At 70.1% G+C, this 57,012-nt stretch carries 53 protein-coding genes (2 of these 53 running past the window's edge); 33 read left to right on the top strand and 20 right to left on the bottom strand.

Annotated features, from left to right (window positions below; genetic code table 11):
- A protein-coding gene (locus ABD108_RS01285; protein WP_220656011.1) for an ATP-dependent DNA helicase RecG crosses the window boundary here: on the top strand, nt 1-1,687 show its 3' portion. It extends 650 nt beyond the left edge of the window; only the last 1,687 of its 2,337 coding nucleotides appear in the window; its start codon lies off the left edge, out of view; its stop codon occupies nt 1,685-1,687.
- Here the strand turns inward: ABD108_RS01285 and ABD108_RS01280 are convergent, their stop codons facing one another.
- From ABD108_RS01280 to ABD108_RS01235, 10 genes are all read right to left on the bottom strand, one after another.
- Nucleotides 1,688-2,302 carry a TetR/AcrR family transcriptional regulator gene (locus tag ABD108_RS01280; RefSeq protein WP_220656010.1) on the bottom strand — a complete coding sequence of 205 codons (615 nt, stop codon included), beginning with the start codon at nt 2,300-2,302 and terminating at the stop codon, nt 1,688-1,690.
- Nucleotides 2,303-2,312: 10 nt separating this feature from the next.
- On the bottom strand, nt 2,313-3,113 hold the full coding sequence (locus ABD108_RS01275; RefSeq protein ID WP_343929027.1) for an enoyl-CoA hydratase family protein: 801 nt from the start codon (nt 3,111-3,113) through the stop codon (nt 2,313-2,315).
- Between the two features lie 8 nt (nt 3,114-3,121).
- On the bottom strand, nt 3,122-4,279 hold the full coding sequence (locus ABD108_RS01270; protein WP_305111965.1) for an acyl-CoA dehydrogenase family protein: 1,158 nt from the start codon (nt 4,277-4,279) through the stop codon (nt 3,122-3,124).
- A gap of 14 nt (nt 4,280-4,293) precedes the next feature.
- Nucleotides 4,294-6,291 carry an ATP-binding protein gene (locus tag ABD108_RS01265; protein ID WP_343929026.1) on the bottom strand — a complete coding sequence of 666 codons (1,998 nt, stop codon included), beginning with the start codon at nt 6,289-6,291 and terminating at the stop codon, nt 4,294-4,296.
- An 8-nt stretch (nt 6,292-6,299) separates the two neighbouring features.
- Complete coding sequence (locus ABD108_RS01260) at nt 6,300-7,889, bottom strand: acyl-CoA carboxylase subunit beta (RefSeq protein ID WP_343929025.1); 1,590 nt, start codon at nt 7,887-7,889, stop codon at nt 6,300-6,302.
- A 40-nt stretch (nt 7,890-7,929) separates the two neighbouring features.
- On the bottom strand, nt 7,930-9,105 hold the full coding sequence (locus tag ABD108_RS01255) for an acyl-CoA dehydrogenase family protein (protein WP_343929024.1): 1,176 nt from the start codon (nt 9,103-9,105) through the stop codon (nt 7,930-7,932).
- Nucleotides 9,102-10,841, bottom strand: coding sequence for an acyclic terpene utilization AtuA family protein (locus tag ABD108_RS01250; RefSeq protein WP_343929023.1), 1,740 nt, complete (start codon nt 10,839-10,841; stop codon nt 9,102-9,104). The genes ABD108_RS01255 and ABD108_RS01250 overlap by 4 nt, the downstream gene beginning before the upstream one ends.
- Nucleotides 10,838-11,623, bottom strand: coding sequence for a TIGR03084 family metal-binding protein (locus ABD108_RS01245; RefSeq protein ID WP_305111775.1), 786 nt, complete (start codon nt 11,621-11,623; stop codon nt 10,838-10,840). Before ABD108_RS01245 ends, ABD108_RS01250 begins: the two co-directional genes overlap by 4 nt.
- 122 nt (nt 11,624-11,745) lie before the next feature.
- Complete coding sequence (locus tag ABD108_RS01240; protein WP_343929022.1) at nt 11,746-13,350, bottom strand: succinic semialdehyde dehydrogenase; 1,605 nt, start codon at nt 13,348-13,350, stop codon at nt 11,746-11,748.
- Between the two features lie 11 nt (nt 13,351-13,361).
- The gene (locus ABD108_RS01235) at nt 13,362-14,276 is read right to left on the bottom strand and encodes an acetoacetate decarboxylase family protein (RefSeq protein WP_305111773.1); all 915 of its coding nucleotides are present in this window, start codon (nt 14,274-14,276) and stop codon (nt 13,362-13,364) included.
- 193 nt (nt 14,277-14,469) lie between these two features.
- On the opposite strand from ABD108_RS01235, the gene ABD108_RS01230 reads away from it, so the two are divergent.
- Together ABD108_RS01230 and ABD108_RS01225 are read left to right on the top strand one after the other, a co-directional pair.
- Nucleotides 14,470-15,399, top strand: coding sequence for an NAD-dependent epimerase/dehydratase family protein (locus ABD108_RS01230; RefSeq protein ID WP_220656001.1), 930 nt, complete (start codon nt 14,470-14,472; stop codon nt 15,397-15,399).
- Nucleotides 15,400-15,436: 37 nt separating this feature from the next.
- Complete coding sequence (locus ABD108_RS01225; protein ID WP_220656000.1) at nt 15,437-16,120, top strand: type 1 glutamine amidotransferase domain-containing protein; 684 nt, start codon at nt 15,437-15,439, stop codon at nt 16,118-16,120.
- 13 nt (nt 16,121-16,133) lie between these two features.
- Here ABD108_RS01225 and ABD108_RS01220 read toward each other — a convergent pair whose 3' ends face one another.
- Entirely contained in the window at nt 16,134-16,829 is a 696-nt protein-coding gene (locus ABD108_RS01220; RefSeq protein ID WP_220658416.1) for an HNH endonuclease family protein, read from the bottom strand.
- Nucleotides 16,830-16,912: 83 nt separating this feature from the next.
- On the opposite strand from ABD108_RS01220, the gene ABD108_RS01215 reads away from it, so the two are divergent.
- From ABD108_RS01215 to holA, 13 genes are all read left to right on the top strand, one after another.
- Entirely contained in the window at nt 16,913-18,187 is a 1,275-nt protein-coding gene (locus tag ABD108_RS01215) for a glutamate-5-semialdehyde dehydrogenase (RefSeq protein WP_343929021.1), read from the top strand.
- A gap of 31 nt (nt 18,188-18,218) precedes the next feature.
- A complete protein-coding gene (locus tag ABD108_RS01210) occupies nt 18,219-18,668 on the top strand; it encodes an SRPBCC family protein (protein WP_220655998.1) in 450 nt (149 codons plus the stop codon).
- Between the two features lie 70 nt (nt 18,669-18,738).
- A complete protein-coding gene (locus ABD108_RS01205) occupies nt 18,739-19,191 on the top strand; it encodes an SRPBCC family protein (RefSeq protein ID WP_220655997.1) in 453 nt (150 codons plus the stop codon).
- Nucleotides 19,188-20,087: an AAA family ATPase gene (locus ABD108_RS01200; protein ID WP_305111771.1), complete on the top strand. Its 900-nt coding sequence runs from the start codon at nt 19,188-19,190 to the stop codon at nt 20,085-20,087. The genes ABD108_RS01205 and ABD108_RS01200 overlap by 4 nt, the downstream gene beginning before the upstream one ends.
- Nucleotides 20,088-20,089: 2 nt before the next feature.
- The gene (locus ABD108_RS01195; protein ID WP_343929020.1) at nt 20,090-21,571 is read left to right on the top strand and encodes a vWA domain-containing protein; all 1,482 of its coding nucleotides are present in this window, start codon (nt 20,090-20,092) and stop codon (nt 21,569-21,571) included.
- A 34-nt stretch (nt 21,572-21,605) separates the two neighbouring features.
- Nucleotides 21,606-22,313: a nicotinate-nucleotide adenylyltransferase gene (nadD, locus tag ABD108_RS01190; protein ID WP_343929019.1), complete on the top strand. Its 708-nt coding sequence runs from the start codon at nt 21,606-21,608 to the stop codon at nt 22,311-22,313.
- On the top strand, nt 22,310-22,717 hold the full coding sequence (rsfS, locus tag ABD108_RS01185; protein ID WP_305111769.1) for a ribosome silencing factor: 408 nt from the start codon (nt 22,310-22,312) through the stop codon (nt 22,715-22,717). Before nadD ends, rsfS begins: the two co-directional genes overlap by 4 nt.
- Nucleotides 22,717-23,406: a histidine phosphatase family protein gene (locus ABD108_RS01180; protein WP_220655992.1), complete on the top strand. Its 690-nt coding sequence runs from the start codon at nt 22,717-22,719 to the stop codon at nt 23,404-23,406. The genes rsfS and ABD108_RS01180 overlap by 1 nt, the downstream gene beginning before the upstream one ends.
- The gene (gene octT, locus ABD108_RS01175) at nt 23,403-24,119 is read left to right on the top strand and encodes a diglucosylglycerate octanoyltransferase (protein WP_343929018.1); all 717 of its coding nucleotides are present in this window, start codon (nt 23,403-23,405) and stop codon (nt 24,117-24,119) included. Before ABD108_RS01180 ends, octT begins: the two co-directional genes overlap by 4 nt.
- A gap of 2 nt (nt 24,120-24,121) precedes the next feature.
- Nucleotides 24,122-24,961: a DegV family protein gene (locus ABD108_RS01170; protein ID WP_220655990.1), complete on the top strand. Its 840-nt coding sequence runs from the start codon at nt 24,122-24,124 to the stop codon at nt 24,959-24,961.
- Nucleotides 24,962-25,086: 125 nt separating this feature from the next.
- Nucleotides 25,087-25,935: a ComEA family DNA-binding protein gene (locus ABD108_RS01165; RefSeq protein WP_343929017.1), complete on the top strand. Its 849-nt coding sequence runs from the start codon at nt 25,087-25,089 to the stop codon at nt 25,933-25,935.
- Nucleotide 25,936: 1 nt separating this feature from the next.
- A complete protein-coding gene (locus ABD108_RS01160) occupies nt 25,937-27,511 on the top strand; it encodes a ComEC/Rec2 family competence protein (protein WP_343929016.1) in 1,575 nt (524 codons plus the stop codon).
- The gene (gene holA, locus ABD108_RS01155; protein ID WP_343929015.1) at nt 27,399-28,388 is read left to right on the top strand and encodes a DNA polymerase III subunit delta; all 990 of its coding nucleotides are present in this window, start codon (nt 27,399-27,401) and stop codon (nt 28,386-28,388) included. The genes ABD108_RS01160 and holA overlap by 113 nt, the downstream gene beginning before the upstream one ends.
- Nucleotides 28,389-28,493: 105 nt before the next feature.
- Here holA and rpsT read toward each other — a convergent pair whose 3' ends face one another.
- Entirely contained in the window at nt 28,494-28,754 is a 261-nt protein-coding gene (gene rpsT, locus ABD108_RS01150; RefSeq protein WP_220655985.1) for a 30S ribosomal protein S20, read from the bottom strand.
- Nucleotides 28,755-29,067: 313 nt separating this feature from the next.
- Here rpsT and ABD108_RS01145 point away from each other — a divergent pair, with 313 nt between their 5' ends.
- From ABD108_RS01145 to ABD108_RS01125, 5 genes are all read left to right on the top strand, one after another.
- Complete coding sequence (locus ABD108_RS01145) at nt 29,068-30,606, top strand: circularly permuted type 2 ATP-grasp protein (protein WP_255585711.1); 1,539 nt, start codon at nt 29,068-29,070, stop codon at nt 30,604-30,606.
- A complete protein-coding gene (locus ABD108_RS01140; protein ID WP_220655984.1) occupies nt 30,593-31,576 on the top strand; it encodes an alpha-E domain-containing protein in 984 nt (327 codons plus the stop codon). The genes ABD108_RS01145 and ABD108_RS01140 overlap by 14 nt, the downstream gene beginning before the upstream one ends.
- A complete protein-coding gene (locus ABD108_RS01135; RefSeq protein WP_220655983.1) occupies nt 31,573-32,415 on the top strand; it encodes a transglutaminase family protein in 843 nt (280 codons plus the stop codon). The genes ABD108_RS01140 and ABD108_RS01135 overlap by 4 nt, the downstream gene beginning before the upstream one ends.
- Complete coding sequence (locus ABD108_RS01130; protein ID WP_343929014.1) at nt 32,412-34,907, top strand: excinuclease ABC subunit UvrA; 2,496 nt, start codon at nt 32,412-32,414, stop codon at nt 34,905-34,907. The genes ABD108_RS01135 and ABD108_RS01130 overlap by 4 nt, the downstream gene beginning before the upstream one ends.
- 91 nt (nt 34,908-34,998) lie before the next feature.
- Complete coding sequence (locus ABD108_RS01125) at nt 34,999-35,406, top strand: RidA family protein (RefSeq protein WP_343929013.1); 408 nt, start codon at nt 34,999-35,001, stop codon at nt 35,404-35,406.
- Between the two features lies 1 nt (nt 35,407).
- On the opposite strand, the gene ABD108_RS01120 is transcribed toward ABD108_RS01125, so the two are convergent.
- From ABD108_RS01120 to betT, 4 genes are read right to left on the bottom strand one after another with little or no spacing between them, the layout of a single operon-like run.
- Nucleotides 35,408-36,025 (bottom strand): type II toxin-antitoxin system PemK/MazF family toxin, encoded by a 618-nt coding sequence (locus ABD108_RS01120; protein ID WP_220655980.1) that lies wholly within the window; start codon nt 36,023-36,025, stop codon nt 35,408-35,410.
- Between the two features lie 20 nt (nt 36,026-36,045).
- Nucleotides 36,046-37,623 carry a GMC family oxidoreductase gene (locus ABD108_RS01115; RefSeq protein WP_343929012.1) on the bottom strand — a complete coding sequence of 526 codons (1,578 nt, stop codon included), beginning with the start codon at nt 37,621-37,623 and terminating at the stop codon, nt 36,046-36,048.
- Nucleotides 37,620-39,137: an aldehyde dehydrogenase family protein gene (locus tag ABD108_RS01110; protein ID WP_343929011.1), complete on the bottom strand. Its 1,518-nt coding sequence runs from the start codon at nt 39,135-39,137 to the stop codon at nt 37,620-37,622. Before ABD108_RS01110 ends, ABD108_RS01115 begins: the two co-directional genes overlap by 4 nt.
- A complete protein-coding gene (gene betT, locus ABD108_RS01105) occupies nt 39,134-41,266 on the bottom strand; it encodes a choline BCCT transporter BetT (RefSeq protein WP_343929010.1) in 2,133 nt (710 codons plus the stop codon). The genes ABD108_RS01110 and betT overlap by 4 nt, the downstream gene beginning before the upstream one ends.
- 75 nt (nt 41,267-41,341) lie before the next feature.
- On the opposite strand from betT, the gene ABD108_RS01100 reads away from it, so the two are divergent.
- The 3 genes from ABD108_RS01100 to ABD108_RS01090 all read left to right on the top strand — a co-directional run bounded on the left by ABD108_RS01100 (nt 41,342) and on the right by ABD108_RS01090 (nt 44,463).
- Nucleotides 41,342-41,980 carry a GNAT family N-acetyltransferase gene (locus ABD108_RS01100; RefSeq protein ID WP_220655977.1) on the top strand — a complete coding sequence of 213 codons (639 nt, stop codon included), beginning with the start codon at nt 41,342-41,344 and terminating at the stop codon, nt 41,978-41,980.
- 48 nt (nt 41,981-42,028) lie between these two features.
- Nucleotides 42,029-43,897: a translation elongation factor 4 gene (lepA, locus tag ABD108_RS01095; RefSeq protein WP_220655976.1), complete on the top strand. Its 1,869-nt coding sequence runs from the start codon at nt 42,029-42,031 to the stop codon at nt 43,895-43,897.
- Nucleotides 43,898-44,067: 170 nt separating this feature from the next.
- Nucleotides 44,068-44,463: a hypothetical protein gene (locus tag ABD108_RS01090; protein WP_305111755.1), complete on the top strand. Its 396-nt coding sequence runs from the start codon at nt 44,068-44,070 to the stop codon at nt 44,461-44,463.
- A 4-nt stretch (nt 44,464-44,467) separates the two neighbouring features.
- Here the strand turns inward: ABD108_RS01090 and ABD108_RS01085 are convergent, their stop codons facing one another.
- Together ABD108_RS01085 and ABD108_RS01080 are read right to left on the bottom strand one after the other, a co-directional pair.
- Entirely contained in the window at nt 44,468-44,908 is a 441-nt protein-coding gene (locus tag ABD108_RS01085) for a hypothetical protein (protein WP_343929009.1), read from the bottom strand.
- 62 nt (nt 44,909-44,970) lie between these two features.
- A complete protein-coding gene (locus ABD108_RS01080) occupies nt 44,971-46,080 on the bottom strand; it encodes a winged helix DNA-binding domain-containing protein (protein ID WP_343929008.1) in 1,110 nt (369 codons plus the stop codon).
- On the opposite strand from ABD108_RS01080, the gene ABD108_RS01075 reads away from it, so the two are divergent.
- Both ABD108_RS01075 and ABD108_RS01070 read left to right on the top strand, forming a co-directional pair.
- Entirely contained in the window at nt 46,079-47,095 is a 1,017-nt protein-coding gene (locus ABD108_RS01075) for an NAD(P)H-dependent flavin oxidoreductase (protein WP_425579763.1), read from the top strand. The two genes, ABD108_RS01080 and ABD108_RS01075, sit on opposite strands and share 2 nt — an antisense overlap.
- Nucleotides 47,092-47,745 carry a pentapeptide repeat-containing protein gene (locus tag ABD108_RS01070; RefSeq protein WP_220655972.1) on the top strand — a complete coding sequence of 218 codons (654 nt, stop codon included), beginning with the start codon at nt 47,092-47,094 and terminating at the stop codon, nt 47,743-47,745. The genes ABD108_RS01075 and ABD108_RS01070 overlap by 4 nt, the downstream gene beginning before the upstream one ends.
- Here ABD108_RS01070 and ABD108_RS01065 read toward each other — a convergent pair.
- Nucleotides 47,735-48,073: a hypothetical protein gene (locus tag ABD108_RS01065; RefSeq protein ID WP_343929006.1), complete on the bottom strand. Its 339-nt coding sequence runs from the start codon at nt 48,071-48,073 to the stop codon at nt 47,735-47,737. The genes ABD108_RS01070 and ABD108_RS01065 overlap by 11 nt on opposite strands.
- A gap of 74 nt (nt 48,074-48,147) precedes the next feature.
- Between ABD108_RS01065 and ABD108_RS01060 the strand changes: the two genes are divergently transcribed.
- Entirely contained in the window at nt 48,148-50,178 is a 2,031-nt protein-coding gene (locus ABD108_RS01060) for a M3 family metallopeptidase (protein ID WP_343929005.1), read from the top strand.
- Nucleotides 50,179-50,186: 8 nt separating this feature from the next.
- Here ABD108_RS01060 and ABD108_RS01055 read toward each other — a convergent pair whose 3' ends face one another.
- Complete coding sequence (locus tag ABD108_RS01055) at nt 50,187-52,175, bottom strand: glycoside hydrolase family 15 protein (protein ID WP_220655969.1); 1,989 nt, start codon at nt 52,173-52,175, stop codon at nt 50,187-50,189.
- A gap of 58 nt (nt 52,176-52,233) precedes the next feature.
- Between ABD108_RS01055 and ABD108_RS01050 the strand changes: the two genes are divergently transcribed.
- From ABD108_RS01050 to ABD108_RS01025, 6 genes are all read left to right on the top strand, one after another.
- Complete coding sequence (locus ABD108_RS01050; RefSeq protein ID WP_220655968.1) at nt 52,234-52,470, top strand: hypothetical protein; 237 nt, start codon at nt 52,234-52,236, stop codon at nt 52,468-52,470.
- 155 nt (nt 52,471-52,625) lie between these two features.
- Nucleotides 52,626-53,744, top strand: a complete 1,119-nt coding sequence (locus ABD108_RS01045; protein WP_305111748.1) for a sulfate ABC transporter substrate-binding protein — start codon at nt 52,626-52,628, stop codon at nt 53,742-53,744.
- The gene (gene cysT, locus ABD108_RS01040) at nt 53,744-54,535 is read left to right on the top strand and encodes a sulfate ABC transporter permease subunit CysT (protein ID WP_220658413.1); all 792 of its coding nucleotides are present in this window, start codon (nt 53,744-53,746) and stop codon (nt 54,533-54,535) included. Before ABD108_RS01045 ends, cysT begins: the two co-directional genes overlap by 1 nt.
- Nucleotides 54,532-55,350 (top strand): sulfate ABC transporter permease subunit CysW, encoded by an 819-nt coding sequence (cysW, locus tag ABD108_RS01035; RefSeq protein ID WP_220655966.1) that lies wholly within the window; start codon nt 54,532-54,534, stop codon nt 55,348-55,350. Before cysT ends, cysW begins: the two co-directional genes overlap by 4 nt.
- A complete protein-coding gene (locus ABD108_RS01030) occupies nt 55,340-56,338 on the top strand; it encodes a sulfate/molybdate ABC transporter ATP-binding protein (RefSeq protein WP_220655965.1) in 999 nt (332 codons plus the stop codon). The genes cysW and ABD108_RS01030 overlap by 11 nt, the downstream gene beginning before the upstream one ends.
- Nucleotides 56,339-56,378: 40 nt before the next feature.
- Nucleotides 56,379-57,012: the 5' portion of a GNAT family N-acetyltransferase gene (locus tag ABD108_RS01025; RefSeq protein WP_343929004.1), read on the top strand. 605 nt of this gene lie beyond the right edge of the window; only the first 634 of its 1,239 coding nucleotides appear in the window; its start codon is at nt 56,379-56,381; its stop codon lies off the right edge, out of view.

Genomic DNA, 57,012 nt, shown 5'->3' with positions numbered 1-57,012 from the left:
GCTGCACGGGCTCCTCGACCTCGACCAGGCGCTGCGGGTCGCACACTTCCCGAAGCGGCGCACCGAGGCCGACGCCGCCCGGCGGCGCCTGGCCTTCGACGAGGCGGTGGCCATCGAGACCGCGCTCGCCCGGCGGGCGCACGACGTGGGCACGGTGCCCGCACCCTCGCTCGCCGCGCCGGACGGTCCGCTGCAGACCGGTCTGCGGGAGCGGCTTCCGTTCCAGCTCACCGACGGTCAGGAGGAGGTGCTCGCCGAGATCCTCGGTGACCTGTCCCGTGACCATCCGATGACCAGGTTGCTGCAGGGCGAGGTGGGCTCGGGTAAGACGCTCGTGGCGCTGCTGGCGATGCTGGCCGCGGTCGATGCGGGCTACCAGGCCGTGCTGCTCGCGCCCACCGAGGTGCTCGCCACCCAGCACATGCTCTCGATCACGAAGATGCTCGGCGACCTGGGGGAAGCGGGCCAGCTCGGTGCGGCGGAGGCCGCCACCACCGTCACCCTGCTCACCGGTTCGATGAACACCAAGGCCCGCCGGGCGGCGCTGCTGCGCATCGTGACCGGCGAGGCGGGGATCGTGATCGGTACGCACGCGCTGCTGGAGGACACGGTCGACTTCTTCCGGCTCGGCCTCGTGGTGGTCGACGAGCAGCACCGGTTCGGTGTGGAGCAGCGGGACCGGTTGCGACGCAAGGGGCCCGACGACATGACGCCGCACCTGCTGGTGATGACGGCGACGCCGATCCCGCGCACCGTGGCGCTCGCGCAGTTCGGCGACATGTCCACCTCGGTGCTGCGCGAACTGCCCCGTGGCCGGCAGCCGATCCAGACCTCGGTGGTGCCGCAGTCGCGTCCCGGTTGGATCGAGCGCGCCTGGGCGCGGGTCGACGAGGAGGTCCGGGCCGGGCGGCAGGTGTACGTGGTGTGCCCGCGGATCGGCGACGATCCGACCGGCGAGCAGGCGAAGTCCTCGTTCACCGATGAGGACTACCAGTTCGAGCAGGTCGCGGCGCCGTCGCGGGGGAAGTCGGCCCGGGCGGAGGTCGCCGAGGAGACTGAGCCGCAGGACGATCAGCCCCGGATGACCTCCGCGATCGACATGTACGCGCAGTTGGTCGGCGGCGAGCTGGCGGAGCACCGGATCGCGCTGCTGCACGGCCGGCTGCCCGCGGAGGAGAAGTCCGAGATCATGGCGGAGTTCGCCGCGGGTGACGTGGACGTGCTGGTGGCCACCACCGTGATCGAGGTGGGTGTCGATGTGGCGAACGCGACCACCATGGTGGTGATGGACGCCGAGCGATTCGGCATCAGCCAGCTGCACCAGCTGCGCGGTCGTGTCGGACGAGGCGGCCTACCCGGGCTGTGCCTCCTGGTCACCGACACCCCGTCGCCCCGCACGATGGAACGGCTGGAGGCGGTGGCGGGCACGGTCGACGGCTTCGCCCTCGCGCAGCTCGATCTCGAACACCGCGGTTTCGGCGACATCCTCGGCGTGGACCAGTCCGGCCTGGCGCGGCGCCTGAGCTTCCTCGATCTGGCCAACGACGGCGACGTTCTGGACGCCGCGCGGGCACTCGCCTTCGAGGTGATCGATGCCGATCCGGAGCTGGAAGATCATGTGGCGCTGCGCGAGATGAACGCGGTGATCCTCGGCGGCAGCCGCGAGGACTACCTCGACAAGGCCTGACTAGCGCGCGGCGGCGAGGGCGGCGAGTTGCGCGCCCCAGAACTCGACGACCTGCTCGCGGCGCTCGGTGTCATCGGACAGCAGGTCCGCGAGCCCCAATCCGCGCGCCAGATCCAGGGTGGCCTGCACGGCGCGACGGCCCTGCTCGTCGTCGCGATCGAAGCCCAGCAGTGTCATCGCGAGCCCGAAGACCTCACGGGAGTGCCGATTCTCGAAGGGCAGCATGCGCTCCCGCAGCGCATCGTCGCTCGCGGCCGCCGTCCACACGTGGAGCGCCGCCTTGAACAGATCGTCGGTGTAGTACTCGACGATCAGCCGCGCCACCGCGTAGGGGCGCTCCGGGCCGTCGGGGACCGCGGCGCCGGCCTGCCGGGCGTGCTCGATCCGCTGCTCGCCCATGTACTCCAGCGCGGCGGTGATGAGGTCCTCGCGGGTGGGGAAGTGGTGCTGGGCGGCCCCGCGGGAGACCCCCGCCTGCCGCGCGACACTGCCGACGGTGGTCGCCCCCCAGCCGCGGGCGGCCAGGGAGGCGATCGTCGTCTCCAGCAACCGCTGCCGGGTCTCCCGGCTGCGGGACTGCTGCGGCGCCCGGATGGGCGGTCGGAGGGCACTCATTCGGGCCAGCTTAGTGCGCGGCCACGGGCTCGGCCCAGCTCGGCGCGCGTTTCTGCAGGAATGCGGTGATCCCCTCCACCGACTCCGGTGAACCGAACAGCCGGGCCGACTGGTCGGCGAGCGCCTCGGCGCGGGTGTCGAACGAGGCGAGCACGTCGTGCCACAGGATCTGCTTCGTCTCGCGCAGGCCCTGCGGGCTGCACAGCCGCAGCTCCGCGAGCTGCGCCGCCACCGCGGCCTCGGGATCGTCGACGGCGGCGGTGATCAATCCGTGGCCCGCCGCCTCGGCCGCGTCGAACTTCCTACCGGTCAGCAGGAGTGACGAGGCCACGCGCGAGGGCAGGTGCGGCAGCAGCACGAGCGAGACCATCGCCGGTGCCACGCCGATCCGGGTCTCGGTGACGGCGAAGGTCGACTCCGGTCCGGCGAAGACGAAATCGCAGGAACCGATGAGGCCGAAGCCGCCGGCCCGGACGTGGCCGTTCACCTGTGCGATCACCGGCTTGGGGGATTCGATGACGCCGCGCATCGCATCGATCATCGCGAGAGTGCGCGACTTCGGGTCCGCTCCCGCACCGTCCGCCGCCGCCTCCTTGAGATCGGCACCGGCACAGAAGGTGCCGCCGGTGTGGGTGATCACCACGGCGCGGACGGTGTCGTCGATCCCCGCGCGATCGATCCCGGCCCGCAGGTCGGTCAGTAGCCGCTGCGAGATCGCGTTGCGGTTGTGCGGGCTGTCGATCGTGAGGTGGGCGGCACCGTCGCGGGCCTCGTACCGCACCAGGGGCGCGCCCTCGGATCGCTCGGTCACGATGCCTCCTAGTAGCTCTTGGGCAGGCCGAGCGTGTGCTCGGAGATGAAGTTGAGCACCATCTCCCGGCTCACCGGGGCGATGCGGAACAGGCGCGAGGCCACCAGCATCTGGGCCAGCCCGTACTCGGTGGTGAGCCCGTTGCCGCCGAGCGTGTGGATCGCCCGGTCGACCGACTTCGCGCCGGCCTCGCCGCCTGCGAACTTCGCCATGTTCGCGGCCTCGGCCGCGGCGAACTCCTGGCCGGCGTCGTACAGCGTGGCGGCCTTCTGCAGCATCAGCTTCGCCAGCTCGGTCTCCACCTTGAGCTCGGCGAGGGGATGGGCGATCGCCTGGTGCGCACCGATCGGGACCTTGAAGACGGTGCGGCCCTTGGCGTAATCGACGGCCCGGTCCAGGGCGAACCGCGCCGAGCCGACGGATCCGGCGGCGGCCATGATCCGCTCCGGGTTCAGGCCGGCGAAGAGCTGCGCGATCGCGGCGTCGGGCTCGCCGACGAGGGCGTCGGAGGGGAGCCGCACATCGTCGAAGAACAACGTCCACTGCGACTCGGGAAGCCCCACCTCCATGGGGATCTTGGTCTTCTGCAGGCCCGGTGAATCGGTGGGCATCAGGAACAGCGCGGGGCGCAGCTTGCCCGATTTGGCGTCCTCGGTGCGCGAGACCACAAGGATCACGTCGGCCAGCTCGATACCGGAGATGAAGGTCTTCTGCCCCGAGATGATCCAGTCGTCGCCGTCCCGGCGCGCGGTGGTGGTGATCCGGTGGCTGTTGGAGCCGGCGTCGGGTTCGGTGATGGCGAACGCGGCGATGGTCTCGCCGGACGCGATGCCGGGAAGCCAGCGCTGCTTCTGCTCGTCGGTGCCGAACTTGGAGATGATGGTGCCGTTGATCGCCGGCGAAACCACCAACATCAGCAGCGACGAGCCGACCGCGGCCAGCTCCTCGCCGACGATGCCCAGTTCGTACATGCCGGCTCCGCCGCCGCCGTACTGCTCGGCGATGTTCACGCCGATCAGGCCGAGGTCGCCCGCGGCCTTCCACAGTTCGGTGGGGCCCTCGCCCGAGGCGATCTTCTCGCGCATGTACTCGGGCCCGAACTTCTTGCCGAGCTCGGACACGGTCCGGCGGAGGGCGATGCGCTCCTCCGACTCGATGACGTCCATCGATACGGTCATGGCTACTCCTGCTCCTCCAGCACGGCGACCACTGCGCCGGCGTCGATGTTCTGGCCCACCTCGACCGCGATCGTGGTGAGGACTCCTTCTGCGGGGGCGCTGATGGCGTGTTCCATCTTCATGGCTTCCATCCACAGCACCGGCTGCCCGGCGGTCACGGTGTCGCCCACCGCCGCGCCGATGCGGGTGATCACGCCGGGCATCGGCGCCAGCAGCGATCCCGCCGCCGCGGCCGCCTCACCCGAGGGCAGCGGGTCGATCAGGGCGAGCGTGGCACCGCCACGGGCGGAATCGATCTCGACCACGGTCCTATCGCCGGGGTAGGCGGTCACCACGACGGTGCGCCGTACACCGTCGCGTTCCACGGCCACCGTGGCCGTGGAACCGTCGTCGCTCACGGTCGCGACGGCGCCGGAGTCGGCGGTGAACCGCTTCTCGGCGGCGTCCTCGAACTCGGGGACCAGCGTGCGGGCACCCACGTTGCGCCAGCCGGGCGCCACGTGCGGAAGCGGGCTCGCGGCCGCGGCTCGGCGGTCGAGCACGGCTCCGGCGGCGTCCGCCGCCACCGCGAGATCGTCGTCGTCGAGCAGGGGCGCGGCGAGGCGCTCGAGCCGCTCGCCGGTGAGGAAGTCGGTCGCGAAATCGCCGGCCTTGAAGTCGGCGTCGGCGAGGATCCGCACCAGTAGGTCCCGGTTGGTGGTGATGCCGTGGACGACCGCCTTGCGCAGCGCGGCCTCGGTGATCGCGAGGGCCTGCGCGCGGGTCGGCGCGAAGCCGATCACCTTGGCGAGCATCGGATCGTAGAAGACCTCGACGACGCTGCCCGCGGGCGCGAGGGCGCTGTCGAGCCGGATGCCGGGGCGGTCCGGTCCGGAGAACTCGCTGACCACGCCGGGCACCTCGAAGCGGTGCACGGTGCCGGCGGCGGGACGCCAGTCGTTCGCGGGGTCCTCGGCGTAGAGGCGGGCCTCGATGGCCCAGCCGCGGGTGGCCGGCGGCTCGGCCGCCGGGAGCGGGAGTCCCGCGGCCACGTCGAACTGCAGGCCGACCAGGTCGAGGCCGGTGGTGGCCTCGGTGACCGGGTGCTCCACCTGGAGACGGGTGTTGACCTCGAGGAAGAAGAACTCGCCCGCATCGGTCGCGAGGAACTCGACGGTGCCCGCACCGGTGTAACCGATGGCCTTGGCGGCGTTGGCGGCGGCCTCGTACAGGGCGGTGCGCATCGCCGGATGCCGCTCGACGAGCGGCGACGGGGCCTCCTCCAGAACCTTCTGGTGGCGGCGCTGGATCGAGCACTCGCGCTCGCCGACCGCCCACACGGTGCCCTGGGAATCGGCCATCACCTGGACCTCGATGTGCCGGCCGCGCTCGAGGTAACGCTCGCAGAAGACGGTGCCGTCGCCGAAGGCCGACTTCGCCTCGCGCTCGGCGGTCTCCAGGTTCTCCTGCAGCTCGGCGCGCGTGCGGACCACGCGCATGCCGCGGCCGCCGCCGCCCGCGGAGGCCTTCACCAGGACGGGGAAGTCGCTGTCGGAGACCTGATCCGGGGTGAGGTTCGTGAGCATCGGCACGCCGGCCTCGGCGAGCCGCGCTTTCGCCGCGACCTTGGAGCCCATTGCGGTGATGGCCTCGGGCGAGGGGCCGATCCAGACGATGCCCGCGGCCTGGACCGCGGCGGCGAAGTCGGCGTTCTCGGAGAGGAAGCCGTAGCCGGGGTGGATGGCCTGCGCGCCGGTGGCCTTCGCCGCGGCGATGATCTTCTCGCCCTGCAGGTAGGTGTCGGCGGGGGACTCGCCGGGCAGGCGCACGGCCTCGTCGGCCTCGGCGACGTGCGGCGCGTTCGCGTCCGGGTCGGAGTAGACGGCCACGGCGCGCAGGCCGCGGGCGTGGGCGGCGGCGATGACGCGGCGGGCGATCTCGCCGCGGTTGGCGACGAGGACGGAATCGAAGGAGCCGGCGGCGAGGGCGGAATCGGCCGCAGTGGTGGTGATGTCGGTCATGGAGTTCCTCACATCCGGAAGACGCCGAAGGCGTCGGTGCCGTGGACGGGGCCGTTGTGGATGGCGGAGAGGGCCATGCCGAGCGCCGTGCGGGTGTCGCGGGGGTCGATGATGCCGTCGTCGTAGAGCATGCCGGACATGAAGGCCGGCAGGGACTCCTTGTCGATCTGGGTCTCGATGGCGGTGCGCATGCCGTCGACGAAGGCGGGGTCCATGGCCTGACCGCGGGAGGCGGCGGAGGCCGCGGCGACCTCGGTGACCACGTCGGCGAGCTGCTTTGCGCCCATGACCGCCGAACGCGCGCTGGGCCAGGAGAACAGGAACCGCGGGTTGAACGCGCGGCCCGCCATGCCGTAGTGGCCGGCGCCGTAGGAGGCGCCCGCGATCAGCGAGAGGTGCGGCACCTCCGAGTTGGAGACCGCGTTGATCATCATCGAGCCGTGCTTGATCATGCCGCCGCGCTCGTACTCGGCGCCCACCATGTAGCCGGTGGTGTTGTGGATGAACAGCAGCGGCGTGTCGTACCGGTTCGCCAGCTGGATGAACTGCGTGGCCTTCTGAGCCTCCTCGGAGAACAGGACGCCACGGGCGTTGGCCAGGATGCCGATCGGGTAGCCGTGCAGGTTCGCCCAGCCCGTGGTGAGCGAGCCGCCGTAGAGCGGCTTGAACTCGTCGTAATCGGAGTCGTCGACGATGTGGGCGATGATCTCCCGCGGGTCGAAGGGGATCTTCAGGTCGTCCGGGACGATGTCGAGCAGGCCCTCGGCGTCGTAGCGCGGGGGCTTGACCACGCTCGACGGTGCCGCGCCCTGCTTGCGCCAGTTGAGCCGCTTGACGATCGAGCGGGCGATGCGGGCCGCGTCGAGTTCGTCGCTGGCCAGGTAGTCGCCGAGGCCCGAGGTGCGCGAGTGCATCTCGGCCCCGCCGAGGGTCTCGTCGTCAGAGATCTCGCCCGTCGCGGCCTTCACCAGGGGCGGACCGGCCAGGAAGACCTTGGAGCGCTCCTTGATCATCACCACGTGGTCGCTCATGCCGGGGATGTAGGCGCCACCCGCGGTGGAGTTGCCGTAGACGACGGAGATCGTGGGGATCCCGGCCTTCGACAGCTGCGTGAGGTTGCGGAACATCGCGCCGCCGGGGACGAAGACCTCCTTCTGCGTGGGGAGGTCGGCGCCGCCGGACTCGACGAGCGAGAGCACGGGGAGGCGGTTCTCGCGGGCGATGTCGTTGAGGCGCAGCGATTTGCGCAGCGTCCACGGGTTCGAGGTGCCGCCCTTGACGGTGGGGTCGTTCGCCACCACCATCACCTCGACGCCCTCCACGACACCGATGCCGCCGACGAGGGAGGCACCCACCTGGAAGTCACTGCCCCAGGCGGCCAGCGGCATCAGTTCCAGGAACGGGGATGCGGGGTCGAGCACGCTGTCGATCCGCTCCCGCGCGGTCAGCTTTCCGCGTCCCCGATGCCGCGCCACGTACTTCTCGCCGCCGCCGGCGAGGGCCTTGTCGAACTCGGCGGTGAGATCGCCGAGCTTGCCGATCATCGCCTCGCGGTACGCGGGCGCGTCGGGTGAGGGGGTGCTGCGGAGCACCGTCATGGTCGTGTTCCTTTGCCTTCGTGGGTTCCGGAGTGGGGGATCACTTGTAGCCGAGGCGATTGGCCGCGAGCGTGGTGAGGATCTGGTTGGTGCCGCCGCCGATGCCGAGGATGCGCACATCACGGTAGTGCCGCGATACCTCGTACTCGGACATGTACCCGTGGCCACCGAACAGTTGGACCGCCTCGTTCGCGACCCATTCGGCGCATTCGACCGCGGTGTTCTTCGCGAAGCAGGCCTGCGGCACCAGCTCGGCCGCGGCCGCGGGACCGCTGGTCTCGAGGGCGACGGTGTACTGGTCGGCCACGTGCCGGCTGTACACGCGGGCGACCTCGATCCTGCGCCGCATCTCGGTCACGGTGTTCTGCACGGCCTGACGTTTGATCAGGGGCTGGCCGAAGGTCTCCCGCTGGCGCACCCAGTCGAGCGTCAGGTCCAGGCAGCGCTGCGCATGCGAGTACCCCTGCACGGCGAGGGCCAGGCGCTCGGTGACGAAGGCGGCGCCGATCAGCAGGAAGCCGCTGCCCTCCGGGCCGATCAGGTTCTCCGCCGGGACGCGGACGTCGGTGAACGAGAGTTCGGCGGTGTCGGAGGCGTGCCAGCCCATCTTCTTCAGCGGTGCGCTCACCTCGAAGCCCGGCAGCCCTTTGGGGATCACCAGCAGGCTGATGCCGGAGGCGCCCTCGCCTCCGGTGCGGACCGCCGTGACCACCCAATCGGCGCGGATGCCGGAGGTGATGAAGGTCTTGGCGCCGTTGACGATGTAGCTGTCGCCGTCCTTACGCGCGGTGGTCTTCAAGTGCCCGACATCCGAGCCGCCGCTGGGTTCGGTGATGCCCAGCGAGCTGATCTTCTCGCCCGCGAGCACCGGTGCGACCCACTGCGCCTTCTGCTCATCGGTGCCCGCGAGGATGATGTGCGGCACCGAGATCCCGCAGGTGAACAGGGAGGCGAACAGGCCGCCGGAGCCGCCCGCCTCGTGCATCGCCTCGCACACCACGAGCGCGTCGCGGGGATCGCCGCCCCCGCCGCCCACCGATTCGGGGAAGGAGACGCCGAGCAGGCCGAGGTCGCCCGCCTTGCGGTGCAGATCGCGGGGGAGCAGGCCCTCGGCCTCCCACTGATCGAGATGCGGCAGGATCTCCCGCTCGGTGAAGGCGACCACGGTCTCGTGCAGCGCGCGGCGCTCCTCGGTGTCCCAGGGGGTGATGGTCATGCGTTCTCCTCGGGCTGGACGGGCAGCAGTGCGGTGGGCAGGTCGACGGTGCGGGCGCGCAGCCATTCGCCCAGGCCCTTCGCCTGCGGATCGAAACGGTAGCCGTGCGCGACGCCCTTGCCCAGGAGGTCCTCGATGACGAAGTTCACCGCACGCAGGTTCGGCAGTTCGTGCCGGCGAACGGGGAGGTTCGCGGTCTCCGGGAGCAGTTCGCGCAGCAGGGCCTCGGTGAGGTTCGTGCGGAGCCAGGCGTAGGCCTCATCGGTCTCCGCCCACACGCCGATGTTGGCGCTGCCGCCCTTATCGCCGCTGCGCGCGCCGAACAGGGCGCCCAGCGGCACGGAGGCGGTCGCGCCCTGCGTGGGCGCCGGCGTACCCGGCTGTGAGGGATCGGCCGCAAGCTCCTGCGTCACCGTCGGGGGCGCGATGTCGACGACGGTGCCGTCCGGGCGGTGCGCGCGGTGCGGCACGTCGGCGTTGGGCACGTACACGGCCTGGTAGACGCCGTAGGGGCCGCCCTTGCCGGGGGGTGCCATCGGCGAGGCGCCGGGGTAGGTGGCGAGTGCGAGTTCCACGGCGGCGGAACTGAAGGCGCGGCCCACCCGGTTCGGGTCCGGATCCCAGGCGACGGCGGTCAGGGTCGCCGATGCGGCGGCCTCGGTATCGGCATTGGGATGGTCGGTGCGGGCCAGCCGGAACTGCAGGTCCGACGGTGCCGGATCCAGCGCGGCCCGCAGCTGGGCCTCCAGGAGGGCGGCCTTGCGCTCGATGTCGAGGCCGGTGAGCAGGAAGGCGATCTCGTTGCGGAACCCGCCGAGTGTGGTGGTGGCCACCTTGGTGGTGGTGGGCGGCGCCTCGCCGCGCACGCCCGTCACCGCCACGCGATCGTCGCCGTCCTGGGCGAGCGACATCGAGTCGAGCCGCAGGGTGACATCGGGATTGGCGTACCGCTGCCCCGTGACCTCGTAGAGCAACTGCGCGGTGACGGTCCCCACCTCGACCACGCCGCCGGTGCCCGGCTGCTTGGTGATGACGAAGGAACCGTCGGCCGCGATCTCGGCGATGGGGAAGCCCGGGTGCAGCAGCTTCTCGATCGGATGCCGGTCGAAGAAGGCGTAGTTGCCGCCGGTGGCCTGGGTGCCGCATTCGATGATGTGCCCGGCGGCGACAGCGCCGGCGAGCGCGTCGAAGTCGGTGCGCTGCCAGCCGAACTCGGCGATGGCCGGGCCGAGGATCACCGAGGCGTCCGTGACGCGGCCGGTGATCACGATGTCGGCGCCGGCGGTGAGGCAGTCGGCGATGCCGAACGCGCCGAGGTAGGCGTTGGCGGTCACGGCGTTCGGGACGCCCAGATCGCCCGCCCGCGCGAGCAGATCGTCACCGTCGACCCAGCCCACCCGAAGGTTCCGGCCCCGGCCGTCGGTGTTCTCGATCTCCTTCTGCACCGCGGTCGCGAGACCCTGCGGGTTGAGGCCGCCCGCATTGACGACCACCTTGGTGCCGCGGTCCGCGAGGGTGTTCAGGTGTGGGGTGAGGTGGCGCAGGAAGGTCTTCGCGTAGCCGAGATCGGCGTCCCGGAGCCGGTCGCGGCCCAGGATCAACATGGTGAGCTCGGCCAGGTAGTCGCCGGTGATGTAGTCCACCCGCGGCCCGTCGAGGATCTCGCCGAGGGCGGCCGCGCGATCGCCGTAGAAGCCGGAGATGTTGGCGATGCGGACGCTGCGGTTCTCGGTCACTTCGACGATTCCTCCTGCGGCGCACGGCCGCTGCCGGGTGCGCCGGCGAAACATTGTGCGATGGTCAGCCAGTGGGTGGCATCGTCGCCGGTGGCCACGAGGTCGGTGTCGGCCACGTTCACACGCTGGGTGGCGAGGCGGCAGAAGTCGACGAGCGAGCCGGTCACGCGCTGGGTGGCGTCGCCCGGGCCGAAGGCGATCACCTCGCCGTCGGGCGCGGTGAGCACCACGCCGAAGGGCTCGGCGGGCGGTGTCTCGCCGTTCACCGTGTAGGCGAAATCGCGGGTCTTGTAGGCGATCTTGGCCACATGCGGCAGGGCGGCCGGAACGTCGAAGGCGATGCCCGCCGCGTCGGCGATGTCGAGGCCGTGCGCCCAGGTCTCCATGAGTCGGGCGTTCGCCATGGTGGCCGGCCGCATCGGCGGGCCGAACCAGGGGAGCGGGGTGCCGGGATCGGCGGCGCGCAGCGCCTGGGCGAGGGCGACCCTGCTCCGGTCCCAGCGGGCGCGCAGGTCCGGATCGGCGGCCAGCTCCTCGGCGCCGGCGTCGACGAATCCCATCGGGTCCTGCATCGCCTCCTGCAGGATTGCAGTGAAGCCGTCGGGATCGGTCGCGGCGACGAGGGAAACCTCGTCGGTCCACGCCAGGTGGGCGACCTGATGGGCCACCGTCCAGCCCTGCGCGGGGGTGGGCAGCGACCAGTCCGGGAGCGAGTCCGCGATCTCGGCGACCGCGTTCGAGGTGGCTTCGAGGGCGTCGAAGACGGGGGCTGAGGTGGGCACGGACCCACTGTGGCATTCGGCGGCGAAAAAAACAAGCAGCAATGCTTGTTTAAGGGCCCGGGCGTCGGAGTGAAACGCCCGCGCGGTCCTGCTGGGCCCACGCGGCCGCTTCGCTCAGGCGCTCACCGCGCCCCGAATCGCTTCCAGGCGGACAGTCCCGCGGTGAGTGCAGGTGCCCAGAACCGCCACGGAATCCCCGCCGGCGGATAGAAGTTGAGCCGGGCCTGGTGGGCGATCGTCTGCGCCTCGGTGTACTTCAGGAGCCCGTCCACCCCGTGGCGCCGTCCGAGGCCCGAATCGCCCATGCCGCCCATCGGGGAGTCGATGCTGCCCCAGGCTGCGGCGAAGGCATCGTTGATGTTCACCGTTCCCGAATGCAGCCGCGCCGCCACCTCCCGCGCGCGCTTGGTGTCCGAGCCCCAGACGCTGCTGTTCAGGCCGTACACCGTGTCGTTGGCCCGACGCACGGCCTTCTCGTCGTCGGCCACCGGGTAGATCGAGACGACCGGTCCGAAGGTCTCATGCGCGTAGAGGGTCATCTCGGGCGTGACGCCGGTCAGGATCGTGGGCTCGTAGAACAGGGGGCCGATATCGGGGCGGGCGCGGCCGCCCGCCAACACGGTCGCGCCCTTGCTGACCGCGTCCTCCACGTGTGCCGTCACCGTCCGCAACTGCTTCGCCGTGGTGAGGCTTCCGACCTCCGGGCGGTAGTCGAACGCCGCCCCCACATTCAGGGCTCGCGTCCGCTCGACGAACTTCGCCACGAACTCATCGCGTACCGACTCCGCGACGTACATGCGCTCGATCGAGACGCACAGCTGACCCGCGGACGGGAACGCCGCGGCGACGGCTCCGGCGGCGGCGCGGTCGATATCGGCGTCGTCGAGGACGAGCATTGCGTTCTTCCCGCCGAGCTCGAGCGACGCGCCGATGAGGCGCTCGCCCGCATCGCGGGCGATCTGTCGACCGGTGGCGGTGGAACCGGTGAACATCATGTAGTCGGCGCCCTGCATGAGGGCATCGCCGATGGAGCTGCCGCGGCCGATAACCATCTGCCACACGTCCTTCGGCAGGCCGGCCTGATACATCAGGTCCATGGCCCACAGTGCGGTGAGGGCGGTTTGTGTATCCGGCTTCTGCACGACAGCGTTGCCCGCCATGAGTGCGGCGATCGCGTCGGTGGCGGCCATCGACAGAGGGTAGTTCCACGGCGAGATGATGGCCACGACACCCTTGGGGTGGTGCAGTTGCGTCGTGTGGGTGAGGAACGGGAGTGCCCCGCGCCGGCGCTCCGGGGCGAGAAGCTTCGGGCCGGTGCGGGCGTAGTAGCGCGCAGCGATCGCGGCATCGGCGATCTCGAGGAAGGCGTCACGGCGGGTCTTGCCGTTCTCGGCCTGCATGAGGTCCAGCCCCGTGTCCTGGTTCTTCAGTACCAGATCGTGAAAGCGCAGCAGGATCTTCGCCCGCTCGGCCGCGGGCGTTGCAGCCCACCCGGCCTGCGCCCGACGGGCCCGGTCGAAGGCGAAGTCGACTGCGTCCGGGGTCGAGACGGGGAAGTCGCCGAGGGGCTCGCCCGTGTACGGCGCGGTGGTGACGGACCGGTCCGCGTCGGTGGTAGCGGTCACCCGTCCGGCGAGCCGGCGCAGCAGCGCGGGGGTCAGGGACGCCGGAAGTGCGGCGTCGACGCCGACGGTGGCTGTGGTGGGAGTGTCTGTGGTGATGGTCATTTCGGCGTCCTTCAGCGAACCGAGAAGGGGACCGGCATGTGCAGCGCGGCCTGGGCGGAGGTGTTGACGTCGAACGAGATCGCCCGGATCGTCTTGAGCGAGCGCAGGTCGTCGGCCATGCGCCCCTCACCGAGCTGGAGGTCGAGGCCGCGCGGGAGGACGGAGCTGCCGCTCGCGAGGATGTTGGTCTGGTTGAGCGTGGAGTGCCACGCACCCTCTCGCTTCGTGTACGAAGTGAGGGTCGAGACCTTCTCCCCGCTCGCGAAGCGGCGCTGCTTCGGGGTGGCGGCGGAGAGGGCGACGTCGATCCCGCCGTCGGCGTTCGCGATCCGTGCGCTGGTGCTGGTCTCGTCGATGTCGACGTCGAGTCCGGTGACCCACTTGGGGAAGCCGTAGCCGTCGTGGCCGCGTACCTGGGCGATCTCGGTGTTCACCGGCAGCGAGAGCACGTACGAGTGCAGGTGGTCGTCGCCGAGGGCGGAGACGGCATCGGCGACCGCCGTGCGCCGGCCGCCGTTGCGGGCGGGTCGCACCGCGACGCCCACGGCCGCCTCCGTGTAGAAATCGATGTCGCACACGTCGTACCGGAAGAGCATCAGCGAGACCACGCCGACTCCCGGAGCGATCTCCAGGGGCGAGAGCTCCTCAGGGAGTCGCTTGCGGATCGCGCTGCTCGGGGCCAACAGGGTGAGTCGCGCCGAGGACATCGCGTAGTAGAAGTTGGGCGTGCGCGTCGAGCCGATCGGCGACTGCACCTCCGTCTTCGGGAGGGTGCGGAAGAAGTCGACGCCCGGCACCCGCGGGTCGGCGGCCACCTCGTCGAGGGGGACGTCCATCCGATACCGGTCGAACAGGCCGGCTTTCGGGACCGAGACGGTCCGTCCGCCCAGGTCGACAGTGACAGTTGCTGCGGTCCCAGTGCTCATGTGCGTGATCCTCACTCAATGTATGCGTTGCTTACATGTCGACAGTAGGCTCGCGGTGTAAGCACTGTCAACATGTGTGAGCCACCTCGCAGGATGTCGGCTCCGAGGCATTGTTGACACTGCTTACATCGACGCCTACTGTGGAACTGCCGCGGCGGTCGCCGCAAGCTTCACGACAACGAAAGGTCCTCAGGTGCAAACGATCCTCGGCGCGAACGGCCAGATCGGGACCGAGCTCGCTCGGGAACTCCACGCTCGATACACCACCGACATCCGCCTCGTCAGCCGCAATCCCAAGCCACTGCATCCGACAGACGAGCTGGTGGCGGCGAACCTGCTCAGCGCCGAGGAGACGGACGCCGCCGTCGCCGGCAGCGAGATCGCCTACCTGACCGTCGGCCTGCCGCCGGACTCGCAGATGTGGGCGGATCAGCTCCCGGTGATGATGCGCAACACCATCGAGGCGTGCGCCAAGCACGGCACGAAGCTGGTGTTCTTCGACAACACCTACATGTATCCGATGACGGACGTGCCGCAGACCGAGGACGCGCCGTTCCGGCCCGCCGGTAGCAAGGGGCGGACCCGGGCGCAGATCACGACCATGCTGCTGGAAGCCATGGCAGCCGGGCGCGTGGAGGCCGTCATCTGCCGCGCCCCCGAGTTCTACGGCCCCGGCAAGACCCAGGGCTTCACCAACACGATGGTCTTCGATGCGATCGCCGCCGGTAAGAAGGCACGCGTCCCGCTCCGTGATGATGTCCGCCGCAGCCTGATCTGGACGCCGGACGCCAGCCGCGCCATGGCGCTGATCGGCAACACCCCCGCGGCGTACGGGCAGACCTGGCACCTGCCCGTCGACGACGCACGGCCGACGTACGCCGAGCTCATCAGCATCGCCTCGGCGGCCTGGGGTCGGGAGATCGACTACTCGGTCGTGCCGAAGGCCGCCTTCTTCGTGGCCCGGCTCTCCAACAAGGGCGTTCGCGAACTGTGGGAGCTGCTGCCGCGCTACGAGGTGGACAACATCTTCGTCTCGGACAAGTTCAAGGCAGCGTTCCCCGAATTCCGCGTGACCACCTTCCAGGAGGGGGTGGCCACCATCCACCACGAGCACGACGCCTGACCAGATGAACGAACTCGACCACCCAGAAGCGGGCACCATGTCCAAGCGCATCCTCACCGTCGTCACCAATGTCGGTCACTACGACGACCCGTCGCACAAGACCGGCCTGTGGCTCTCCGAGCTCACCCACGCCTGGCACGTCTTCGAGGAGGCGGGGTTCGAGCAGGTGCTCGTGAGCCCGAGCGGCGGCCCTGTGCCGCTCGAGCCGCGGTCGCTGAAGTTTCCCAACTACGACAAGACGGCCAAGGCCTGGCGTGCGGACCCCGCGCGGATGGCCCTGCTGGAGACCACGAAGAGCCCGGACGAGATCGACTCCGCCGAGTTCGACGCGATCTTCTTCACCGGCGGACACGCCGTGATGTACGACTTCCCGGACAGCGAAGGCCTGCAGCGGATCAGCCGCGAGATCTTCGAGCGGGGCGGCATAGTCTCGTCGGTGTGCCACGGGTACTGCGGCCTGCTCAACACGCGCCTCTCGAGCGGCGAATATCTGGTCGCGGGCCGCAAGGTCACCGGCTTCGCCTGGCAGGAGGAGGTTCTGGCGCGGGTGGACAAGCTCGTGCCGTATAACGCCGAGGCGGAGATGAAGAAGCGAGGCGCACGGTACGAGAAGGCGAAACTGCCGTTCGTCTCATACGCCGTCGTCGACGGGAACCTCGTCACCGGGCAGAACCCGGGCTCGGCGAAGGAGACAGCGAAGAAGGTCGCCGCACTCCTGTGACGCGGCGCGACAGCTAGTCGCAGGTCGACGCCGCCCGGTCGATGACCGCCGCTGACGCCCGATCCACCGACACTCCGTACTCCCGGGCCACGAAGGCGAACTGCCGCGCGTACTGGCAGTGGAACCGCTCGTTCGACGGCATCCACCGGCCGGGCGGGCTGTCGCTCTTGTTCTCGTTCGCCGGACCGTCGACCGCCACCAGGTTGCGCGGATCGTTGGCGAACCGGGTGCGCTTGTCGTCGTCCCACGACCACGCGCCCATGTCCCAGGCGTAGGCGAGCGGAATCATGTGGTCGATCTGCACCTTCGCCGAGGTCTTGGCGCCCCGCTCGAACCGGACGGTGCTGCCGCTGTACGGATCGGCGAGCGTGCCGGTGGCGACGGCCCTCGGGCAGGCGGAGGTGCGGGCATAGGTCTTGTCGATCAGATCGCGGTCCAGCACGTCGTTGCGGGTATCGCACCCGTTGTGGCCCAGGGGCGCTGCCTGATCGTCGGTCCAGGCCTTGCCGAAGGAGGCACGCCGATAGGGCTGCGGAGCCCGCACTCGGGACTCCACGATCGTCACCCCGGCCAGCGGAGCACCGTCGGCAACCGTGCCCGGTGCGGGGGAGGGGGCGGCACCGTCGGACCGATCCCGGACCGCGCCGACCGCCACGACGATGGCCGTGAGCGCCGCGAGGACGAGCGCCACCCACATGCGCCGCGACAGGCGCCGGCTCCTCCCCCGAGTAGTCACCGCCGGAACGTAACACCGCGCCCTGACACACACGGCCGGACACGTATTCTCGGACCATGAGCACGCCCACCACGCAGGACGCCGATCTCACCGCCGCGACCGAGGCGGTCCAGGAGGCGGCGCGCGCCGCGCGCGCCGCGTCCAAGCAGCTGGTGACCCTGACCACCGAGCAGAAGAACGCGGCGCTGCACGCCGCGGCCGACGCCCTGCTCGCGAACAAGGACCGCATCCTGGCCGCCAACGCGGAGGACGTGGACCGCGCCCGCGCCGCCGGCACCGAGGAGTCGCTCGTCGACCGGCTCGCGCTCAACGCCTCCCGCGTTGACGGCATCGCCTCCGGTCTGCGCCAGGTGGCCGGCCTGCCCGATCCGATCGGCACCGTCCTGCGCGGTTCCACCCTCCCCAACGGTCTCGAGCTGCGACAGGTCGCCGTGCCGCTCGGCGTGGTGGGCATCGTCTACGAGGCCCGGCCCAACGTCACCGTCGACGCCTTCGGCCTCACCCTCAAGTCCGGCAACGCCGTGCTGCTGCGGGGCTCCAGCTCGGCCGCGTCCAGCAACGCCGCGCTGGTCGCCGTGCTGCGCGAATCGCTCGCCGCGAGCGGCATCACCGAGGACGCCGTCGCGCTGCTCTCCGCCGAATCCCGCGCCAGCGTCACCGCCCTGATCCGCGCCCGCGGCCTCGTCGACGTGGTGATCCCGCGCGGCGGCGCGGGACTCATCGCCGCCGTGGTCCGCGACGCAACGGTGCCCACCATCGAGACCGGCGTGGGCAACTGCCACATCTACGTGCACTCCGCCGCCGACCTCGACATGGCCGAGCGGCTCGTGGTCAACGCCAAGACCCGCCGCCCCAGCGTGTGCAACACCGTCGAGACCGTGCTCGTCGATGCGGCGCTCCGCGACACCTTCCTGCCCCGCCTCCTCCGAACCTTCCAGGCCGAGGGCGTCATCGTGCACGGCGACGAGGCCGAGATGGTGCCCGCCACCGAGACCGACTGGGCCGACGAGTACCTGAGCCTGGACGTCGCGGTGAAGGTGGTCGACGGGCTCGACGCCGCGATCGAGCACATCGACCGCTACGGCACCGGGCACACCGAGGCCATCGTGACCGGCGAGCTCGCCGCCGCCCGCGAGTTCAGCACCCGCGTGGACGCCGCCGCCGTCATGGTGAACGCCTCCACCGCCTTCACCGACGGCGAGCAGTTCGGCTTCGGCGCCGAGATCGGCATCTCCACCCAGAAGCTGCACGCCCGCGGCCCGATGGGCCTCCCGGAGCTCACCTCCACCAAGTGGGTGGCCTGGGGTGACGGACATGTCCGACCCCGCTAACAGGCGGCCTCCGCGGAGGTAGGTTGTCGCCATGGCTATCAACGAGTCCCTCGAATTCGACATCGACGCCCCGGTCTCACTGGTGTTGGACACGCTGGCCGATGTCGACGCCCTGCCGAACTGGTCGTCGGCGCACAGCAACGTCACCGTCGTCGAGCGCGACGCGAACGGCCGGCCCAGCGTGGTGGACGCCTCCGTGGGCCTGCTCATGTTCAGCGACGATCTGACCTTCGACTACGTCTTCACCGACACCAGCTGCAAGTGGGACACCCGCAACGAGGGCACCGCCGTCCGCAGTCAGGGCGGCATCTATGAGCTGTCTCCGAAGGGCGACGATCAGACGCACGTCAAGGTCACCATGTACCTCGACCCCAAGGTCAAGGCGCCCGGCTTCGTGGTCAAGAAGGGCATCAAGATCGCGATGGACATCATCAAGAACGGCCTGACCAAAGAGGTCATGGCACGCAAGGCTGCCGCCTGACCTACCTCCTTCGGTGCACGCGGCGCGGCTACCCGTGAACGGGTTCTCGGAGCGGGGGTAGGTTGGCGCCATGACAATCAACGAGAAGGTCGAGTTCGAGATCGACGCGCCCGCCTCGCTCGCCTACGCGACGCTGCTGGATGTCGAGTCGCTCCCCGAGTGGTCGTCCTCGCACAAGAGCGTGGAGGTGGTCGAGCGCGACGCCTCCGGCAACCCCAGCCTGGTCAAGGTCGAGGCCGGCCTCATGGGCATCAGCGACAGCCTCACCTTCCGCTACGAGTTCACCCCCGAGACGAAGGTGGCGTGGCAGTCCGAGGGCGAGGGCCTGGCGGTGAAGTCGCAGGGCGGCTACTACCAGCTGACCCCGATCGGCGACGACAAGGTGCACGTCCTGGTCGACATGAACATCGACCTCAAGGTCAAGCTGCCCGGCTTCGTGGTGAAGAAGGGCGTGAAGATGTCGGCCGAGATCGCGTCGAAGGGCTTCACCAAGGAGGTCCTCAAGCGGAAGGCCGCGCAGTGACCAGTGCCGTCGCGCCGGCTCCCACTGCCCTGTTCAGCAGCGTCGACGATGTCGCCGCCGCGCTCCGCGAGACGGGCTACATCCCCTCGACCGCGACCGCCACGGCCGTCTTCCTCGCCGACCGGCTCGGTAAGCCGCTGCTGGTCGAGGGACCGGCGGGCGTCGGTAAGACCGAGCTCGCACGCGCCTGCGCCCAGGCGCGAGAGGCCCGCTTCGTCCGGCTGCAGTGCTACGAGGGCATCGACGAGGCCCGCGCCCTCTACGAGTGGAACCACGCCAAGCAGATCCTGCGGATCCAGTCCAGCGGGAACGACGGCGACTGGGACGACACCAAACAGGACGTCTTCTCCGAGGAGTTCTTGCTGCCCCGCCCGCTGCTGCAGGCGGTCCGGGAGAGCGGACCGTCGGTCCTGCTGATCGACGAGGCCGACAAGGCCGACCTCGAGTTCGAGGGCCTGCTGCTCGAGGTCCTCTCCGACTACGCGGTCACGGTGCCCGAGCTGGGCACCATCGTCGCGCAGCGCAAGCCGCTGGTGTTCCTCACCAGCAACGCCACCCGCGAGCTGTCGGAGGCGCTCAAGCGGCGCTGCCTGTACCTGCACATCGACTTCCCGGACGCCGAGCTGGAGCTGTCGATCATCCGCAGCCGGGTGCCGGAGCTCTCGTCCGAGGTGGCGCAGCAACTGCTCCGCGTGATCGCCACCCTGCGCGGGCTCGACCTGAAGAAGAAGCCCTCGGTCTCGGAGACGCTGGACTGGTGCCGCACCCTGCTCGCGCTGGGCATCACCGGATCGGCCAACGGCTCCATTGACAAGGCCGCGCTCGCCGCCACGCTCGGTGTGGTGCTCAAGCACCAGGTCGATATCGAAACCGCCTCGGCCGCACTGGGACTGTAGCGATGACAGCGCCCACCGGGACCCCGCTCGACGGCCACCTGCACGCCTTCGTCCGCGCACTGCGCGGCAAGGGCATGTCGATCGGGCCCGGCGAGGCGATCACCGCCGCCGAGGTGCTGACGGTGCTCGACCTCACCGATCGCAGCCAGCTCCGCGAGGGGCTCGCAGCGGTACTGCTGCGGGAACAGATGCACCGCAAGTCCTTCGACGTGATCTTCGATCTCTACTTCCCGGTGCGCGGTGGCCTGGGCCTGCCCGGATCCGCGTCGGGCAGTGGGACCGGTGGACCCGGTGGCTGCCAGGGCGTGCCCGGCGAGGTCGACCCGCTCACGATGCCCGCCGCCGACACCCCACCGGACCCCGATGCGGCGCGCGAGGCCCTGCGCCAGGAGGCCGTCGCCGCGCTCGTCGCCGGCGGCGACCACGACGGCATCGCCAGCCAGATCGTCGAGCAGCTCGGCGAGTACAACTCCGCCACCGGCACCGCCTTCTCCTCGTACCAGGCGCTCAAGGCCCTCAACCCGCAGACGCTCATCGCCGCGATCGCCAACGGCCTGCTCTCCGCCGCCGGCGAGGACGGGGCGCAGCCCGGCAGCTTCGAATACGAATCGGCGCGCCGCGTCGCGCGGGCACGGGTGGCCGAGCTCAGCGAGCGGGTCCGGGAGCTCACCTCCGTCGCGATGGCGGCCCGGCGGGGCCCCGAGGCCGTCGTCGAGTACGCCGCACCGCAGTTGCCGGAGAACGTGGCCTTCTTCGCCGCCACCCGCAGCGAACTGCATCGGATGGAGCAGACCGTGCGCCCCCTGGCCCGCCAGCTCTCCACCCGGCTGCTGGTGCGCCGTCGCCGCGCCCGCCGCGGACCCATCGATCTGCGCCGCACGCTGCGCAAGTCGATGTCCACGGGCGGCGTCCCGATCGATCTGGCGCACCGTCGGCCCCGGCCCACCAAGCCCGAACTCGTGCTCCTGTGCGACCTGTCCGGTTCGGTCGCGGGCTTCTCGAACTTCACATTGCTGCTCACGCACGCGCTGCGGGCCGAGTTCTCCAAGATCCGCGTCTTCGGCTTCGTCGATTCGGTGGACGAGATCACCGACTACATCGACACCAGCCGCACGCTCACCGTGGACACGGTGGTCGACATGTTCGACCGGGTGATCCGGGAGACCAAGGTCGCCCGGTTCGGCGGCTCCGACTACGGCAACATGCTGCGCACCTTCCTGCGCGACTTCCCCGACGCCGTCACCCACCGCGGCACCCTGCTGATCCTGGGTGACGCCCGCAGCAACCACACCGATCCCGCGCTGGCCGAACTGAACGAACTCGTCGAGAGCGCGCGGCACGCGTTCTGGCTCAACCCCGAGCGGAAGGTCTCGTGGGGAACGGGCGACTCGGTCGCCGACAAGTACCGCCGGGTGATCGACATGTACGAGTGCCGCACCGCCGGGCAGCTCGCCGATGTGATCGGGCGACTGCTGCCGGTCTGACCCGGCGCGCACGCACACCATAGGATCAACTCCCATGCCCACCGCACGCGAGTCCCGCGCCGCCGGCCGCAGCCGCGCCAGTGACACTGAACGCGGCCGCATCGGTGACACCAGACGCCGCCGCGTCGGCGTCATGGGCGGGACCTTCGATCCGATCCACAACGGTCACCTGGTGGCCGCCAGCGAGGTGGCCGACCGGTTCGACCTCGACGAGGTGGTCTTCGTCCCCACCGGCAAGCCCTGGCAGAAGAGCGGCGTCACCCCCGCCGAGGACCGGTACCTGATGACGGTGATCGCCACCGCCTCGAATCCGCGGTTCTCCGTGAGCCGCGTCGACATCGACCGCGGCGGCGACACCTACACCGTGGACACCCTGCGCGACCTGCGCGCGCAGGCCCCCGACACCGACCTGTACTTCATCACCGGCGCCGACGCGCTGGCCTCGATTCTGAGCTGGCAGGACTGGGAGGAGCTGTTCGGCCTCGCCACCTTCGTCGGCGTCTCCCGGCCGGGGTATCAGCTCGCCGCCGATCACCTGACGAACGTGCCGCGGGATAGATTGTTCCTCGTGGAGGTGCCCGCCCTGGCCATCTCGTCGACCGAGTGCCGCGCGCGGGCCGATGCCGGACGTCCTGTCTGGTACCTCGTCCCCGACGGCGTCGTGCAGTACATCGCCAAGCGCCGGCTGTACGAGAGCCACCCGGAGACCCCGGGCAGCACCCTGAACCCAGGAGGATCATGACCGCATCCGAGAACGCCCGCCGACTGGCCACCGTCGCCGCGCTGGCCGCCGACGACAAGCTCGCGACCGACGTCGTGGTGCTCGACGTGTCCGAGCAGTTGGTGCTCACCGAGGCCTTCGTGATCGCCTCGGCGAGCAACGAGCGCCAGGTGAACGCCATCGTCGAGGAGATCGAGGACAAGCTCCGCGAGATCGGCGTCAAGCCCACCCGCCGCGAGGGCACCCGCGAGGGCCGCTGGGCGCTGATCGACTTCCTGGACATCGTGGTGCACGTCTTCCATCAGGAGGAGCGCGAGTTCTACGCGCTCGAGAAGCTGTGGAAGGACTGCCCGCACATCGAGGTCGAGGGACTCGGCGAACGCTCCGCTGACGGGGACGCCGGAGACGCGCCCGAGGGCGAGTGATGCGGGTCGAGGACGGGCTCGACTCGTCGGTCGAGCGGCTCACCCCGACGGTGCGCCGGCTGATCCTGCTGCGGCACGGCCAGACCGCGTCGAACGCCGAGGGCCGGATGCAGGGGCAGCTCGACACCGACCTCACCGACCTCGGCCGCCGGCAGGCGCTGGCCGCCGCCGATGCGCTCGCCGACCGGGAGCCCCTGGCGATCCTCAGCTCGGATCTGCGGCGCGCCCGCGATACCGCGGAGGCGCTGAGCGTGGCGACGGGCGTGCCGGTGGAGACCGACCCGCGGCTGCGCGAGACGATGCTGGGCGACTGGCAGGGCCTGACCCATACCGAGGTCGACGCGTACATGCCCGGCGCCCGCCTGCGCTGGCGCGACGCACCGGAGTGGGCACCTCCCGGCGGTGAGGCCCGGGTCGATGTGGCCGCCCGCTCCTATCCCGTGGTCACGGAGCTGATCGACCGATTGCCCGAATGGGGCGATGCGGAACGGCCCGTGGTGCTGGTGGCCCACGGCGGCCTGGTCGCCGCGTTGACGGCCCGCCTGCTCGACCTGCCGGTGTCCTCGTGGCCGGTGCTCGGCGGCCTCGGCAATTGCAGCTGGGTGCAGCTCAGCGGTCACGGCGATGCGCCCCGCTGGCGCCTGGACGTGTGGAACGCCTCCGCGGACGTGGCCCCCGAGGTCCAATGACGGAACCGACGTCGACGCTGCTCGTGCTCAGCGATTCGCTGGGCTTCTACGGTCCCGAGGGCGCGCTGCCCACCTCCGATCCGCGGATCTGGCCCAATCTCGTGGCCGCCGCGCTCGGTCAGCGCTGCGAGCTGTTCGGCCGCGTCGGGTGGACCACGCGCGACGGGTGGTGGTGCGTGAGCCAGGATCCGCGGGTCTGGGCGACGATCCCGAACGTCGACGCCGTGGTGCTCGCGCTCGGCGGCATGGATTCGCTGCCCTCGCCCGTGCCCACCGCGCTGCGTGAGCAGATCCGGTACCTGCGGCCGGCATCGCTGCGAGCGCGGGCCCGCGACGGCTACGCGGTGCTGCAGCGGGTCTTCGCACCCGTCGGCTGGCCGATGGCGCTGCCCCCCGCGGTGACCCGGGACTACCTCGATCGCACCCACGCCTCGATCGCGGCGCTGCGGCCGCACGCGGCGACCGCCGTGCTCGGACCCGCGGTGCACCGCACGCGGGCGTACGCCTTCGCGCAGCCCGGCTGGGCCAGGACCGACGCCGCCATGCGCAGTTGGGCCGAGGAGGCGGGAGTGCCCTACGTGCCGGTCCGTGACCTGTGTGAGTGGTCGTTCGACCTGGGGATCAATAACATCGACGGGATCCACTGGTCGTTCGAGATGCACGAGCAGGTCGCGCAGCGCGTGCTGCGCGCCCTGCGCGCGGAGGGGAGGTAGTCGTGAGCGTGGTCGTGGTGACCGATGCCTCGGCGGCGATCGCGCCGGAACGCGTGCGGGAGGCGGGGATCCGCATCCTGCCGCTGCACGTGCTCTCGGCCGACGGCGAGTTCATCGACCGCGGTACCGGCTACGAGGCCGAGCGCTTCGTCAAGGAGGGCGTGACCACCTCGGGCCCTTCGGTCGGGGAGGTCCGCGAGGTGCTGGAGGCGGCGGTCGCCGAGGCGGACGGTGACGGGGTCGTGGTGATCACCATGAGCTCGCACCTGAGCTCCACCTACTCGACCGCGGTCTCGCAGGCGGCCCTGATCGACGACTCCATCCGGGTGATCGACTCGCGCTGCATCGATATGGCGATGGGCTTCGGCGTGCTGGAGGCTGCGCGCCTGGCCGCGGCCGGTGCCACCGCGGACGAGGTGGCCGAGGCCGCGCACGAGGTGCTGGGCTCCGCGGAGGGCTTCTTCTGCGTGGCCAAGCTTGACCACCTGCGTGCCGGAGGCAGGGTGAGCGCGCTGGCCGCACTGCTCGGTGGGGCCCTGCAGATCGTGCCGGTGCTGCGTCTGGCGGATGGCCGGATCGTCTCCGAGCGGAAGACCCGGACGGTGAGCCGTGCGCGGGATCAGTTGGCGCCCTTGGCCTCGGAGCATCTGGGTGACCGTCCGGCCCGGGTCGCGGTGCACCACGTGGAGGCCCCCGAGGCGGCGGCGAAGGTGGCCGAGCAGGTGCGCGCGGCGTTCCCGCAGCTGGTGGAACTGGTGATCGGGCCCTTCGGTGGCACCATCGCCGCGCACCTCGGTCCCGGCGCGGTCGGCGTCGCCGTGGCCCCGGCGCTCGGCGACTAGCACGCGCCGCTGACGGGCTGCCCCGCTAGCGGGCAGTTCTCCACAGGTTCGGGGTTATCCACAGGCACGCCGAATCCGCGGTTCTCCGCGGCTTCCACGACGGATCGCGGGCCTAGCGTGCGGGCATGGACGGCACACGGAATTCCCGCGACGACCGCGACGACGGCGCTAGCGACCAGGCGTACGCGCGACCCGAGTGGCTCGACGACTTCGCCGAGCCGCCGCGCGGGTCCCGCGCCGACGACGAACTCTGGGATCGGGAACCGACGGGGTGGCGCTCCACGGTCGACCGCGTGCGCACCACGCCGCGGGCGGCGGTCGCGCTGTGCGCCGTCGGGGTGATCGCGGCGATCGTGGCCGCCGTGGCGATCTTCGGGTCGTCCGGCTCCGGCGACGCGGGGCAGTACCCGGTGGTGAACTTCGCCGGGACATCCTCCACCGCTTCGGCATCCACGTCCGCGGCTGCTGTGCCGTCCAGCCCGGCCGTGCCGCGGGAGTTGGTGGTGGCCGTGGTGGGCCTGGTCCGCGCCCCCGGTCTGCATCGGCTCGCCCCCGGATCGAGGGTCGCCGATGCCCTGACCGCCGCCCGCGGCACCCTCGGCGGCGCCGACACCGCCGGTCTCAATCTGGCGCAGCCCCTGCGCGACGGCGACCAGGTGGTGGTGGGGGTGGCCGAGGGGAAGTCGGCGGTGAAGCTGCGCAGCTCGGTGGTCTCGGCGGGCGCGGGGCCGGGAGCCGCCGGCGCCTCCGGGGCCGCGGGTGGTTCCTCGGCCGTGCCCGGGGCGCAGGTGAACATCAACACCGCGGGAGCCTCGGAGCTCGACCGGTTACCCGGCGTGGGCGCGGCGACCGCTGCCGCGATCATCTCGTACCGGGAACAGAACGGGCCCTTCAAGACCGTCGAGGATCTGGGCAAGGTCGCGGGGATCGGCGACGCGAAGCTCGCCAAGATCAAGCCCATGGCCACGGTGTGAGATGCAGGAGCGCGTCGATCTGCGGTTGCTCCCGGCGGCTGCCGTGGCGTGGGCCGCCACCGCCCTCGCGCTGCGCTCCGCGGCCGCCGCGTGGTCGATCGCCGCCGTGCTGATCCTGGTGGCCGTCGCCGCCACCAGGATCGGCGGATCGTCGCAGACGGTACGGGCCGTGAGCATCGCGCTGGCCGCGGCGGCAGGCCTCGGAGCCGGAGTCGCCGTCTCGGTGGCCGTGCGCGTGCACGACAGGGAACGCGCACCGATCGCCGATTTCGAGGGTGCCGGCCGCGTGCTGGTGGTGCTGGAGGTGAACGAATGGCCGCGTCAGCGCAGCGGCGACCCGGGTGGCCACCTCGACGCCTCGCGGGTGCTGGTGCCGGCCACGGCACTGGCGGTGCAGGCAGTGGAGACGGTTCCCGCACACGGCTCGGTGCTGCTGCTCGGCTCCACCTTCGATCTGGGTTCGGTGGTGCCGGGGGAGCGGATCGCGATGCGCGCCACCGTGCTCCGCAGCACCCGCCCCGGCCTCGTCGCGGCGGTCCTCGTCGGATCGGGCGATCCCACGGTGCTCGAACGCGCACCGCCGCACTTCCGTGCCGCCGCACAGGTCCGCCGGTCGTTCGCGGCGGTGTCCGCGGACGCCCTGCCCGTCGACGCCGCGGGGCTGCTCCCCGCACTGGTGCTGGGCGACGAATCGCACACGCTCCCGACGGTGCGCGGCGACTTCCAGGACTCCGGACTCACCCACCTGACGGCCGTCTCCGGCGCCAATTTCGCCATCGTGGCGCTGTGCGTGCTGGGGCTGTGTGCGGCGCTAGGTTTGTCGATCACGGCGCGGGCGGTGGTGACGGCGGTGGCGATCATCGCCTTCGTCGGTCTGGTGGGTCCGACGGGGTCGGTGGTGCGGGCGGCGGTGATGGGCCTGCTCGGTGTGGGGGCGCTGGCGCTGCGACGCGGGCGGCAGCCCTTCTCGGCGTTGCTGGCGGCGATCGTGGTGTTGCTGGTGGTGCGGCCGCAGTTGGCGCTGGACCTCGGCTTCGCCCTATCGGTGGCGGCCACGGCGGGACTGATCCTGTGGGCACCGGTGGTGCGGGATCGGTTGGTGATGCGGAGGGTTCCGGACACGCTGGCGGGGCTGCTGGCCGTCACGGTGGTGGCGCAGGTGGTCACGCTGCCCTTGGTGGTGGCGCTGTCGGGTCGAGTGCCGTTGGGTGCCTTGCCGGCGAATCTGTTGGCGGGGCCGGTGATTCCCGTGATCACGGTCGTGGGAACGCTAGCGGCGATGTCTTCGCCGGTGGCACCCGTGCTCGCGGAGGTGGGGGCGCGGGCGACGGGGCCGGAGTTGTGGTGGGTGCTGATGGTGGCGCGGTGGTGTGCGCGGCTGCCGGTGCTGGTGGTGCCGGGCGGTTCGGTGGCGGGGCTGTTGCTCGTCGTGGCGTTCGGTGTCGTCGGTGCGGTCTGGCAGCATGGGAAGCGTGGCAGAGAGCGCGCGGGTACACGTGGTGGTGGGGACCGAGGACCTCCTGGTGGAGCGGGCCGTCTCCGCGATCGTGGAGGACGCGCGGGCGAACGCCGGTGACGCGAGCGCGCTGGGCGGTGAAGCGGTACCGGTGACTCGCTTGCGCGCGGGCGACGTCGACCAGTCCGAGCTCGCCGAACTGCTGAGTCCGTCGCTGTTCGCGGAGGAGCGGATCGTGGTGCTGGAGTCGGCGGCCGAGGCAGGGAAAGCGCCCGTCGACCTCATCGTCGAGGCGGCGCAGAACCCGCCGGACGGAATCACGCTGGTGATCGAGCACAGCGGTGGCGGCCGCGCGAAGTCGATGGTGGCCGCACTTAAGAAGGCCGGCGCCGCTGTGGTCGAGGTGCCCACCATCAGCAACGCGCGCGACCGCACCGATTTCGCGAAGTCCGAGTTCCGGGCGCAGAAGGTGCGGGTCTCCGACGAGCTGGTCGAGCTCCTGGTGGATTCGGTCGGCAAGGATCTGCGCGAGCTGGCCGCGGCCATCGCGCAGCTGGTGGCCGATACCGGCGGCCGGGTGGATCTGGCCGCCGTGAACCGCTACTACGCGGGCCGTGCCGAGGTCACCGGATTCGAGATCGCCGATAAGGCCGTCGCCGGACAGGTCGCCGCTGCGCTGGAGTCCCTGCGCTGGGCCCAGCACCGCGGTACGCCGCACGTGCTCATCGCCGACGCGCTGGCCGACGCTGTGCACTCGGTGGCCCGCATCCGTGGCCTGGGACGTACCCCCGATCAGTACCGGGACGCGGGGGAGCTGGGAATGGCGCCGTGGAAGGTCAAGAAGATGACCCAGGTGGCCCGCCGTTGGCGCGCCGAGAACGTGGCGCTGGCGCTGGCCGCTGTGGCCGCGGCGAACGCCGACGTGAAGGGCCAGGCGGCCGATCCGGACTACGCGCTCGAACTCGCTGTCCGGAAGGTCGCCACGCTCGCGAGCTGACGGCCCCGGCCGCACCCGGATACGCGAAAACCGCGCCGATCCGGTTCCGGCTCGCGTGGTGCCGGGGGACGGTTCGGCGCGGTGATACGCGCGTCTAGCGGAGGATCAGAGCTTGTTCAGCGCCAGGGCCAGGGCCGACTTCTTGTTGGCGGCCTGGTTGGTGTGGATGATGCCCTTGCTCGCGGCCTTGTCCAGCTGCTGGCTGGTGCTGGCGAGGAGGGTGGTGGCCTTGTCCTTGTCGCCCGCATCCACGGCCTCGCGGAAGTGGCGGATGGCGGTACGCAGCGACGACTTCGCCGACTGGTTGCGCAGGCGGTTGCGCTCGTTGGTCTTGATCCGCTTCATCTGGGACTTGATGTTGGCCACGCGTCAAACTCTCTTGTCACTCGAAAGGCATAAGAACAGTCGGTACTGACTGCCGACGTACCAGGTTACCAGCGCGGCGGGGACAACCCAAATCGCAGTGCTGCCCGGGCGAACATCACCTGGCCCACACCTTGCCACCGCCTGAACGAGTGCGCTGCCGAATCGCGGCCGGTACGGCACGATATGGCGAGTGACCCCGCAGAAACAGGCCAAGTCCCACACCCGGCGGCCGGCCGTTCCCCGACTGTCCGACGATGCGCGGCTGTTCGCGGGATACGACGACGCCCCGTCGTTCGGTGCCGCCTACGACGAGATGTTCGCCGAGGACGGCACGGTCCGCTCCCCGTACAAGCGGGTCTTCGAGGCGCTCTCCTCGGCCGACGAATCCGATCTCGCCGCGCGCGTCGACGCGCTCGGCGCCGCCTTCATCGACCAGGGCGTGACCTTCTCGCTGGAGGGCCGCGAGCGGCCCTTCCCCCTCGACCTGGTGCCGCGCGTGATCGCCGCAGGCGAGTGGAACCGACTCGAGAAGGGCATCAAGCAGCGGGTCCAGGCGCTCGAACTGTTCCTCGACGACATCTACTCCGAACAGGAGATCCTGCGCGATCAGGTGGTGCCCAAGCGCCTGGTCACCTCGTGCGCGCACTTCCACCGCCAGGCGGCCGGCATCCGCCCGCCCAACGGCGTGCGCATCCACGTGGCCGGTATCGACCTGATCCGCGACGCCGAGGGCACCTTCCGCGTGCTGGAGGACAACCTGCGCTCCCCGTCGGGCGTGAGCTACGTGATGGAGAACCGCCGGACCATGGCGCAGGTCTTCCCCGACCTGTTCCTGCGCCACCGCGTGCGGGCCGTGGGTGACTACAGCTCGCACCTGCTGCGGGCGCTGCGCCGGTCGGCCGCGTCCAACGAGGCCGACCCCACCGTCGTGGTGCTCACACCGGGCATGGCGAACTCCGCGTACTTCGAGCACTCGCTGCTCGCCCGCCAGATGGGCGTCGAACTCGTCGAGGGCCGCGACCTGTTCTGCCGCGACAACGTGGTCTACATGCGCACCACCGGTGGCGAGCAGCAGGTGGACGTGATCTACCGCCGCATCGACGACGACTTCCTCGACCCCATGCAGTTCCGGCCCGATTCGGTGCTCGGCGTGGCCGGGCTGCTCAACGCCGCCCGCGCCGGCAACGTGGTGATCAGCTCGGCGGTGGGCAACGGCGTGGGCGACGACAAGCTCACCTACACCTACGTGCCCGAGATCATCGACTACTACCTCGGCGAGAAGCCCCTGCTGCAGAACGTGGACACCCTGCGCTGCTGGCTCGACGAGGAGTGCGAGGAGGTGCTCGACCGGATCGACGAGCTGGTGATCAAGCCGGTCGAGGGGTCGGGCGGCTACGGCATCGTCTTCGGGCCCGACGCCAGCGAGAAGGAGCTCGCGGCCATACGCCGCAAGGTGGCCGCCGATCCCCGCGGCTGGATCGCGCAGCCGGTGGTGCAGCTCTCGACGGTGCCCACCAAGATCGGCGAGAGCGCCCGTCCGCGGCACGTGGACCTGCGTCCCTTCGCGGTCAACGACGGTGACGACGTGTGGGTGCTGCCCGGCGGCCTCACCCGCGTCGCGCTGCCGGAGGGCTCGCTCGTGGTGAACTCCTCGCAGGGCGGCGGCTCCAAGGACACCTGGGTGCTCGCGGCGCGATCCTCCGTCGCGGAGGCCGAACTGGAGGGCGAGGCGCTGGTGCCCTCGCGCGATCTGGCGGAGCAGCCCCAGGTGGAACTGGGGCCCGATCTGAGCCAACAGGATCAGCAACAGCAACAGGCGACCTGGACGGAGGCACCGCATGCTCGCGCGTAACGCCGAGGCGCTGTACTGGATCGGCCGGTACTCCGAACGCGCCGACGACACCGCCCGGATGCTCGACGTGACGGCCCACCAGTTCCTGGAGGACGCCACCGTCGACGAGGACCGCGTCTCGCGACAGCTGGTGCGGGTCTTGGGCATTCCGGAACCGCCCGCCGATCAGCCGCTCGACCTGCGGTCGGTGACCGAGGTGGTGGCCTACAACCGGGATCCCGGCAGCGGTTCGATCGCGGCCACGATCTACGCGGCGCGGGAGAACGCCCGCGGTGCCCGCGAGGTGACCTCGTCGGAGATGTGGGAGTGCCTCAACTCCACGTACAACGGCCTCGCCGAACGCGAGCGCGCGGCGCGCCGCCTCGGCCCGCACGAGTTCCTCAACTACATCAAGAACCGGGCGGCGATGTTCTCCGGCCTCACCGATTCCACGCTGTCGCGGGACGAGGGCTACCGGTTCCTGTTGCTGGGCCGCTCGATCGAGCGGATGGACATGTCCATCCGGTTGCTGCTCTCCCGCGCCGGCGATCGGGCGAGCTCGCCCACCTGGGTCACGGTGCTGCGCGCGACCGGCGCGCACGACACCTACCTGCGTACCTACCGCGGTGTGCTCGACGCCGCCCGCGTGGTCGAATTCATCCTCGTCGACCGGCTCTTCCCGCGGTCGGTGATCCACGCGCTCACCACCGCCGAGGACTGCCTGAACGCGATCGAGGGCGGCCGCGAGGGTCGCCTCGGCACCCGCACGGAGGCGCAGCGCCTGCTGGGCCGGGCCCGTGGCGAGCTCGAATTCCTTGCTCCCGGTGAGCTGCTCGACGATCTGCAGCGCCGCCTGGTCGCGCTGCAGGAGCTGGGACACGAGGCGGGCGAGGCCATCACCGCCCGCTACTTCCACGTGACGCCCTACGTCGCCTGGACCGATGCCCGCGCCCGCGGCGATATCGACACCATCCTGGAGGGGGAGCTGTGAGCTGGCGTCTTCGAGTCGTGCACTCCACCGGATTCGGCTACAACGCGCCGGTCACCTCGTCGTACAACGAGGCCCGGCTCACGCCCCGCAGTGACCAGCGGCAGAACGTGATCCTCAACCGCGTCGAGACCGTCCCGGCCACCCGTGCATACCGGTACACCGACTACTGGGGCACCGCGGTCACCGCTTTCGACCTGCACGCGCCGCACACCGCACTCGAGGTGACCGGTGCCTCGGTCGTCGAGACCGAGGCTTCCGAGCCTCCGGAGGAGATCGTGAGCTGGGAGGAGCTCGACTCGGCGCGCGTGCGCGACCGCTACGACGAGCTCCTGGGTTTCACCGATTACGTTCCGCGGCACCGCAAGCTGGGTTCGCAGGCGAAGAAGCTCGTCAAGGACCTCGGTCCCGACGAAGCGGTGCTCGAGTTGTGCCGCTGGGTGCACGGCGAGTTGGACTACGTGCCCGGCACCACCGGCGTGCATTCGTCCGCGATCGACGCGTGGGACGAGCGCAAGGGCGTCTGCCAGGACTACGCGCATCTCACGCTGCTGATGCTGCGCAGCGTGGGCATCCCGGCCCGATACGTCTCCGGGTATCTGCATCCGCAGCGTGACGCCGAGATCGGCTCGACGGTGGCGGGCGAGTCGCACGCCTGGATCGAGGCGTGGACCGGCCACTGGAACGGCTACGACCCCACCAACGACGTGCCGATCGGTGAGCGGCACGTGTCCGTGGGCGTGGGCCGCGATTACGCCGATGTGCCCCCGCTCAAGGGGATCATCGCGGGCGGCGGGGCCTCCGATCTCGACGTGGTGGTGGAGATCACCCGCCTCGCATGACATTCGACGTCCCGCTGCAGATCGCCGTCCGGGGTGCCCGGGTGCACAACCTCCGGGACGTCGACGTCGATGTGCCGCTGCGTCGTCTGGTGGCCATCGCGGGCGTCTCGGGTTCGGGTAAGTCCTCGCTCGCGATGGGGGTGCTGTATGCGGAGGGCTCGCGCCGTTACCTGGAGGCGCTGTCCACCTACACCCGGCGGCGGATGGCGCAGGCGCCGCGGGCCGCGGTCGATTCGGTGGAGCACGTGCCCGCGGCGCTCGCCCTGCGCCAGCGCCCCGGTGTCCCCGGTGTGCGCAGTACCTTCGGCACATCCACGGAGCTGTTGAACGTGGTGCGGCTCATGTTCTCCCGGCTCGCGTCGCACCGCTGTCCGAACGGGCATTACCTGGCCCCGACGATCGACGTCGCGGCCGGGATGGACCTCACCTGCCCGGAGTGCGGAGCAGGTTTCACCCCGCCCGGCGCGGAATCGCTCGCGTTCAACTCCGACGGCGCCTGCCCCACCTGCGCGGGCACCGGCATCGTCCGCGAGATCGACGGTGCCACACTGATCCCCGACCCGTCGAAGACGATCGCCGACGGCGCCGTCGCACCCTGGTCGATGTTCGGCTTCTCCTTCATGCCCCAGGTCGTGGCCGACCTCGGCGTCCGCATCGATGTGCCCTTCGCCGAGCTCACCGACGCCGAGCGGGAGATCGTGCTGCACGGCCCCGCGGAGAAGCGGAATGTCGCGGTCTCCAGCAAGAGCGGCAAGCTTTTCGAGGTCAATTTCACGTATCGGAGCGCGAACGCCGCCGTGCAGGAGGCACTCGACAAGGCCACGACCGAGGCGGGACTGGGGCGGGTCAATCGATTCGTGCGCTCGGGGCCCTGTTCCGACTGCGGTGGCACGCGCTTGAGCCCGCAGGCGCGGGCGCCCCGGATCGGTGATCTCGGGCTCGCCGAGGTGACGGCGATGCCGCTCGACGAGGTGGTCGCCTGGGTGCCGGGCGCCGTTGAACCGCTGCCGGCGGACATGCGGGAGATGGCGGCGATCCTCGTCGACTCGCTCCTGTCCATCGCGCGGCGGTTGCGGGAGCTCGGGCTCGGCTACCTCGGCCTCGATCGGGCGGCAGGCACGCTGTCCACCGGTGAGCGGCAGCGGGTTCAGCTCGCCCGCGCGGTCCGCAATCGCACCACCGGCGTGCTGTACGTGCTCGACGAACCGTCGGTCGGCCTGCACCCGGCGAACGTCGAGGGCCTGGTCGGCGTGATGCGCGATCTCCTCGCCGACGGCAACTCCGTCGTGGTCGTCGATCACGACCTGGACGTGCTGCGCGAGGCCGAGTACCTGATCGAGATCGGCCCCGGCTCGGGCGGCGAGGGCGGTCGCGTGATCGCGACGGGGACCGTGGCCGAGTTGGAGTCCGATGCGGCGTCGCTGCTGGGCGGATTTCTGGCCGGTCGGGAAGCGGTCCGCGTGCGCCCGCGTCTCGCTCCCGACGAGGTCTTCGCGCCGGGCCGGATCCACCTGGAGACGGCGCCGCTGCACACCGTGCAGGCGCTCACCGTCGACGTCCCCGTCGGCCGGATGACAGCCGTCACCGGCGTCTCCGGCTCGGGCAAGACGACGCTGGTGCTCGAATCCCTCGTGCCGGCGATCTCGGCGCACGCCGCGGGAGAGCCGCTGCCGGAGCACGTCAGCGTGCTGGAGGCCCCGTCCATCGGGCGCGTGAACCTGGTGGATGCAACACCGATCGGGATCAACGTGCGCTCCACCGTCGCCACCTACAGCGGCGTGCTCGACGACCTGCGGCGTGAGTACGCCAAGACCGATGCGGCGAAGGTCCGCGGCTACAAGACGGCCGACTTCTCCTACAACACCGGATCGCTGCGCTGCCCCCGCTGCGACGGCACCGGACAGGTATCGCTCGACGTGCAGTTCCTCCCGGACGTCGACATCGAATGCCCGGCGTGCGGCGGACGCCGGTACGCCCCCGCGGCGGCGGACGTGCGCTGGCCGGAACCCGACGGCCTCGCGCTCCCCGAACTGCTCGCCCTCACCGTCCGCGAGGCGGCGGACCGGATCGCCTTGCCGCGCATCGCGAAGAAGCTGCGCACCCTGGTGGACCTCGGGCTCGGGTACCTCACCCTCGGTGAATCCACCCCCGCGCTCTCCGGCGGCGAGGCGCAGCGGCTCAAGCTGGGCAACGAGCTCGGGCGCGACCAGTCCGACGCGGTGTTCGTGCTGGACGAGCCCTCGGTGGGCCTGCACCCGAAGGACGTCCGCGTGCTGCTGGACGTGGTGCAGCGGCTCGTGGATCGCGGCGCCACGGTGATCGTGGTCGAACACGATCTGGACATGATCGCCAATGCCGACCACGTGATCGACCTCGGTCCCGGAGGCGGCGCCGCGGGCGGAACCGTCGTCGCCACGGGCACACCCGAACAGGTGGCCGCAGCCGCCGGGAGTGTCACCGGGCGCTACCTGCGTCCGCATCTGGAGGCGTGACGGCACTGCCGACGAGGAGATGAAGAAGCGGGGTGCCGCTTCCAGAAGGCCGAGCTCCTCTGACCCGCCTGCCGTGTGCCAGGCTGAGGGCATGCCGAGTCGGGTCGAACTGATCAGGACGGCGGCCCTGAGCGGCGTCGCCGAATACGCCTACGCCGCGACGGCGCCGAAGGAGGCGCGGCTGATCTTCCTCGCCGGATCCTGCCCGCTGGAACTGGACGGCAGCACCGCCGCCGTCGGCGACTACGCGGGTCAGGCGGCGAAGTGCGTCGAGAACCTGCGGATCGCGCTCGGCGCCGCCGGGGCCACGATGGCGGATGTGATCTCCACCCGCGTGCTGGTCGCATCGTCGCGCCAGGCGGACCTCGTCACCGCGTGGGAGGTGGTGCGCGCCGCCTTCGGCGAGCACGACGCGCCCAGCACCCTGTTCGGCGTCACGGTGCTCGGCTACGACGATCAACTCGTCGAGATCGAGGCCGTGGCCGCCGTCGTCGACTGAATCAGCTCCAGCCGTAATCGGCCCGGAGCCGCGCGGCCACGAGCTCGAACCGAGCACGGTCGAGCACCGAGCCCTCGCGGCGGATGCCGTCCTCCGGCACATCGAGTACCCGGTCCAGGCGCACCCAGGACGGGCGGCGGTCCTCGTCCCAGGTTCCGGCCCCGATCGCCAGCCACTCGCGGTCACCGTCGTGCTTGGCCTGGCTGGACAGCATCAGTCCCAGTAGCGCCGCACCGGACCGCCCCACCACGAGCACCGGACGGTCCTTGCCCTGTCCGGCGTTCGGGCCGGTGGTCTCCTCGAACTCCACCCAGGTCCACACCACCTCGCCCGGATCGGCCCGGCCGTCGAGCTGCGGGGCGTAGGCGATGGCGCGCGCCATCAGTTCCGTGCGGGTCGACGTCCGGGTGACCGGGCGGCCCGGTGTGAACTCCTTGGCCGGTGCGGCGGGTTGTTCCAGGCCCAGTGCCTGCGTCACCGTCTGCGTCACGACCTGGGTGAGCGCCTCGCGTCCGGCCCGTACGGGCGCGGAGTCGAGGACCTGGCCCGCGAGCCGGGGCCCGTGCTCGCGCGCGAGCTTGCGGGCCACGGCCGCGAACCGCGTGAAATCGTTCGCCATGTTCCCCAGGATAGGACCAATCAGCCCGCGGTGATCAGCTCCGCACACCGCTCGCCCACCAGCATCACGGTGATGTTCGGGTTCACCGTGGTGTGTTCCGGGAACACGGAGGCGTCCGCCACGCGCAGCCCGGCGGTGCCCTTCACCCGGAGTTCGGGGTCGAGCGGGGACATCGGATCGTCGACCGCGCCCATCCGCACCGTGCCGACCGGGTGGTAGACGGTGTTGTGCGTACGGCGGATGTAATCGGCCAGCTCGGCATCGGTCTGGGCGGCGGGACCGGGGTACAGCTCCCGCGCGACCCATTCGGTGAGCGGAGCCGCGGCGGCGATCTCCCGCGCCTTCCGGATTCCGGCGATCATGACGCGCAGGTCGTGGCCCTCGGCGTCGGTGAAATAGCGCGGGTCCACCTTGGGCTTGTCCCGGAAGTCCCGGGAACGCAGCCGGACGGTGCCGCGCGAACGTGCGTGCGTCACGTTGGGCGTGAGGCAGAAGGTGTTCTCCGCCGTGGGATAGCCCTGCCGCACCGTGTGCATGTCGAACGGGACGCTGCCGTAATGCATCATCAGATCGGGGCGGTCCAGGCCCTCCTCGGTGGTGGTGAAGATGCCGATCTCCCACCACTGGGTGGACTCGCGGACCATCGGCATGGTGGTCTCGAAGCCGATCACGCCCTCGGGGTGGTCCTGCAGGTGCTCACCGACGCCGGGGGAGTCGACCAGGACGTCGATGCCGTGCTCGCGCAGGTGGTCCGCCGGCCCGATCCCGGAGAGCATCAGCAGTTTCGGGGAGTCGATCGCGCCCGCACTGAGTACCACTTCGCGGGTCGCGGTGATGCGAGTGGTGCGGCCGAAGGCGTTGTCGGTGATGTCGACTCCGACGGCCCGGGGTTCCTCGCCCGTGGTGTCGAAGACCACCTGCTTGGCCCAGGCCCCGGTGCGGATCGTGAGATTGGGCCGGTCCATCACCGGATGCAGGTAGCTCACCGACGATGACGACCGCGTGCCGTCGGCGCGGCGGTTGATCTGGAAGAAGTTGGCGCCGTTGATCACCGTGTGGTCGTCGTTGAAGGTGGTGCGCGGAATGCCCACCCGTTCACAGGCGTCCAGCAGGGCGACACCGCACGGATCGTTCGGCGGCACCGTCATGATGTGCACCGGGCCCGAGCGGCCGTGGTGCTCGCCCGGAGCGTCGTTGGTCTCGATCTCCGGGTACAGCCGGTACACCGAATCCGAGCCCCAGCCGGAGGCGCCGTGCTCGTGCTCCCACGAATCGAGATCCTCACGCGGGGCCCAGAAGGCGATGCAGCTGTTGTGGGAGCTGCAGCCGCCCAACACCTTCGCGCGGGCGTGCCGCATGAACGAGTTGCCGTTCTCCTGCGGCTCGATGGGGTAGTCCCAGTCGTAACCCGATTCGAGGAGTTCCATCCACCGGTCCAGCCGCAGGATCGCGTCGTCGCCCACATCGGAGGGGCCGGCCTCCAGCAGGCACACGGTGACCGTCGGGTCCTCCGACAGGCGTGAGGCCACTGCGGCGCCGGCCGATCCGGCGCCCACCACCACGTAGTCGTAGGTCTCGTTGTCGGCGGTCGAGCTCACTGATCATCCTTCCGATCGGCGAACCATCCGGTCACGGACGGTCGCAGGTTCTCGTACACGTGCTTGGCCTCGAGGTACTCCCCGAGGCCCGTGGGGCCCAGCTCCCGGCCGATGCCCGAGGCGCCGAAGCCGCCCCACTCGGCCTGCGGCAGATAGGGGCCGAAGTCGTTGATCCACACGGTGCCGTGGCGCAGCCGGCGCGCCACCCGGCGGGCGCGGCCGCCGTCGGCGGACCACACCGCCCCGGCGAGGCCGTACTCGGTGCCGTTGCCGATGGCCACCGCCTCGTCCTCGGTGCGGAAGGTCTCGACGGTGACGGTGGGTCCGAAGGCCTCGTCATGCACGCAGGCCATCGACGGATCGCACCGATCGAGCACCGTCGGCAGGTAGAAGAAGCCGTCGTCGAGCGAACCGGAGCCCTGGTCGCCGGTGGCGAAGGCGCCGCCCGTGCGGACCACCGCGCCGTCGGCACGGGCCTGCTCGACATAGGCGTGCACCTTGTCGCGGTGCGCCGCCGAGATCAACGGGCCGGTCTCGGTGCCCTCCGCGAAGGGCAGACCCTGCCGGATGCCCTCGGCGCGGCGCACCAGCTCGTCGACGAAGACGTCGTGCACCGACTCCTCGATCACCAGACGCGCACCCGCGGAACAGACCTGACCCGAGTGCAGGAAGGCGGCGTTGAGCGCATTGTCGACCGCGGCGGCGAGACCCTCCGGCGTCGCGCAGGCGTCGGCGAAGATCACGTTCGGGTTCTTGCCACCCAGCTCCAGCGCGACCTTCTTCACCGTGGTCGAGGCGTTGGCCGCGATGAGGCGGCCGGTGATCAGGCCGCCCGTGAACGAGACCAGGTCGACATCGGGGTGGGTGGACAGCGGGGCGCCCGCTCCGGCACCCGCGCCGAGCACCAGGTTCGCCACGCCGTCGGGCAGGCCCACCGCCTGCAGGACCTGCATCAGCAGGATCGAGGTGTGCGGGGTGAGCTCCGAGGGCTTGAGCACGAAGGTGTCGCCGGCGGCCAGCGCGGGCGCCACCTTCCACGCGGCCTGCAACAGCGGGTAGTTCCACGGTGTGATGAGCCCGCACACGCCCACGGGCTCGTACACGATCTGCGAGCTCACATCGGCCGATCCGGCGTCGACCACCCGACCGGCGTCCTGCGCCGCGAGCTTGCCGAAGTAGCGGAAACAGGCGGCGATATCGGCCATGTCGATCTCCGACTCGGACAGCCGCTTACCGGTGTCCAGCGTCTCCGCGCGAGCGAAATCATCCTGGCGGCGGTCGATCTCGTCGGCGACCCGGAGCAACAGATCGCCGCGTTCCGCGGCCGGTGTGTGCGGCCACGGGCCGGTGTCGAAGGCGCGCCGGGCGGCCGCGATCGCGGCCTCGGTATCGGCGGCGGTGGCCTCGTCGACGACGGCGACCTCGGTGCCGTCGGCGGGGCAGACGATGGTGCGGGTGCCGCCCTCGGCGGCGTTGCGCCATCGTCCGTCGATGAAGAGGGTCGGTTCGGTCATGCGGGTGTCCCTTCCGGTTCGGTGGATGCCTCGGGGGTGGATTCGGGGTGTGCGTGATCGGCGGCCGAACGGCGCAGGTGCAGGTAGCCGAGGTGCCGCTCGTACTGGTCGAGGATGTCGCCGATGATCTGCTCACGGGTGTATCCGTTGAGCGTGTAGCCCTGCGAGCCCTCGGCGAGGTACACCTCGCAGCGGAAGTACCGATCGCCCGACCGCTGCGCGAGAACCGCGTAGCTCGGCGCCGGCGCCGAGACGGGCCACACGCAGTACTCGAAGTGCGGCTCGCCGGCGAGATCCACCCGGAGCGTCGGCGAGGGCAGGGATTCACTGCGGCCGGATTCGTCGACGGTGGCCGTCATCCCCTCCGAGGCGAACACCGCCGACACCTCGCGCATCGCGGGGGCGACCGTGTTCTCCAAGTACCGTTGGGTGGCGGCGCGACCCGGGTAGTGGATCGTCGAGAGCAACCGCCTGCGCCAACTGCCCGGCTCGGTGGGACCACGGCCGGCGGCCAGCGATTTCGGCAGTGCCGCACGGTAACTGTCGAGCTTGTACGACTCCGTGTGCAGTGCCCGCAGGAGCGACAGACCCACCAGGCCCAGCACGAAGGAGAAGGGCAGACCCATGATGATCGTCGCCTTCTGCAGCGTGACGATCGAACCCTCGTTGCCCGCGAACAACATCGAGAGCGTGAGCAGGCCGATGGCGAAGGACCAGAAGATGCGGATGCTGCGAGCGCAATCGGCCATCGGATCGGGCAGCTTCGAGGTGAAGTTGCCCATCACCAGCGAGCCGGAATCGGCACTGGTGACATAGAACAGCAGGCCGGTGAACGTGGCGATCGCCAGCAGGATCGGTGCGCCCGGGTACTTCTCGAGCAGCGAATAGAAGCCGATCTCCGGGGCCGATGCGGTGGCCTCCGCGAAGGCCTTGTCGCCGCGGGCCACCTCGAGTGCGCTGTTGCCGAACACCGAGATCCACACCAGGATGAAGCTGAAGGGCACCACCATCACACCGAAGATGAACTGGCGCAGGGTGCGCCCGCGGGAGATGCGGGCCAGGAAGAGCCCGACGAACGGGGCCCACGCCACCCACCAGGCCCAGAAGAACAGTGTCCACGAATCGAGCCAGCCGCTGGGATCGCTTCCGGGAGTCTCGGTGTGGGTCTGTTCCCAGGCGAAAGTGTCCATCGTGCGATCGAGGAAGGTGGCCAGGTAGTCGCCGGTGTTCTGCACGACGCCGTTGAGCAGGAAGTCCGTGCGCCCCGCCACCAGGATGTACACCAGCATCGCGATCGCCATGATCACGTTCAGCTCGCTGAGCCGCCGGATGCCCTTATCGACGCCCGTCGTGGCGGAGATGGTGGTGATGATCACCGACAGGACGATCAGCCCGATCTGCGCGGCCTTGCCCTGGGGGATGCCGAAGAGTTGGTGCAGGCCGTAATTGAGCTGCACGATGCCGATGCCCAGCGAGGTGGCGATGCCGAAGATCGTGCCGAGCACGGCGGCCACGTCGACCGCGTCGCCGAAGCGGCCGTGCACCCGCTTGCCGAGGATCGGGTACAGCGCCGCGCGAATGGTGAGCGGAAGGTTGTGGCGGAACGCGAAGTACGCCAGGGCGCCTCCCATGAGCGCGTACATCGCCCAGCCGGTGAGGCCGTAGTGGAAGACCGTCCAGGTGACCGCCTCGCGGGCTGCGTGATTGGTCTCGCCGGGGCCGACCGGCGGCGTGAGGTAGTTGCTCACCGGCTCGGCGACGGAGAAGAACATCAGGTCGATCCCGATGCCCGCGGCGAAGAGCATCGCGGTCCAGGTGAACAGGTTGTATTCGGGGCGTGATTCCTCGGGGCCCAGGCGGTATCGGCCGTACCGGCTCACCGCGATGAACACCACCACGCCCACGATCACCGTGGCCAGCAGGAAGTACCACCAACCGAACCAGGTGGTGATGAATTCGACCACGCCGCTGATCACGCCCTCCGCGGTCGCCGGGGAGGCGAGCGCCCACAGGGCGAAGGCCAGAACCGAGCCCGCGGCGGCGAAGAAGACTCGGCGGTTCAAGGAGCTCGTCGGTGTCGAATCGTCGTCTACTGGTTTCGATGTTTGTGAGGATTCAGAATCACTCATGTCGTTCAACGCTACCGTGGTTGTCGTGCAGCCGTACCCGGTCGGGGGTTCTCCCCACAGTTCAGGCGGCGAGTCGTGACCGAGATCCGCAGCTACCGCGAATCCGATCGCGACGCCCTCCGGGAGCTTTTCGAACGCGCCGGTGAGGGCTCACCGTCGGGGGAGTTGTGGGGCCACCCGCAATCCGAGCGCGCGGTCTACCTCGACCCGTACATCGAGCACTGCCCGGCGAGTCTGTTCGTGGCGGAAACCGGCGGTGAGCTGGTGGGTTACCTCACCGGATGCCCGCCGGGATCCTCGTTGCCCTCCGAGGACGACCGGATCGTCCGCGCCCTGTCCAGGCCCTCCGTGCTGGTGCGTCCGGCCACGTGGCGGTTCGTCGGCCGCGCGGCGATCGACACCGTCCGGGCGCGCGCGGAGACCGGATCGTCCGGCGAGCTGCGGGACCCGAGGTGGCCCGCGCATCTGCACATCGACGTGGCGCCGCAGGCGCGGGGCACCGGCGCCGCGGACGGGCTGATGGACGCCTGGCTCTCCCGGCTCGATGGTGCCGGGTGCTACCTGCAGACGCTGGTCGAGAACCCGCGGGCGATCCGGTTCTTCGAGCGATTCGGTTTCCTGCCGCACGGACCCACGCCGACGGTGCCGGGGGTGCGGTACCGCGGCGGACGCGTGCACCAGCTCACCATGGTGCGGCCTTTGCGCGCGGCATGAGAAACTGGAGGGTGACGTGTGCCGGGACCCCGGCCAGCCGCCCGAGGAGTGAGACCGATTCCCAGCTTCGCCGACACCACTTTCACGGATCCCTCGCGGATCCGTAACTTCTGCATCATCGCGCACATCGACCACGGGAAGTCCACCCTGGCCGACCGGATGCTGCAGCTCACGGGTGTGGTCGAGGAGCGCGCGATGCGGGCCCAGTACCTCGACCGGATGGACATCGAGCGCGAACGCGGCATCACCATCAAGGCGCAGAACGTGCGGCTCCCGTGGACGATCAAGGGCGAGGACGGCTCCGACGAGGAGTACGTCCTGCACATGATCGACACCCCCGGTCACGTGGACTTCACCTACGAGGTCTCACGCGCGCTGGAGGCCTGCGAGGGGGCGATCCTGCTGGTGGACGCCGCCCAGGGCATCGAGGCGCAGACGCTCGCCAACCTCTACCTCGCGATGGACAAGGACCTGGAGATCATCCCGGTCCTCAACAAGATCGACCTCCCCGCCGCCGATCCCGATCGGTACGCCGAGGAGATCGCGCACATCACCGGCTGTGAGCCGGAGGACGTGCTGCGGGTCTCGGGTAAGACCGGCGTGGGTGTGGACGCCCTGCTCGACCGCGTGATCGAGAAGGTCCCGCCGCCCGTCGGCGACGCGGACGCGCCGGCTCGCGCCATGATCTTCGACTCGGTCTACGACACCTACCGTGGCGTGGTCACCTACATCCGCGTGGTGGACGGCAAGATCGTGCCGCGCGAGAAGATCCAGATGATGTCCACCGGCGCCACCCACGAGCTGCTGGAGGTGGGCATCGTCTCGCCCGAGCCGAAGCCCTCGAAGGGCCTCGGCGTGGGCGAGGTCGGCTACTTGATCACCGGTGTGAAGGACGTGCGCCAGTCGAAGGTGGGCGACACCGTGACCACCGCGCGCAAGGGCGCTGAGGAGCCGCTCACCGGCTACGAGGAGCCCCGCCCGATGGTGTACTCCGGCCTCTACCCGGTGGACGGCTCGGACTACCCGGACCTGCGCGAGGCGCTCGACAAGCTGCAACTCAACGACGCCGCGCTCACGTACGAGCCCGAGACCTCGGTGGCGCTGGGCTTCGGCTTCCGCTGTGGCTTCCTGGGCCTGCTGCACATGGAGATCACCCGCGAGCGGCTGCAGCGCGAGTTCGGCCTCGACCTGATCTCGACCGCGCCGAACGTGGTGTACCGCGTGGTCGGCGAGGACGGCAAGGAACAGATCGTCACCAACCCGTCCGATTGGCCCGAGGGCAAGCTGCGCGAGACCTACGAGCCGATCGTGAAGACCACCGTGATCGCGCCCAGCGAGTTCGTGGGCACGATCATGGAGCTGTGCCAGTCGCGGCGCGGCGAGCTCGGCGGCATGGACTACCTCTCGGAGAGCCGCGTGGAGCTGCGCTACACGCTGCCGATGGCCGAGATCATCTTCGACTTCTTCGATTCGCTGAAGTCGCGCACGCGCGGCTACGCCTCGCTCGATTACGAGGAGGCCGGCGAGCAGCTGGCCGATCTCGTCAAGGTCGACATCCTGCTGCAGGGCGAGGCCGTGGACGCCTTCAGCGCCATCGTGCACCGCGACGGCGCCCAGGCCTACGGCAACAAGATGACGGTCAAGCTCAAGGAGCTGATCCCGCGCCAGCAGTTCGAGGTGCCGGTGCAGGCCGCGATCGGCTCGAAGATCATCGCCCGCGAGAACATTCGCGCGATCCGCAAGGACGTGCTGGCCAAGTGTTACGGCGGCGACATCAGCCGAAAGCGCAAGCTGCTCGAGAAGCAGAAGGAGGGCAAGAAGCGGATGAAGACGATCGGTCGGGTCGATGTTCCGCAGGAGGCCTTCGTGGCCGCGCTCTCGTCCGACGCGTCCGGCGATAAGCCGAAGGGCAAGTAGCTCGCCGGGAGGCCGTTCGCCCTCCCGATGAACCTCAGGACTGCAAACCATTCCTCATGTTTGCAGTCGTAACGATCCGTTCTCGCTGTGCGACAAGGAGATCAGCGTCACACGACGCGGGTCGCCGTACTTCGGCGGCCGTCCGAGATCGACGGGAACGGGGAGTCATCATGAGGAAGATTGCATTGGCGGCAGCATCGCTCGCGGTTGCGGGTGCCGCATCGCTGGTCACCACGCCCACGGCGGGTGCGTTCGTGCCCTTCGTCGACCTGCAGGTGACGGGCGGGATCTCGTGCAGCGGACCGCTGCCCGGCCGCGCGGAGACCAACTCGCAGACCGATCACGGCTACGTTCGCAACAACGGCAACGTGCCCGCGCAGAACGTGTGGTTGGGTTTCGGCGGCGGAGGCGGCGAGGGGCGCGCGACGCTCGCACCCGGCCAGGGCTTCGCCGTCACCCGAACGGTGCCCACCTGGGGTTGTCCGTTCCGGGCCACCTGGGTGCACACCGCCACCAGCTCGTTCGACATCAACTACACGAACAACTTCTTCGTGGCGCGGAACTGACGTCTCAGCCGAAGTATTGGAATCCGCAGGTCGGGCGCGGCTGGCTGACCAGAGCGACCAGCATCTCGCCCATCATGATGGTGCAGGTCAGTTCCGCGTCTCCGCCATCGGCGGTGAACTGCGTCGGCATCCTGTCGCGGACCTCGAAGGTCTGCTCCCAGGGCGTCGTCGCGGTCACCGTCTGCTCGGGTCCGCCGTTGATCCGGAACCGGATGGTGACGGCCCCGGCCCCGCCGATCAGTCGCATGACGGCGGTGCCGACCACCGCCCCCGGCGGTGGAGCGCTCGTTGTGGTGCCCGGCGCCGGGACGGTGTCCGTGGAGGTGGGTATCGCTGTCGCAGAAAGTGTTTCGGGAACAGTCGCCGTACCGGAGACGGTCTCGGAGCAACCTGTGATCGCCAGGCACGCGGCAAGGGCGACGGTGACGGGCAGCACGGGCCTCATGGCCGAACGGTAGCGAGCCCGGACCGGTTCCGGAGGCGAATGCGGAAACACCGCGGAGCCGGCTAGGACAAGGTCGCGTCGAGGCCGAGGAATGTTCCGTACGCGCGCGCCGCCCTGCCCAGCCGCCGGGTGTTCGCCACGGTGATCTTCGTGAAGGGCTCGATCGTGATCGCCACCTGCTTGGCGGTCGCCTTGCGGCTCCAGGTGCCCACGATCTCGCCGTCGACCACCACGATCGGCTTGAAGACGCCGTTGCGGCCCGGCACGATCCGGCTGAAGAAGGCCTCGTCGAGTTGCGGAGACCGCGAGCCGTATCCGATCACGTACTCGTCGAACGCGGGGAGGAGCAGGGGCGTCGCGAGCGCCTCGTCCACCTCGGCCGCGGTGATATCGGACGACCCCGCCGCCACCAGATAGGTGGTGCCGGCGAGCGTGATCGTCTCCAGCGCCGGCCCGGCCGCTTCGAGCCCGGCGTCCACGCTGCCCATCGCCAGGTAGCACCACTTGCCGATGTCCTGGCGGGTGACCGGGCCCCGTCCCGCGACGAATCGCGATACCGCCTCGCCCAGAGTGTGTTCCGGTTCGCGGCGGTCGGCGATCCACTCATCGGCCAGGGCGAAGGCGTCGGCCTTCGAGCGCGGATCCGCGAAGACGATCGCCATCAGCTCAGTGAGGTCGCGCAGCACATGGCCGGTCTGCGTCCCGTCGAGCGCGATGCCCGCGGCGGCGCAGGCCTCGACCAGCTCGGGCCGGGTGCGGCTGAGGCCCCCGATGAGTTCGGCGCGGATCGCCCGCTCGGCGTCCGCCATCATCGCCTCGGTGATGCCGAGGTCCGGGCGTCGCTTCGCGGCCTCGGCGCGGGACCGTTCGGTGAGGAGGGCGCTGAGCCAGTGCAGATCCTCGGGCGCCGCCACCTGGAGCGTGCCGCGGGCGGGACGGTTGCGCACGATCCGCCGCTCCGCGAGATCGCTGAGCACCGCCGCATCGTCGGGATGCTCGGCGGCGCGGAGCGACAGCGCGAACCGCACGGCGGCAGCGTCCTGGGCCTGCATCGCGAGCATGCCCCGCGCCACATCGGGTGCGGTGCGCCAGTCCCGGACGCCGGGCACGAGGCCCTGTGCGCGCAGCCGCAGGGCGCGGATCAACCGGATCTCGGGGTCGACGGTGGCCATGGGTCCGGATCATGCCACGGCGCCGGCCGGGCGTAGCGTGATCTGTGTGTGGAACACCTGGCTGACGCGCACGCTGAACATCGACCTGCCGACCCTCGGAGCCCCGATGGGCGGACGGGCCGGCGGAGAGCTCGCGGGGCAGGTGACCGCCGCCGGAGGCCTCGGCATGATCGGCGCCGCGCGGTACGCGACGCCCGAATGGATCGACGAACAGCTGCGGGTGATCCGCGCAGCGGCCGGTGCCGACGCTCCGTTGGCATTCGGGCTGCAGACCTGGTCGCTCGGCGACGGCGAACTGCTCGATGCGGTGCTGGCGGCGAAGCCGAAGCTGGTCTCGCTGTCCTTCGGTGATCCGGCTCCGTACGTGCAGCGCGTGAAGGACGCCGGGGCGGTGGTGATCTCGCAGATCAACTCGATCGAGGATCTCCGCGAGGTGGAGGCCGCGGGCGTCGACGCGGTGGTCGCTCAGGGCGGCGAGGCGGGCGGGCACACCGGCCGGATCGCCACGCTCCCGCTGTTGCAGGAGGTGCTGCGCGCCACGGATCTTCCGGTGCTCGCCGCGGGCGGCATCGGCACCGGTGCGGGTCTCGCCGCGGTGCTCGCGGCGGGCGCGCAGGGAGCCTTGATCGGCACCGCGCTGCTGGCATCGCCGGAGACCGTCGGGCCCGATTACGCGATCAAGGTGCTCCTCGAGGCGCGAAGCACTGACACGGTGTACACCGACGTCTTCGACAAGGCGCGCCATCAGCCCTGGCCCACCCGGTGGTTCGGGCGAGCACTCACCAACGACTTCACCGAGCGATGGCACGACGGCGACGGGGTCGAGGCCTCGTCCGGCACCGAGCAGGAGATCAGCGCCAGCTACGACGGTGACGATCCCCGCGGCGGTGTCGTCTACGCCGGTCAGGTTGCGGGGCTGGTCGACTCGGTGCGGCCCGCACGCGAGGTGGTCGAGTCGATCGCCGCCGACGCCGAGGTCCGGCTGCGGGCCACCGCTGGATTGTTCGACGCGTGATCAAGCTGGTGGCGCCGAAGGTGCCCGCGTTGAAGCTGGCGGCACTCGACGACGGCGATGCCGCGGATCTGGTTCCGGGGGAGACCTACGACCGATTGCGGTTCGCGGACGCCGTGGTCGAGGACCGCGATCTCGGCGGGATCACCTTCAGCGAGTGCGAGCTCGCCGACTGGGAGCTGCGCGAGACCGCGCTCGCCGACGCGGCGCTGTTGGAGACGCGCATCGCGCGGATGTTCGCGACCGGCTTCTCGGCGCCGCGGGCATCGTTGCGGCAGGTGGAGTTCGACGGTGCGCGAATCGGCGCGATGGAATTGTTCGATGCCAAGATCCGGTCGGTCACGGTGCGGGACAGCCGACTCGGATTCGTGAACCTGCGCGGCGCCGACATCCGCGATGTGCGGTTCGTCGACTGCGTGCTGGACGGGCTCGATCTCGGCGATGCCACCGCGATCCGGGTGGCCTTCGACGGCTGCTCGGTGGGCGACCTGGACGTGACTCGGGCGAAGCTGCAGCACGTGGATCTGCGCGGTCTGCGGATCGAGCGGATCCGCGGCGTGGAGGGCATCGCGGGTGCCACAATGTCGCAGATGCAGGTGATGGGGCTCGCCGAATCCTTCGCCGCCCACCTCGGCATCGCAGTCACGGATTGAACCCTATGCCGATGCGCCACGCTGCGAGCTCCGCGAGCGTGGCCCCGGCGAGGACGATCACGGGGCGAGGGCCACGTGTGGGTCCGGCCAGGAAGCCGACGGTGCCCGCCGCGACCGCCGCCACCGGACCCAGCCCGAGCAGCACAGTGCCGCCGAGCGCGCGCCGAAGCTGCCGCTGCGTGTAGTGCGGCGCGGCATCGGCGGTGATGATCACGGCGCCGCCGAAGTGGCTGAGCGACTGTCGCAGCAGGGTCAGCTGGGTGCGCTGGAGACCGACGGCGAGAACAGCGAGACCGCGCTGCCGGCAGCGGTCGATGAATCCGTTCATGGCAGTAGCCTCCCGCGGATCGGGCGCAGCGGGATCCGTGGAACTACTCACCTCGGCCCGGGTACTTTCGAAGGGTGACCGTCGATGCCGTTCTCGCCCCCAGCGCCCTTCCGTTCGCGCTCCCGGACTTCGCGGCGTTCGCCGACGCCGACTACGAGGCCGCCTTCTCCGAGGGCTTCGCGCGGCACCGCGCGGAGATCGACGCGATCGCGCAGAACCCCGAACCAGCGACCTTCGCGAATACGGTCGAGGCGATGGAACGTGCGGGACAGGATCTGGGACGGGTTGCGGCCGTGTTCTTCTCGATCACGTCGACCGACCGCACCGATGCCCTCGAAGAGATCCAGGCGAAGGTCTCGCCGGCCTGGTCCGCGCACTACGACGCGATCCTCATGGACGCCGCGCTGTTCGGCCGCATCGACGCGCTGCACTCGAGCCGCGACACCCTGGGCCTCGATGCCGAATCGCTGCGTCTGCTGGAGCGCTACCACCTGCGCTTCACCCGCGCCGGTGCCGCTCTCGACGCATCGTCCCAGGATCGGCTCAAGCAGATCAATACCGAACTGGCCGAGCTCACCACCGAATTCTCCCGCCGCACACTCGCCGACACCAATGCCTCCGCCGTCCACTTCGATTCCGCGGAGGAGCTCGACGGCCTGGACGCCGACGCCGTGGCCGCCGCTCGGACCGCGGCCGAGGCGGCCGGACGGGACGGCTATCTCCTCGCGCTCGGATACCCGCTCAATCAGCCCAATCTCGCCCGCCTGACCGACCGGGCCTCTCGGCGACGCGTGTACGAGGCATCGTCGGCCCGCAACACCCGCGGAGGCGCTAACGACACCCGCGCACTGATCACCCGGATCGCCGGACTGCGCGCCGAGCGCGCCGGCCTCTTCGGCTACCCGCACCACGCCGCGTACCAGATCGCCGATCAGACCGCCGGGACCGCCGAAGCCGCGCAGGCGATGCTCCGCGACCTCGCGGCGCCCGCCGCCCGCAACGCCGCCGCCGAGCGCGCGGAGCTGGAGACCCTCGCCGGCCACGACATCGAGGCCTGGGACTGGCCCTTCTACGCTCGGATCGCCGAACAGCGCGCACAGGCGGGAGACGGCGATGCCGGTGCCCTCAGCGACTTCCTCGCACTCGACGCCGTGATCAGCGACGGTGTTTTCGAGGCCGCGCACCGCATGTACGGACTCACCTTCACCGAGCGCACCGACCTCGCGCTGCACAATCCGGCCGCGCGTGCCTGGCAGGTGGACGGGCCCGACGGTGCGCCGGTCGGCCTGTTCGTGGGCGACTACTTCGCTCGGCCCAGCAAGCGCGGCGGCGCGTGGATGACCAGCTTCGTCGATCAATCGCACCTGCTGGACGCGCTGCCCGTGGTGATCAATGTGTGCAACTTCGTCGCCCCGCCCGCCGGCCGTCCGGCTTTGCTCAGCCGCGACGAGGTGCGCACCGTCTTCCACGAGTTCGGCCACGCCCTGCACGGCCTGCTCTCGGACGTGACCTACCCGTACTTCTCGGGCACCAGCGTGCCCCGCGACTTCGTCGAATTCCCCTCGCAGTTCAACGAGATGTTCGCGGCCTGGCCCACCGTGCTCGACGGTTACGCCCGGCATCACGAGACCGGAGCGCCGCTGCCGCAACAGCTCCGGGAATCGATTCTCGAACCGGGCACCCGCGGTGAGGGATTCGGCACCGTCGAATACCTCGGCGCCGCCATCATCGACCTCGCCTGGCACACCCTCGCGCCCGGCACCGTGATCGACGACGTCGCCGCCTTCGAAGCGGCAGCGCTCGCCGACGCGGGACTCGATGTGCCCGGCGTGCCGCCCCGCTACCGCGGCCCGTTCTTCAACCACATCTTCTCGGGCGGCTACAGCGCCGGCTACTACAGCTACATCTGGTCCGAGGTGCTCGACGCCGACGCCGCGGCCTGGTTCACGGCACACGACGGTCCCACGCGGGAGAACGGCGAGCGCCTACGCGCCGCCGTCCTGTCCCGCGGCGGCAGCGTGGACGCCTCCCAGGCCTACCGCGACTTCCGGGGCGCCGATCCGGAGATCGGGCCGCTGCTGGAGCGGCGCGGACTCACCGGATAGCCCCTCCGCTACGGCGTGTGGTGCGCCGGGAGGAAGGCCGACGCGTCGTGCTCGGACTCCTCCGCCCGGATCACGTGCACCACGGCGTTGATCAGCGCCAGGTGCGTGAACGCCTGTGGGAAGTTGCCCAGGTGCTTACCCGACTTGGGATCGATCTCCTCGGCGTACAGCTTCAGCGGCGACGAGTAGGCCAGCAGTCGCTCGCACAGTGCCCGGCCGCGCGCCACCTCGCCGATCTCCACGAGCGCGGACACCAGCCAGAACGAACAGATCGTGAAGGTGCCCTCCTCGCCGGACAGGCCGTCGTCGGTCTCGTCGACGCGGTAGCGCAGCACGAGGCCGTCCTCGGTGAGCTCGTCGGCGATGGCGATCACCGTGGCCCGCACCCGCGGATCGTCGGACGGCAGGAACCGCAGCAGCGGCACCAGCAGGAGTGAGGCGTCGAGCGAATCGCTGCCGTAGCGCTGCGTGAACACGCCGCGCTCGTCCACACCGTGCTCGAGGATGTCGGCCTTGATCACGTCGGCCTGCTCGGCCCACTTCGCGGCGTAATCGTCCTCGCCGTGCATCGCGGCCAGTTTCGCGCCGCGATCGAGGGCCACCCAGCACATCACCTTCGAGGAGGTGAAGTGCTGCGGCTCGCCGCGCACCTCCCAGATGCCGCGGTCGGGCTCGCGCCAGTACTTCAGCGTCTCCTCGACCTGCTCCTTGAGCACCGGCCACAACGTCTCCGGGATGCGCTCGCTGGACTTGGTGTTCAGGTACACCGAGTCCAGCATCGTGCCCCAGATGTCGTGCTGGCGCTGGTTGTAGGCGCCGTTGCCGATCCGGACCGGCCGCGCACCGTCGTACCCCGACAGGTGGCCCAGCTCCTCCTCGATCAACGTGCGCTCACCACCCACGCCGTACATCACCTGGAGCGGGTGCCGCTCGCCGTTGTTCGCGCCGGAGACGTCCGCGATGAACGAGAAGAAGTCCTCGGCCTCCCGGTCCAGGCCCAGCGTGTACAGGCCCCACAGCGCGAAGGTGGAGTCGCGCACCCACGCGTACCGGTAGTCCCAGTTCCGCTCGCCGTGCGGCGTCTCCGGGAGCGAGGTGGTGGACGCCGCGAGCAGCGCGCCGGTCGGCGAGTACGTGAGTCCCTTGAGCGTGAGCGCGGAACGCTGCAGGTAGGAGCGCCACGGATGGTCCGGGAACTGGCCGCGGTTGATCCACTGCCGCCACGACTCCGCCGTCGACCACATCTTCTTCGCGGCCTCGGCGAAGGTCTGCGGCACCGGGTGCTTGCTCCACGACAGCGCGACGAAGACCTCGTCGCCCTCCTGCATACGGGTGTGCGCGCGGGCCTCGCGCCCCTCCAGCCCCAGCCGCATGTTGGTGGTCAGCTTGAGCTCGGGGTGCAGGTCCGTCTCCGACCGCGCCTTGGCGACCGCCTCGCCGTACCCGTCCGACGAGTACTCCCACTTCGCGCCCGCCCGGTTGTAGTCGAAGGCCGGCTCGCAGTTCAACTGCAGCTCGACGGTGCCCGAGACGCAGCGCACGGTGCGCAGCAGGATGTGCTCGGCGTCCCAGTCGGTGGGGGTCCGACGGTGCGTGCGCGAGCGGGTCTGCGTGTCGTGCCACGGGCCCATCACCAGCGCGTCCCGCACGATCATCCAGCCCGTGGACGTCTGCCAGGTGGTCTCGAGCATCAGGCTGCCCGGCAGGTACCGACGGTCCACCGGCACCCGCACGCCGTACGGCGCGAGCCGGAACGAGCCGGCGCCGCGATCGAGGATCGCGCCGAAGACGCTGGGGGAGTCCGGGCGGGGGATGCACATCCACTCCACGCTGCCGTCGCGGGCGATCAGGCAGGTGTTCTCGCAGTCGGAGAGGAAGGCGTAATCGTGGATCGGCGGGAAGGCGCTATCGCTGACGGCCGCCGCCGAGACTTCGGCCGCCGCGGCCGCCACCACGGCATCAGTCGGCTCCACTGCTGGGTTCTGCTTCGAGGCCATGCAGACCATGATGAGGCACGACCACGGTGATGTGCGCGCTGGGCGCTAGGCTGGCGTGGTGAACGTGCTGGCGCAATGGGTCGATGCGGTGGAGCTGTGGCTCACCGGTCTGCCCTTCGTCCTGCAGGTTTCGCTGGTGCTGGTTGTACTCTCGATGATCGCAATGCTGGTGGTTCGCGTGCTCACCGCGCTCATCAATCGGGTGGCCGACGCGCTGCACGGCCCGCTAGAAACAGCGGACGATGAGGAAGACGCAGGTCAGGTCCCTGCGGAAGAGGAGCGAAGTGGTGTCTGACAGCGGTGGCGGGTGGCGCGCCTACGTGCCCAAATCGAAGGTCACTCTCGCGCTGATCGGGCTGCTCATCCTGTTGGTCGTCGTCTGGGCATTCACGCGCTGACCTGACTCCGTACGATTCTCGCCTGTCCAGCCCGACGACGAGAACGGCGAGCATGATCGACAAGACCCGCCGCGGCACTGCCGCGTGGTCGCATCGCGGCCGTGCCTCGAGCATCGTCGTGATCGCCCTGAGCCTGCTGCTGGCGGCGTGTGGGGGCGGCTCCACGGACGTCCCCAACGGTGCCGACATCTCCAGCGGCCGCTACCAGGTGAATCTGGTCGGCTTCGCCGCCGCCAAGCCGGCCTTCGACGTGGCCATCCCGCTGTTCCGCAAGACCAACCCCGACGTGGGGTTCTCGCAGTCCTACGGCGCCTCGGGCGACCAGAGCCGCAAGGTGGCCCGGCACGTGCCCGCCGACGTGGTGAACTTCTCGGTGCAGCCCGATGTGACCCGCGACGTCAAGGCGGGCGTGATCGACAAGACCTGGGAGAAGACCTACCCCTACGATTCCGTGCCCTTCACCTCGCTCGTGGCAGTGGTGGTGCGCCCCGGCAATCCGAAGAACATCCGGGACTGGAACGACCTGCTCAAGCCGGGCGTGGAGGTGGTCACCCCGAACCCCGCCAGCTCCGGCTCCGCGAAATGGAACCTGCTCGCCCCGTACGCCGCGCTCTCGGACGGCGGGAAGAACCCGAAGCAGGGCCTCGACTTCGTCAAGGAACTGATCCGCGATCACACCACGGTGAGCCCGGGATCCGGCCGCGACGCCACCGCCGCTTTCGACTCCGGGCAGGGTGACGTGCTGCTGAGCTACGAGAGCGAGGCCGTGCTCATGCAGCGGCAGAACAAGGCCGATGGGAAGCCGCCGGTCGAGTACTTCTTCCCGCCGCAGACCTTCCGCATCGAGCTGCCGGTGGCCGTGGTGAACACCGCGCAGGACCCCGAGGCCGCCGAGCGCTTCGTGAAGTTCCTGTTCTCGCCGGAGGCGCAGCGCGCTCTCCCGGACTCCGGCTTCCGCGCCTCCGACCCGACCGTGGCCGCCGAGACCACGGGGCTGTTCAGCGCCCAGCCGCAGCAGGTGTGGACCATCAAGCAGCTCGGCGCCGAGCTCGGCAAGGGCACCGCCGCCAAGAACAACGGCAAGGACCTCGCCGGATGGTCGGCTGTGGACGCGGCACTGTTCGGCGACAAGGGCACCATCGCGGCCGCGTACAAGACGGGGGGCAAGTGATGCGCACGATCAATCCGCTGCGCATCGGCGTGGCCTGGCTGTGGGTCTCCCTGATCGTGCTGCTGCCCATCGCGGCGATCACCGCCACCGCCTTCGACGACGGCTGGTCCGGATTCTGGGCCGCGCTCACCGCCAAGAACGCGGTCTCCACGCTGGGGATCACCATCTGGGTATCGCTGATCGTCACGCTGATCAACGTGGTGATGGGCACGATCATCGCCTGGGTGCTGGTGCGGGACGACTTCCCCGGCAAGGGCGTGGTCAATGCACTCATCGACCTGCCCTTCGCGCTGCCCACCATCGTCGCGTCCATCGTGCTGCTCTCGCTGTACGGTCCGGACAGCCCGATCGGGCTGACGCTCAACGCGACCCAACCCGCCCTGGTGATCGCGCTGGCCTTCGTGACGCTGCCCTTCGTGGTGCGGCAGGTGCAGCCGGTGCTCATCGAACTCGACCGCGAGGTGGAGGAGGCGGCCGCCTCGCTGGGCGCCCCGAACCGGGTGATCGTCCGCAAGATCATCATCCCCACCCTGCTGCCGGCGATCCTGTCCGGAGCGGGACTCGCATTCACCCGCGCGATCGGCGAATTCGGCTCCGTCGTGCTGGTGGGCGGCAACATCCCGGGCGAGACGCAGGTGGCCTCGCAGTACATCCAGCAGCAGCTCGAGGTCGACAATCAGACCGCGGCGTCGGCCGTCTCGGTGGCGCTGCTCGCCATCGCCTTCGTGCTGCTGGCCGTGATGCGGTTCTTCGGCGGGCGCAGCGCCAAGCGGGAGGAGACGGCCGAATGAGACTGTCCAGGAAGTCCGTCCTGAGCCTGCGCACGGTGGCGCTGGTGTACCTGTTCCTGCTCCTGGTGCTCCCGATCGCGATCATCCTGTACCGCTCCTTCGAGCGCGGCTTCGGCCAGTTCTGGGACTGGATCACCACCCCCGCGGCGATCTCGGCGCTGCAACTGTCGCTGCTGATCGTGGCGATCGTGGTGCCGCTCAACGTGATCTTCGGCGTGTTCACCGCCCTGGCCCTGGCTCGCGGGAAGTTCCGCGGCAAGGCGGCGCTGCAGGCCGCGGTCGATCTGCCCTTCGCGGTCTCGCCGGTGGTCGTGGGCGTCGCGCTGATCATGCTGTGGGGCGTCGGCGGGTGGTTCGGCGGCATCGAATCACTCGGCTTCCGAGTGATCTTCGGTCTCCCCGGCATGGTCCTGGCCACCGTCTTCGTGACGCTGCCCTTCGTGGTGCGCGAGGTGGAGCCCGTGCTGCACGAGATCGGCACCGAACAGGAGCAGGCCGCGGCCACCCTCGGCGCGAACGGCTGGCAGACCTTCTGGCGGATCACGCTGCCCGCCATCCGTTGGGGCCTGACCTACGGCGTGGTGCTCACCGTGGCCCGCGCGCTCGGCGAATACGGTGCGGTGCTCATGGTGTCGTCCAACTTCCCCGGCATCTCCCAGACGCTCACCCTGCTGGTGAGCTCGCGCAACCACGACGACTACAACACCTTCGGCGCGTACGCGGCGGCGACGCTGCTGATGGGCCTCGCGCTCATCACGCTCGTGGTGATGACCCTGCTCGAAGCGACCCGGCGGAGGAACCGAGATGACGATTAACGTGCGGGGCGCGAACAAGCACTACGGTGACTTCGCCGCGCTCGACGATGTGACCCTGGAGATCCCCGACGGTTCGTTGACCGCTCTGCTCGGCCCGTCGGGGTCCGGCAAGTCGACGCTGCTGCGGTCCATCGCGGGCCTGGATCGGCTCGATTCCGGGCGGGTCGAGATCAACGGTGTCGACGTGACCGATTCATCGCCGCAGCAGCGCGACATCGGCTTCGTCTTCCAGCACTACGCCGCCTTCAAGCACATGACGGTGCGGGAGAACGTGGCCTTCGGCCTGAAGATCCGCAAGCGTCCCGCCGCCGAGGTCAAGGCCAAGGTCGACGAGCTACTCGAGGTGGTGGGCCTGGCCGGCTTCCAGCAGCGGTACCCCGCCCAGCTCTCGGGCGGTCAGCGGCAGCGCATGGCGCTCGCTCGCGCGCTCGCCGTCGACCCGCAGGTGCTGCTCCTCGACGAGCCCTTCGGCGCGCTCGACGCGAAGGTGCGCGACGAGCTGCGGGCCTGGCTGCGGCGCCTGCACGACGAGGTGCACGTGACCACCGTGATCGTGACCCACGATCAGCAGGAGGCGCTCGACATCGCCGACCGCATCGCCGTGCTCAACCAGGGCCGGATCGAGCAGGTGGGTACCCCGGAGGACGTCTACGACCGTCCCGAGACGCCCTTCGTGATGTCCTTCCTCGGATCGGTCGCCAGGCTCAATGGGGTGCTGGTGCGCCCCCACGACATCCGCGTGGGCCGTACCCCCGAGCTGGCCCGGCAGGGCGAGCAGACCTCCGAGGAGGCCGGCGTGCTGCGCGCCGAGGTCGAGCGCGTGGTGTACCTCGGCTTCGAGGTGCGCGTTGAGCTGAAGAACTCGGCCACGGGGGAGCGGTTCCACGCGCAGATCACCCGCGGTGACGCCTCCGCCCTGGACCTCTCCGAGGGCGACATCGTGTACGTCCGCGCCACCCACGTCCCGGAGATCTCCTCCGCCTCGTAACCGCCGAAATCCGTTTGCGGGCGCAGGTAACGTGGGCGGTATGACCGGATCCAATGCCATCGAGTTCCAGCGTGTGACCACCCGTGAGCAGCTCGAGGGGTTCCAGCAGTGCGCTTCGATCGGCTTCCAGGCCCGGCTGCCGGACGCCGAACAGTGGCTGGAAACGGTCTCGGGACAACTCGATTCGCTCGATCACCGGATCGCGATCGACGGCGGCCGCACCGTGGGCACCTTTCTCTCCTTCGATCAGGAGCTGACCGCCGTGGGCGGCGCGACGGTGCCGGTCCGGGCCGTCTCCGCCGTCACCGTGCTGCCGACGCACCGGCGCCGCGGCATCCTCGGCACCCACATGCGCGGCTGCCTCGACGAGGCCCGCGCCAACGGTGCCGCCGCCGCAACTCTCATCGCGGCCGAGTACGCGATCTACGGCCGCTACGGCTTCGGGCAGAGCACTGAGACCGTCGACTACCGGATCTCCGTGGACCGCGCCACGCTCCCGCAGCCGCCCGTCGATCAGGTGCGATACGTGGACAGCGCGGAGTACCTGGAGGCCTCCACCTGCATCCGCGAGCTGATCGACTTCCCCGGCCGCGTCTCCAAACTCGACATCAATCTGCGTCGCACCGCGGGAGTCATCACCGGCGGTGGCCCTGATGAGACGCTGCGCGTGGTGC

Origin of the sequence: Tsukamurella strandjordii (assembly GCF_039525985.1) — a bacterium.
Lineage (GTDB): Bacteria > Actinomycetota > Actinomycetes > Mycobacteriales > Mycobacteriaceae > Tsukamurella > Tsukamurella strandjordii.
Note: the sequence above shows the minus strand (reverse complement) of the source record. Positions and strands in the feature narration are given on the sequence as shown.

What these genes read in the sequence shown, in the direction of transcription:
- ABD108_RS01140 (WP_220655984.1), top strand. Translation starts at nt 30,593, where the DNA reads ATGCTCGCGCGTAACGCCGAGGCGCTGTACTGGATCGGCCGGTACTCC.
- cysW (WP_220655966.1), top strand. Translation starts at nt 54,532, where the DNA reads ATGAGACTGTCCAGGAAGTCCGTCCTGAGCCTGCGCACGGTGGCGCTG.
- holA (WP_343929015.1), top strand. Translation starts at nt 27,399, where the DNA reads ATGGGAAGCGTGGCAGAGAGCGCGCGGGTACACGTGGTGGTGGGGACC.
- betT (WP_343929010.1), bottom strand. Translation starts at nt 41,266, where the DNA reads ATGAGTGATTCTGAATCCTCACAAACATCGAAACCAGTAGACGACGAT.
- cysT (WP_220658413.1), top strand. Translation starts at nt 53,744, where the DNA reads ATGCGCACGATCAATCCGCTGCGCATCGGCGTGGCCTGGCTGTGGGTC.
- ABD108_RS01125 (WP_343929013.1), top strand. Translation starts at nt 34,999, where the DNA reads ATGCCGAGTCGGGTCGAACTGATCAGGACGGCGGCCCTGAGCGGCGTC.
- ABD108_RS01265 (WP_343929026.1), bottom strand. Translation starts at nt 6,291, where the DNA reads ATGACCGACATCACCACCACTGCGGCCGATTCCGCCCTCGCCGCCGGC.
- ABD108_RS01195 (WP_343929020.1), top strand. Translation starts at nt 20,090, where the DNA reads ATGACAGCGCCCACCGGGACCCCGCTCGACGGCCACCTGCACGCCTTC.
- ABD108_RS01045 (WP_305111748.1), top strand. Translation starts at nt 52,626, where the DNA reads ATGATCGACAAGACCCGCCGCGGCACTGCCGCGTGGTCGCATCGCGGC.
- ABD108_RS01255 (WP_343929024.1), bottom strand. Translation starts at nt 9,105, where the DNA reads ATGACCATCACCCCCTGGGACACCGAGGAGCGCCGCGCGCTGCACGAG.
- ABD108_RS01080 (WP_343929008.1), bottom strand. Translation starts at nt 46,080, where the DNA reads ATGGCCACCGTCGACCCCGAGATCCGGTTGATCCGCGCCCTGCGGCTG.
- ABD108_RS01075 (WP_425579763.1), top strand. Translation starts at nt 46,079, where the DNA reads ATGGGTCCGGATCATGCCACGGCGCCGGCCGGGCGTAGCGTGATCTGT.
- ABD108_RS01210 (WP_220655998.1), top strand. Translation starts at nt 18,219, where the DNA reads ATGGCTATCAACGAGTCCCTCGAATTCGACATCGACGCCCCGGTCTCA.
- ABD108_RS01090 (WP_305111755.1), top strand. Translation starts at nt 44,068, where the DNA reads ATGAGGAAGATTGCATTGGCGGCAGCATCGCTCGCGGTTGCGGGTGCC.
- rsfS (WP_305111769.1), top strand. Translation starts at nt 22,310, where the DNA reads ATGACCGCATCCGAGAACGCCCGCCGACTGGCCACCGTCGCCGCGCTG.
- ABD108_RS01145 (WP_255585711.1), top strand. Translation starts at nt 29,068, where the DNA reads ATGTTCGCCGAGGACGGCACGGTCCGCTCCCCGTACAAGCGGGTCTTC.
- ABD108_RS01130 (WP_343929014.1), top strand. Translation starts at nt 32,412, where the DNA reads ATGACATTCGACGTCCCGCTGCAGATCGCCGTCCGGGGTGCCCGGGTG.
- ABD108_RS01065 (WP_343929006.1), bottom strand. Translation starts at nt 48,073, where the DNA reads ATGAACGGATTCATCGACCGCTGCCGGCAGCGCGGTCTCGCTGTTCTC.
- ABD108_RS01160 (WP_343929016.1), top strand. Translation starts at nt 25,937, where the DNA reads ATGCAGGAGCGCGTCGATCTGCGGTTGCTCCCGGCGGCTGCCGTGGCG.
- ABD108_RS01030 (WP_220655965.1), top strand. Translation starts at nt 55,340, where the DNA reads ATGACGATTAACGTGCGGGGCGCGAACAAGCACTACGGTGACTTCGCC.
- ABD108_RS01085 (WP_343929009.1), bottom strand. Translation starts at nt 44,908, where the DNA reads ATGAGGCCCGTGCTGCCCGTCACCGTCGCCCTTGCCGCGTGCCTGGCG.
- ABD108_RS01055 (WP_220655969.1), bottom strand. Translation starts at nt 52,175, where the DNA reads ATGGCCTCGAAGCAGAACCCAGCAGTGGAGCCGACTGATGCCGTGGTG.
- ABD108_RS01225 (WP_220656000.1), top strand. Translation starts at nt 15,437, where the DNA reads ATGTCCAAGCGCATCCTCACCGTCGTCACCAATGTCGGTCACTACGAC.
- nadD (WP_343929019.1), top strand. Translation starts at nt 21,606, where the DNA reads ATGCCCACCGCACGCGAGTCCCGCGCCGCCGGCCGCAGCCGCGCCAGT.
- ABD108_RS01205 (WP_220655997.1), top strand. Translation starts at nt 18,739, where the DNA reads ATGACAATCAACGAGAAGGTCGAGTTCGAGATCGACGCGCCCGCCTCG.
- ABD108_RS01235 (WP_305111773.1), bottom strand. Translation starts at nt 14,276, where the DNA reads ATGAGCACTGGGACCGCAGCAACTGTCACTGTCGACCTGGGCGGACGG.
- ABD108_RS01165 (WP_343929017.1), top strand. Translation starts at nt 25,087, where the DNA reads ATGGACGGCACACGGAATTCCCGCGACGACCGCGACGACGGCGCTAGC.
- ABD108_RS01120 (WP_220655980.1), bottom strand. Translation starts at nt 36,025, where the DNA reads ATGGCGAACGATTTCACGCGGTTCGCGGCCGTGGCCCGCAAGCTCGCG.
- ABD108_RS01280 (WP_220656010.1), bottom strand. Translation starts at nt 2,302, where the DNA reads ATGAGTGCCCTCCGACCGCCCATCCGGGCGCCGCAGCAGTCCCGCAGC.
- ABD108_RS01240 (WP_343929022.1), bottom strand. Translation starts at nt 13,350, where the DNA reads ATGACCATCACCACAGACACTCCCACCACAGCCACCGTCGGCGTCGAC.
- ABD108_RS01260 (WP_343929025.1), bottom strand. Translation starts at nt 7,889, where the DNA reads ATGACGGTGCTCCGCAGCACCCCCTCACCCGACGCGCCCGCGTACCGC.
- ABD108_RS01110 (WP_343929011.1), bottom strand. Translation starts at nt 39,137, where the DNA reads ATGACCGAACCGACCCTCTTCATCGACGGACGATGGCGCAACGCCGCC.
- ABD108_RS01270 (WP_305111965.1), bottom strand. Translation starts at nt 4,279, where the DNA reads ATGGACGTCATCGAGTCGGAGGAGCGCATCGCCCTCCGCCGGACCGTG.
- ABD108_RS01180 (WP_220655992.1), top strand. Translation starts at nt 22,717, where the DNA reads ATGCGGGTCGAGGACGGGCTCGACTCGTCGGTCGAGCGGCTCACCCCG.
- ABD108_RS01215 (WP_343929021.1), top strand. Translation starts at nt 16,913, where the DNA reads ATGAGCACGCCCACCACGCAGGACGCCGATCTCACCGCCGCGACCGAG.
- octT (WP_343929018.1), top strand. Translation starts at nt 23,403, where the DNA reads ATGACGGAACCGACGTCGACGCTGCTCGTGCTCAGCGATTCGCTGGGC.